This is a genomic window from Streptomyces sp. NPDC037100, assembly GCF_055606225.1.
Genome location: NZ_JBVJSX010000003.1, coordinates 725,422 through 781,588 on the forward strand (window position 1 = coordinate 725,422; position 56,167 = coordinate 781,588).

49 protein-coding genes, 1 tRNA gene and 5 pseudogenes (1 of these 55 cut by a window edge) are annotated in these 56,167 nt (G+C 71.9%); 37 read left to right on the top strand and 18 right to left on the bottom strand.

Annotated elements, in window-relative coordinates:
* Positions 1 to 222: 222 nt before the first annotated feature.
* On the bottom strand, positions 223 to 1,800 hold the full coding sequence (locus ACZ7EG_RS13350) for an FAD-dependent monooxygenase (protein WP_471076595.1): 1,578 nt from the start codon (positions 1,798 to 1,800) through the stop codon (positions 223 to 225).
* A gap of 554 nt (positions 1,801 to 2,354) precedes the next feature.
* Between ACZ7EG_RS13350 and ACZ7EG_RS13355 the strand changes: the two genes are divergently transcribed.
* The 17 genes and pseudogenes from ACZ7EG_RS13355 (at position 2,355) to ACZ7EG_RS13435 (ending at position 17,766) form a co-directional block, all read left to right on the top strand.
* A complete protein-coding gene (locus ACZ7EG_RS13355; protein ID WP_471076597.1) occupies positions 2,355 to 2,804 on the top strand; it encodes an anthrone oxygenase family protein in 450 nt (149 codons plus the stop codon).
* Complete coding sequence (locus ACZ7EG_RS13360) at positions 2,801 to 3,334, top strand: PNPOx family protein (RefSeq protein WP_471076600.1); 534 nt, start codon at positions 2,801 to 2,803, stop codon at positions 3,332 to 3,334. Before ACZ7EG_RS13355 ends, ACZ7EG_RS13360 begins: the two co-directional genes overlap by 4 nt.
* Positions 3,331 to 5,202 (top strand): asparagine synthase (glutamine-hydrolyzing), encoded by a 1,872-nt coding sequence (gene asnB / locus ACZ7EG_RS13365; RefSeq protein ID WP_471076603.1) that lies wholly within the window; start codon positions 3,331 to 3,333, stop codon positions 5,200 to 5,202. The genes ACZ7EG_RS13360 and asnB overlap by 4 nt, the downstream gene beginning before the upstream one ends.
* 353 nt (positions 5,203 to 5,555) lie before the next feature.
* Positions 5,556 to 7,469 carry an AfsR/SARP family transcriptional regulator gene (locus ACZ7EG_RS13370; RefSeq protein ID WP_471076606.1) on the top strand — a complete coding sequence of 638 codons (1,914 nt, stop codon included), beginning with the start codon at positions 5,556 to 5,558 and terminating at the stop codon, positions 7,467 to 7,469.
* Between the two features lie 160 nt (positions 7,470 to 7,629).
* Positions 7,630 to 8,001, top strand: a complete 372-nt coding sequence (locus ACZ7EG_RS13375; RefSeq protein ID WP_471076609.1) for a TcmI family type II polyketide cyclase — start codon at positions 7,630 to 7,632, stop codon at positions 7,999 to 8,001.
* Positions 7,998 to 8,429, top strand: coding sequence for a cupin domain-containing protein (locus ACZ7EG_RS13380; RefSeq protein WP_471076612.1), 432 nt, complete (start codon positions 7,998 to 8,000; stop codon positions 8,427 to 8,429). Before ACZ7EG_RS13375 ends, ACZ7EG_RS13380 begins: the two co-directional genes overlap by 4 nt.
* On the top strand, positions 8,426 to 9,712 hold the full coding sequence (locus ACZ7EG_RS13385) for a beta-ketoacyl-[acyl-carrier-protein] synthase family protein (protein ID WP_471076615.1): 1,287 nt from the start codon (positions 8,426 to 8,428) through the stop codon (positions 9,710 to 9,712). The genes ACZ7EG_RS13380 and ACZ7EG_RS13385 overlap by 4 nt, the downstream gene beginning before the upstream one ends.
* Positions 9,709 to 11,061 (top strand): ketosynthase chain-length factor, encoded by a 1,353-nt coding sequence (locus ACZ7EG_RS13390; protein ID WP_471076618.1) that lies wholly within the window; start codon positions 9,709 to 9,711, stop codon positions 11,059 to 11,061. Before ACZ7EG_RS13385 ends, ACZ7EG_RS13390 begins: the two co-directional genes overlap by 4 nt.
* Before the next feature lie 140 nt (positions 11,062 to 11,201).
* The gene (locus ACZ7EG_RS13395; protein WP_402705492.1) at positions 11,202 to 11,465 is read left to right on the top strand and encodes an acyl carrier protein; all 264 of its coding nucleotides are present in this window, start codon (positions 11,202 to 11,204) and stop codon (positions 11,463 to 11,465) included.
* Positions 11,465 to 11,914: pseudogene (locus ACZ7EG_RS13400) on the top strand (SRPBCC family protein); the annotation flags it as partial. The gene ACZ7EG_RS13395 and the pseudogene ACZ7EG_RS13400, both read left to right, overlap by 1 nt.
* Before the next feature lie 33 nt (positions 11,915 to 11,947).
* A pseudogene (locus ACZ7EG_RS13405) lies at positions 11,948 to 12,661 on the top strand (SDR family NAD(P)-dependent oxidoreductase); the annotation flags it as partial.
* Positions 12,662 to 12,692: 31 nt separating this feature from the next.
* Positions 12,693 to 13,442 carry an SDR family NAD(P)-dependent oxidoreductase gene (locus tag ACZ7EG_RS13410; RefSeq protein WP_471076622.1) on the top strand — a complete coding sequence of 250 codons (750 nt, stop codon included), beginning with the start codon at positions 12,693 to 12,695 and terminating at the stop codon, positions 13,440 to 13,442.
* A 1-nt stretch (position 13,443) separates the two neighbouring features.
* Positions 13,444 to 13,770, top strand: a complete 327-nt coding sequence (locus tag ACZ7EG_RS13415; protein ID WP_471076625.1) for an antibiotic biosynthesis monooxygenase family protein — start codon at positions 13,444 to 13,446, stop codon at positions 13,768 to 13,770.
* Positions 13,767 to 14,120 carry an antibiotic biosynthesis monooxygenase family protein gene (locus ACZ7EG_RS13420; RefSeq protein ID WP_471076628.1) on the top strand — a complete coding sequence of 118 codons (354 nt, stop codon included), beginning with the start codon at positions 13,767 to 13,769 and terminating at the stop codon, positions 14,118 to 14,120. The genes ACZ7EG_RS13415 and ACZ7EG_RS13420 overlap by 4 nt, the downstream gene beginning before the upstream one ends.
* Before the next feature lie 2 nt (positions 14,121 to 14,122).
* Entirely contained in the window at positions 14,123 to 15,406 is a 1,284-nt protein-coding gene (locus tag ACZ7EG_RS13425) for a cytochrome P450 family protein (protein WP_471076632.1), read from the top strand.
* Between the two features lie 38 nt (positions 15,407 to 15,444).
* The gene (locus ACZ7EG_RS13430) at positions 15,445 to 16,263 is read left to right on the top strand and encodes an SAM-dependent methyltransferase (RefSeq protein ID WP_471076635.1); all 819 of its coding nucleotides are present in this window, start codon (positions 15,445 to 15,447) and stop codon (positions 16,261 to 16,263) included.
* A 6-nt stretch (positions 16,264 to 16,269) separates the two neighbouring features.
* Entirely contained in the window at positions 16,270 to 17,766 is a 1,497-nt protein-coding gene (locus ACZ7EG_RS13435; protein WP_471076638.1) for a peptide MFS transporter, read from the top strand.
* Positions 17,767 to 17,911: 145 nt separating this feature from the next.
* Here the strand turns inward: ACZ7EG_RS13435 and ACZ7EG_RS13440 are convergent, their stop codons facing one another.
* A complete protein-coding gene (locus tag ACZ7EG_RS13440) occupies positions 17,912 to 18,439 on the bottom strand; it encodes a hypothetical protein (RefSeq protein ID WP_471076642.1) in 528 nt (175 codons plus the stop codon).
* A 371-nt stretch (positions 18,440 to 18,810) separates the two neighbouring features.
* On the opposite strand from ACZ7EG_RS13440, the gene ACZ7EG_RS13445 reads away from it, so the two are divergent.
* Both ACZ7EG_RS13445 and ACZ7EG_RS13450 read left to right on the top strand, forming a co-directional pair.
* Positions 18,811 to 20,025, top strand: a complete 1,215-nt coding sequence (locus tag ACZ7EG_RS13445; RefSeq protein WP_471076645.1) for a PP2C family protein-serine/threonine phosphatase — start codon at positions 18,811 to 18,813, stop codon at positions 20,023 to 20,025.
* Between the two features lie 464 nt (positions 20,026 to 20,489).
* A pseudogene (locus ACZ7EG_RS13450) lies at positions 20,490 to 20,702 on the top strand (site-specific integrase); the annotation flags it as partial.
* A gap of 77 nt (positions 20,703 to 20,779) precedes the next feature.
* Here the strand turns inward: ACZ7EG_RS13450 and ACZ7EG_RS13455 are convergent.
* The 3 genes from ACZ7EG_RS13455 to ACZ7EG_RS13465 form a co-directional block, all read right to left on the bottom strand.
* Positions 20,780 to 20,853 (bottom strand) — tRNA-Pro (locus tag ACZ7EG_RS13455).
* A 47-nt stretch (positions 20,854 to 20,900) separates the two neighbouring features.
* The gene (locus tag ACZ7EG_RS13460; RefSeq protein ID WP_471076648.1) at positions 20,901 to 21,671 is read right to left on the bottom strand and encodes a Pr6Pr family membrane protein; all 771 of its coding nucleotides are present in this window, start codon (positions 21,669 to 21,671) and stop codon (positions 20,901 to 20,903) included.
* 131 nt (positions 21,672 to 21,802) lie between these two features.
* A complete protein-coding gene (locus tag ACZ7EG_RS13465; protein ID WP_471076651.1) occupies positions 21,803 to 22,741 on the bottom strand; it encodes a metallophosphoesterase in 939 nt (312 codons plus the stop codon).
* Between the two features lie 134 nt (positions 22,742 to 22,875).
* Between ACZ7EG_RS13465 and ACZ7EG_RS13470 the strand changes: the two genes are divergently transcribed.
* A complete protein-coding gene (locus ACZ7EG_RS13470) occupies positions 22,876 to 23,340 on the top strand; it encodes a GatB/YqeY domain-containing protein (RefSeq protein ID WP_248509994.1) in 465 nt (154 codons plus the stop codon).
* Positions 23,341 to 23,493: 153 nt separating this feature from the next.
* Here the strand turns inward: ACZ7EG_RS13470 and ACZ7EG_RS13475 are convergent, their stop codons facing one another.
* On the bottom strand, positions 23,494 to 25,782 hold the full coding sequence (locus tag ACZ7EG_RS13475) for a transglycosylase domain-containing protein (protein ID WP_471076654.1): 2,289 nt from the start codon (positions 25,780 to 25,782) through the stop codon (positions 23,494 to 23,496).
* A 408-nt stretch (positions 25,783 to 26,190) separates the two neighbouring features.
* On the opposite strand from ACZ7EG_RS13475, the gene wblA reads away from it, so the two are divergent.
* On the top strand, positions 26,191 to 26,529 hold the full coding sequence (wblA, locus tag ACZ7EG_RS13480) for a transcriptional regulator WblA (RefSeq protein WP_030846174.1): 339 nt from the start codon (positions 26,191 to 26,193) through the stop codon (positions 26,527 to 26,529).
* Between the two features lie 117 nt (positions 26,530 to 26,646).
* Here wblA and bagB read toward each other — a convergent pair whose 3' ends face one another.
* Complete coding sequence (bagB, locus tag ACZ7EG_RS13485) at positions 26,647 to 28,080, bottom strand: ATPase BagB (protein ID WP_471076657.1); 1,434 nt, start codon at positions 28,078 to 28,080, stop codon at positions 26,647 to 26,649.
* A 198-nt stretch (positions 28,081 to 28,278) separates the two neighbouring features.
* Complete coding sequence (bagA, locus tag ACZ7EG_RS13490) at positions 28,279 to 29,256, bottom strand: ATPase BagA (protein ID WP_471076659.1); 978 nt, start codon at positions 29,254 to 29,256, stop codon at positions 28,279 to 28,281.
* A gap of 106 nt (positions 29,257 to 29,362) precedes the next feature.
* Between bagA and ACZ7EG_RS13495 the strand changes: the two genes are divergently transcribed.
* The 4 genes from ACZ7EG_RS13495 to ACZ7EG_RS13510 all read left to right on the top strand — a co-directional run bounded on the left by ACZ7EG_RS13495 (position 29,363) and on the right by ACZ7EG_RS13510 (position 31,772).
* Entirely contained in the window at positions 29,363 to 29,521 is a 159-nt protein-coding gene (locus ACZ7EG_RS13495) for a DUF4177 domain-containing protein (protein ID WP_097218487.1), read from the top strand.
* Positions 29,521 to 29,982, top strand: a complete 462-nt coding sequence (locus ACZ7EG_RS13500) for a RidA family protein (RefSeq protein WP_471076662.1) — start codon at positions 29,521 to 29,523, stop codon at positions 29,980 to 29,982. Before ACZ7EG_RS13495 ends, ACZ7EG_RS13500 begins: the two co-directional genes overlap by 1 nt.
* A gap of 93 nt (positions 29,983 to 30,075) precedes the next feature.
* The gene (locus tag ACZ7EG_RS13505) at positions 30,076 to 30,945 is read left to right on the top strand and encodes an NUDIX hydrolase (RefSeq protein WP_471076665.1); all 870 of its coding nucleotides are present in this window, start codon (positions 30,076 to 30,078) and stop codon (positions 30,943 to 30,945) included.
* Positions 30,942 to 31,772 carry an MBL fold metallo-hydrolase gene (locus ACZ7EG_RS13510; RefSeq protein WP_471076668.1) on the top strand — a complete coding sequence of 277 codons (831 nt, stop codon included), beginning with the start codon at positions 30,942 to 30,944 and terminating at the stop codon, positions 31,770 to 31,772. Before ACZ7EG_RS13505 ends, ACZ7EG_RS13510 begins: the two co-directional genes overlap by 4 nt.
* 6 nt (positions 31,773 to 31,778) lie before the next feature.
* On the opposite strand, the pseudogene ACZ7EG_RS13515 reads toward ACZ7EG_RS13510, so the two are convergent.
* Positions 31,779 to 31,886, bottom strand: a pseudogene (locus tag ACZ7EG_RS13515) (nucleotidyltransferase); the annotation flags it as partial.
* Positions 31,887 to 32,138: 252 nt separating this feature from the next.
* The gene (locus ACZ7EG_RS13520; RefSeq protein ID WP_010031945.1) at positions 32,139 to 32,813 is read right to left on the bottom strand and encodes a Crp/Fnr family transcriptional regulator; all 675 of its coding nucleotides are present in this window, start codon (positions 32,811 to 32,813) and stop codon (positions 32,139 to 32,141) included.
* Positions 32,814 to 33,088: 275 nt separating this feature from the next.
* On the opposite strand from ACZ7EG_RS13520, the gene nth reads away from it, so the two are divergent.
* The 3 genes from nth (at position 33,089) to ACZ7EG_RS13535 (ending at position 36,627) form a co-directional block, all read left to right on the top strand.
* On the top strand, positions 33,089 to 34,258 hold the full coding sequence (nth, locus tag ACZ7EG_RS13525; RefSeq protein WP_471076671.1) for an endonuclease III: 1,170 nt from the start codon (positions 33,089 to 33,091) through the stop codon (positions 34,256 to 34,258).
* A gap of 460 nt (positions 34,259 to 34,718) precedes the next feature.
* Positions 34,719 to 35,414 carry an NUDIX hydrolase gene (locus tag ACZ7EG_RS13530; protein WP_471076674.1) on the top strand — a complete coding sequence of 232 codons (696 nt, stop codon included), beginning with the start codon at positions 34,719 to 34,721 and terminating at the stop codon, positions 35,412 to 35,414.
* A gap of 13 nt (positions 35,415 to 35,427) precedes the next feature.
* Entirely contained in the window at positions 35,428 to 36,627 is a 1,200-nt protein-coding gene (locus ACZ7EG_RS13535; RefSeq protein ID WP_471076677.1) for a MarP family serine protease, read from the top strand.
* Positions 36,628 to 36,681: 54 nt separating this feature from the next.
* Here the strand turns inward: ACZ7EG_RS13535 and ACZ7EG_RS13540 are convergent, their stop codons facing one another.
* The 6 genes from ACZ7EG_RS13540 to ACZ7EG_RS13565 all read right to left on the bottom strand — a co-directional run bounded on the left by ACZ7EG_RS13540 (position 36,682) and on the right by ACZ7EG_RS13565 (position 44,990).
* Complete coding sequence (locus tag ACZ7EG_RS13540) at positions 36,682 to 36,864, bottom strand: hypothetical protein (RefSeq protein ID WP_471076680.1); 183 nt, start codon at positions 36,862 to 36,864, stop codon at positions 36,682 to 36,684.
* Between the two features lie 127 nt (positions 36,865 to 36,991).
* Positions 36,992 to 37,930 carry an alpha/beta fold hydrolase gene (locus ACZ7EG_RS13545; protein ID WP_471076683.1) on the bottom strand — a complete coding sequence of 313 codons (939 nt, stop codon included), beginning with the start codon at positions 37,928 to 37,930 and terminating at the stop codon, positions 36,992 to 36,994.
* The gene (locus tag ACZ7EG_RS13550; RefSeq protein ID WP_030846131.1) at positions 37,927 to 38,415 is read right to left on the bottom strand and encodes a phage holin family protein; all 489 of its coding nucleotides are present in this window, start codon (positions 38,413 to 38,415) and stop codon (positions 37,927 to 37,929) included. Before ACZ7EG_RS13550 ends, ACZ7EG_RS13545 begins: the two co-directional genes overlap by 4 nt.
* 121 nt (positions 38,416 to 38,536) lie before the next feature.
* Positions 38,537 to 39,973, bottom strand: coding sequence for a Na+/H+ antiporter NhaA (gene nhaA / locus ACZ7EG_RS13555; RefSeq protein WP_471076687.1), 1,437 nt, complete (start codon positions 39,971 to 39,973; stop codon positions 38,537 to 38,539).
* A 197-nt stretch (positions 39,974 to 40,170) separates the two neighbouring features.
* A complete protein-coding gene (acs, locus tag ACZ7EG_RS13560; RefSeq protein ID WP_471076690.1) occupies positions 40,171 to 42,126 on the bottom strand; it encodes an acetate--CoA ligase in 1,956 nt (651 codons plus the stop codon).
* A 440-nt stretch (positions 42,127 to 42,566) separates the two neighbouring features.
* On the bottom strand, positions 42,567 to 44,990 hold the full coding sequence (locus tag ACZ7EG_RS13565; protein WP_471076693.1) for a SulP family inorganic anion transporter: 2,424 nt from the start codon (positions 44,988 to 44,990) through the stop codon (positions 42,567 to 42,569).
* Between the two features lie 291 nt (positions 44,991 to 45,281).
* Here ACZ7EG_RS13565 and ACZ7EG_RS13570 point away from each other — a divergent pair, with 291 nt between their 5' ends.
* Positions 45,282 to 46,547: a polysaccharide deacetylase family protein gene (locus ACZ7EG_RS13570; RefSeq protein ID WP_471076696.1), complete on the top strand. Its 1,266-nt coding sequence runs from the start codon at positions 45,282 to 45,284 to the stop codon at positions 46,545 to 46,547.
* A 200-nt stretch (positions 46,548 to 46,747) separates the two neighbouring features.
* Positions 46,748 to 47,572 (top strand): Fic family protein, encoded by an 825-nt coding sequence (locus ACZ7EG_RS13575; protein ID WP_376645550.1) that lies wholly within the window; start codon positions 46,748 to 46,750, stop codon positions 47,570 to 47,572.
* Between the two features lie 336 nt (positions 47,573 to 47,908).
* On the opposite strand, the gene ACZ7EG_RS13580 is transcribed toward ACZ7EG_RS13575, so the two are convergent.
* Positions 47,909 to 48,742, bottom strand: a complete 834-nt coding sequence (locus tag ACZ7EG_RS13580; RefSeq protein WP_471076700.1) for an HAD family hydrolase — start codon at positions 48,740 to 48,742, stop codon at positions 47,909 to 47,911.
* A gap of 582 nt (positions 48,743 to 49,324) precedes the next feature.
* On the opposite strand from ACZ7EG_RS13580, the gene ssd reads away from it, so the two are divergent.
* The 7 genes and pseudogenes from ssd to ACZ7EG_RS13615 all read left to right on the top strand — a co-directional run.
* Complete coding sequence (gene ssd / locus ACZ7EG_RS13585) at positions 49,325 to 50,428, top strand: septum site-determining protein Ssd (protein ID WP_471076703.1); 1,104 nt, start codon at positions 49,325 to 49,327, stop codon at positions 50,426 to 50,428.
* Positions 50,425 to 51,633 (top strand): TadA family conjugal transfer-associated ATPase, encoded by a 1,209-nt coding sequence (locus ACZ7EG_RS13590; RefSeq protein ID WP_471076706.1) that lies wholly within the window; start codon positions 50,425 to 50,427, stop codon positions 51,631 to 51,633. Before ssd ends, ACZ7EG_RS13590 begins: the two co-directional genes overlap by 4 nt.
* Entirely contained in the window at positions 51,630 to 52,502 is an 873-nt protein-coding gene (locus ACZ7EG_RS13595) for a type II secretion system F family protein (RefSeq protein ID WP_471076709.1), read from the top strand. Before ACZ7EG_RS13590 ends, ACZ7EG_RS13595 begins: the two co-directional genes overlap by 4 nt.
* A complete protein-coding gene (locus ACZ7EG_RS13600) occupies positions 52,499 to 53,290 on the top strand; it encodes a type II secretion system F family protein (protein WP_471076712.1) in 792 nt (263 codons plus the stop codon). The genes ACZ7EG_RS13595 and ACZ7EG_RS13600 overlap by 4 nt, the downstream gene beginning before the upstream one ends.
* A gap of 70 nt (positions 53,291 to 53,360) precedes the next feature.
* A complete protein-coding gene (locus ACZ7EG_RS13605) occupies positions 53,361 to 53,570 on the top strand; it encodes a DUF4244 domain-containing protein (protein WP_351627428.1) in 210 nt (69 codons plus the stop codon).
* A complete protein-coding gene (locus tag ACZ7EG_RS13610) occupies positions 53,557 to 53,916 on the top strand; it encodes a TadE family type IV pilus minor pilin (protein WP_471076716.1) in 360 nt (119 codons plus the stop codon). Before ACZ7EG_RS13605 ends, ACZ7EG_RS13610 begins: the two co-directional genes overlap by 14 nt.
* Positions 53,917 to 54,221: 305 nt before the next feature.
* Positions 54,222 to 54,635 (top strand): annotated as a pseudogene (locus ACZ7EG_RS13615) (Rv3654c family TadE-like protein); the annotation flags it as partial.
* On the opposite strand, the gene ACZ7EG_RS13620 reads toward ACZ7EG_RS13615, so the two are convergent.
* Positions 54,526 to 56,167: the 3' portion of a DEAD/DEAH box helicase gene (locus tag ACZ7EG_RS13620; protein ID WP_471076719.1), read on the bottom strand. The gene runs 887 nt beyond the window's last position; 1,642 of the gene's 2,529 nt are visible here — the last part of the coding sequence; its start codon lies beyond the right edge, outside the window; the stop codon is at positions 54,526 to 54,528. The pseudogene ACZ7EG_RS13615 and the gene ACZ7EG_RS13620 sit on opposite strands and share 110 nt — an antisense overlap.

Consider the following 56,167-nt stretch of genomic DNA (forward strand, 5'->3'; position numbering starts at 1 on the left):
TGGTTGTCGGGTGGCTGTGGGCCGGTGGGGGTTGGCCGCGCAGTTCCCCGCGCCCCTATGGGTGCGCTGCGCGCCCCATGAAGCGGCCGCGGTGCTCCTTCACGGAGCACCGCGGCCGTCCTGTGCACGCGCAGCGTGCGTCAAGGGGCGCGGGGAACTGCGCGACCAGCCACGACGGTGCCGCAGTCGCTCGACAACCCACCGCACCCCCGGACAGAACGCTCACGCCCGCCGCAACACCGCATCGAGCACCGCCGTCAGCGACCCGGCCGGATCACCCACCGCCCCACCGGAACGCCACGCGATGAACCCGTCCGGCCGGACCAGCACCGCACCGGTCTCCTGGACCCCGTAACGGGTGAGGAAACGCTCGACGACCTCGGAGGGCTCCTCCGCGCCCACCCGGTGGAAGGACAGACCGAGCGCGGCCGCCGGCTCCTGCCAGGCCGTGCCGCCCGGGCCGGCGAGGAGCCAGAAACCCCCGTCGAGGAGATCGTGCAGGGCGACGTCCTTGCCCTGGCGGACCAGGGGGAGGTGCGGGGCGCGGGTGCCGGGGCGGCCGGTGGGGGACGTCGGGTCCTCGACCACGGCGCTGTCGTCGTCACCGGCCTCCCTCAGGACGGCGTCCGACCGGTACACGTGGCCGAACAGCACCGTGGTCTCGGGGCGGTGCCGGGCGGCTGCCGCCTCGTCGAGGCCGCTGCGCTGGAGGTAGCGGATGACGCCCTGGTCGACGGTGAACTCGGCGACCGGGGCCCGCTCCTGCTCGTAGGTGTCCAGCAGGCCGGGGCCGGCCTGCCCGCGCAGCACCCGCGCGAGCTTCCAGGCCAGGTTGTGCGCGTCCTGGATGCCCATGTTGCCGCCGAAGCCGCCGGTGGGCGGCATGACGTGCGCGCAGTCGCCCGCCAGCAGCACGCGTCCGGAGCGGAAGCGGTCCGCGACCCAGGCGGCGATCTCCCAGCTCGTCGCGGACTCCACGGTGACCGGCAGATCGGGCACGCCCACCGCGGCCCGTACCAGCTCCACGCAGTCCTCGGTGCCGAAGACGCGGTGGTCGGACCCGGGCGGCAGGCTCGGCGCGAGCACCCAGCGGTCGGAGTCCGCGCCGCCGAGCTTGCCGAGCACGCCCTTGACGACCGGGTTGCTGACGAAGCAGAGGAAGAAGGTGCGCCCCGCCACGTACGGGTCGAGGTCCGCGTGGAAGACGATGTTCATCTGCCGGCCGAACACCCCCGGCCCGTGGTGGCCGATGCCGAGCCGGGTGCGGATCGGCGCCCGTGAGCCGTCGGCCGCGACCAGGTACCGCGCCCGCACGGTCCGTTCGGACCCGTCGCCCGCACCGCGCAGGACGGCCGTGACGCCGTCCGCGTCCTGGGTGAACTCCGTCATCTCGGTGGCGAACCGGATGTCCGCGCCGAGCTCCTCGGCCCGCTCCCGCAGCACCGGCTCGAGACGGTCCTGCCCGATCAGGGTCCAGCCGGTGGTGCCGACCTCGTGCCGGTCGAAGCGGAACGGTCCGTCGAACCGCCCGAGTTCGGCTCCGGTGAGGGACTCGGCCTGGAGGATGTCGCCGTACTGGGCGTGCGGGTTCTCCCGTGCCCGTACCGCGTCCTCGAGGCCGAGGGCGCGCAGCAGCTCCATGGTCCGCGGGCTCGCGGCCTGCGCCCGGGGGTGTGCCGAGATCTCCGGGTGCCGCTCCACCAGCAGCGGCCGGATGCCCTGCCGGGCGAGGAACAGGGCCTGGGCGAGCCCCACCATGCTGCCGCCCACGATGAGTACTTCGGTCGTCTCGTCCGCCATACCGGCTCCTCCGAGGGTGTGGATCGCGTTCGGTTCGGCGGGCCGATGCAACACCCGGCGCCTCGAACCGGGCTCGCGGCGCGGGCGAGCGGAACCGCCGGGAAGCGGTGCGCTCCCAGGCGGATTCGAGTGTCGTGCGAGGGGCGGCTGACAGGTTCGGGCCAGGCCCGAAGGACGGCGCAAGGCTCGAAGGACGGCCGGACGGCGCAAGGCCCGAAGGACGCGCAAGGCTCGAAGGACGGCCGGACGGCGCAAGGCCCGAAGGACGCGCAAGGCTCGAAGGACGGCCGGACGGCGCAAGGCCCGAAGGACGCGCAAGGCTCGAAGGACGGCAGGACGGCGCAAGGCCCGAAGGACGCGCAAGGCTCGAAGGACGGCAGGACGGCGCAAGGCCCGAAGGACGCGCAAGGCTCGAAGGACGGCAGGACGGCGCAAGGCCCGAAGGACGGCGCAAGCCCCGAAGGACGGCAGGACGGCCGGACGGCGCAAGGCCCGAAGGACGGCAGGACGGCAGGACGGCCGGACGGCGCAAGGCTCGAAGGAGGGCGGAAGCGGTGGTGGAGGCTTTGAGTGTGCTGGTGCTGACGGGCACCGGCCTGGTGGCGGGGGTGCTCTTCGCGGTCGCGGTGAGCGTGATGCCCGCGCTGGTCGCGATGTCCCCGGAGCGGTACGTGTCCACGCACATTCTGCTCGGCAGACGCTACGACCGGATCATGCCGTTCATCGTCACCGGCTCCACGGCCGTGGACGTAGGGCTCGCGATACGGGCGTCGGGCGGCCCCCGGGTGCTGTTCGCGGCGGCCGCGCTGTGCATGGCGGGGGTGGCCGTGGTGTCGCAGACCCGCAACGTGCCGATCAACCGGAGGGTCAAGCGGACCCGGCCCGAGGACCTCGGCCCCGGCTGGCGGGACCCCCGCCCCGCCTGGCGCGGCTGGCATCTGGTGCGCACCTGCTTCGCGATCGCGGGCTGCGCACTGACCGCCGCCGCGGTGGTGCTGTCATGAGCCCCGTCGTCGTACGCCATCTGCCACAGGGGGCGGAGCGGGCGGCGGCCGATGCCCGGATGCGGGAGCTGCTGTCCCGCCCCGAGCCCGGCCCGGTGGCCGAGCGGCTCGCGCTGCTGCACTTCACGGGGCGGCACAGCGGGCGGCCGTACACCGTGCCCGCCGGGGTGCACACCCTCGGTGGCGCCCTGGTGGTGGCGACCGGGAGCGGCTGGCGCCACAACTTCGCGGGCGGCGCGCCGGGCGAGCTGACCTGGCGCGGGCAGCGGCGGCCGGTGCGGTTCGTGCTGGTCGACGACGCGGAGCGCAGCGCGCGCGGCTATCTGGAGCTGTACCACCGCTACGGGGAGGAAGCCCCACGCCGGCTCGGACTGGCGGTGCTCGGCGAAGGGGCGCCCGGACTCGGCGAGTTCCGGGAGGCGGTCGCCCGGCACGGGCTCTCCCTGGTGGAGGTCACCCTCGTCGCCCACGCCCCGGCGGAGAACAGCGCACCCCCCTCAGACGCAGAGAGCGAAAGGACGCCACGATGAGCGGAATCGCCGGCTGGGTGGACTTCGAGCGGGACCTGACACCGGAGGCGCCCACCGTACGGGCGATGGCGGCGGCGCTCGCGCACCGCGGCCCGGACGGCTTCGGCGAATGGATCGAGGGCCATGCCGCGCTGGCCCACCGAAGGCTCGCCCTGCTGGGCTCCGAGCAGGTGGGGCAGCCGGCCGTGGTGGAGTCGGAGGCCGGCGGCCCGGTGGCCGTGCTGACCCTGGACGGCAGCGTCACCAATCATCCGGAGCTGCGCCGCGAACTGGCCGCGAAGGGGCACCGGTTCACCGGCGACGGTGACGCGGAGGTGGCGCTGCACGCCTACCTGGAATGGGGTGCCGCGTTTTCGGAGCGGCTGGAGGGCCTGTTCGCCCTGGCCGTGTGGGACGTGCGGCGGCAGGAACTGCTCCTGGTCCGCGACCGGTTGGGGGTGAAGCCGCTGTGCTACTTCCTGACGCCGTCCGGTGTGGTCTTCGGCTCCGAGCCCAAGGCGCTGCTGGCGCATCCGGCGGTGCGTCCTGTGGTCGACGCCGACGGGCTGCGGGAGCTGTTCGCGCACAGCCGCAAGCCGGGCACCGGTGTGTTCCGGGGCACGCGCGAGGTGCTGCCCGGTCACACGATGACCGTGCGGGCGCCGGGCACCGGTCACCGGCGCTACTGGTCGCTGCCCGCCCGTCCGCACACCGACAGCCTGGAGACCACCGTGGCCACCGTGCGCCGGCTGCTGGAGGAGGCGGTCGGCACCCATCTGCGCGCGGACGTTCCGGTCGGCGCGATGCTGTCCGGCGGGATCGACTCCAGCGCGCTGACCGCGCTCGCGGCCCGCCGGCGGCGTGCGGACGGGGGCGGCCTGCGGTCGTTCTCGGTGAACTTCTCCGGTTACGCCGAGAACTTCGAACCGCACCCGACCATGCGGGCCACCCCGGACGCCCCCTACGCGGCCCTCGCGGCCGAACACATCGGAACCGAGCACACCGAGATCCTGCTGGACACGGCGGCGCTCGCCGATCCGACGACGCACGCCGCCGCGCTGCGCAGCCAGGACGCGCCCTCGCCGCTCGGCGACATGGACGTCTCGCTGCTGCTGTTCTTCGAGGCGCTGCGCGGCGCGGGGATCACCGCGGTGCTCTCCGGGGAGACCGCGGACGAGGTGTTCAACGGCTACTTCTGGGCGTACGACCCGGCCCACAGCAACTCCACGACCTTCCCGTGGGTCTCCTTCGAGCGTGGGCACGACGCGGCCGCGGGCGGTCTCGGCTGCTCGCTGGTGGACCGTACGCTCCGCAAGGAGCTGGACTTCATGGAGTACGCCGACCAGCACTACCGCGACGCGCTCACCGAGGTCCCGCAGGTGGCCGGGGAGAGCCCGGCCGAACGCAGGGCGCGCGAGGTCACCTATCTGGCGCTGACCCGGTGGGCCCCGACCCATCTGGACCGGGCCGACCGGATGAGCATGGCGCACGGGGTGCAGCTGCGCCCGCCGTTCTGCGACCGGGCGCTGGTGGAGTACGTCTACAACGTGCCGGCCGAGTTGAAGCGGGTGAACGGCCAGGAGAAGAGCCTGCTGCGGGCCGCGGTCGCCGACCTGCTGCCGGAGCGGGTGCTCAACCGGCCCAAGAGCGCCTACCCGACCGTCCAGGAGGCGGCGTACGGCGAGTTCGTACGGCACCGGTTCGGGGACGTGGCCGCGGATTCGGCGGCGCCGGTCGCCCCGCTGCTGGACGCCGAGGCGACCCGGGTGGCGCTGGGCGCGGCGGCGGCCCCCAGCGGTGCCTTCGCGTGGGTGGAGCGGGCGAGCATGGAGATGGTGCTCCAGCTGAACACGTGGCTCGCGGAGTACGGGGTCGAGCTGCGCATGTGAGGGTGTGCGGCGCCACACCCCGGCGGGCGTGCGGCGCCACACCCCGGCGCAAAAATGTGCTCCTTGTCATCGATGTGTGCGAAGCATAGGATGCCAGAAGACTAGGACGGGAATGCGGTAATCGGTTTCCATTCCCGTCGCCGGTGTGCGCAGGGGTATTGCTGGTTTCAACTTCTTTTTCGGCGAAGCGTAATTCCCCGAGTAAAGGGCAGGCAATTTCTCCGCCCCTTCGAGCGTTTGATGTTTCGCCCAAAAATGAGTGACGCAGGAAGGTGACTAACCGATGGCCGCCACCCCACAGAGGCGGCTCACTCAGGGGGAATGCAGTGATAGAGATCGGTCTGCTGGGCTCGATGCGAATACGCAGGAACGGGGAGGACGTCACACCGTCGGCCCCCAAGCTGCGTCAGGTGCTGGCCCTGCTGGTGCTCAATGCCAACTCGCTGGTCAGCGTGGACCAGCTGTGCGAGGAACTGTGGGAGGACCACCCACCGCTCAGCGCGCTGACCACCTTGCAAACCTACATTTATCAACTGCGGCGCAGACTGCAACTGGCCACCGGACAGCACGGTGCGGCTTTCGGCTCCCGTCCACCGCACGGCTGCCCCGCGATCCTCACCAGGGTGGGCGGCTACGAACTGCGACTGGACGACAAGCAGTCGGTGGACGCCTACCGGTTCGATCAGCTCACCGAGCAGGGCATGGCACAGCTCCGTACCGGCGCGGGGGAGGAGGAGGCGGCTCTCACCCTCAAGTCGGCGCTTTCCCTGTGGCACGGCGGAGCCCTCGTCGACATCAGTACCGGACGCCGGCTGTCGGCCTGGTCGACCCAGCTGGAGGAACGCCGTAAGAGCGTCCAAGAGCAACGTTTCTCCTTGGAGCTCGAACTCGGCCGGCACCACGCCGTCCTGGACGAGCTGGCCGAGGCCTTCCGCGCCCACCCCACCCACGAGGCGTTCGCCGGGCAGCTGATGCGGGCCCTGCACCGCTGCGGCCGCCGCCCCGACGCCCTCAACACCTTCCGCACCCTGCGCAGCCATCTCGTCGAGGAACTCGGACTGGAGCCCTCCGCGCAGCTCCAGCGGCTCCACCAGGAAGTGCTCGCCGACCGCGGCCACCTCAGGGGGCCGGCCCCGGCCAAGGGCGAGACCGCGCACGGCGGGCGTCGTCTCGTGCCGGGCCCGGCCCAACTCCCCGCCGACGTAGGCGACTTCGTCGGACGCGAACGCGAACTCGACCAGCTGGAGACCTTCCTCGGCGCGGACCGGCCCAGCACCGGCATGCGGGTGGTCGAGGTGCACGGCCCGCCCGGTGTCGGCAAGAGCGCCTTCGCCGTGCGTGCCGCGCACCGGCTGCGCCCGCGCTTCCCGGACGGGCAGCTCTTCATCGACCTGTCCGCCGTCGGTGAGGGCTCCCAGCAGCTCGCCGACGTGCTGTCGGCCTGCCTCACCGCCTGCGGCATCCAGCGCGAGAAACAGCCCAGCGGGCTCGACGAGCTCAGCAGGCTCTTCCGCACCTGGACCGCCGACCGCCGGGTGCTCGTCGTGGTCGACGACGCGCTCACGGCCTCCCAGATCCGTGCCGTCCTGCCGGGCGGATCCGGCTGCGCGGTGATCGCCACCAACCGCTACCGGGCGCACAGCCTGTCCACGGGCCGCAAGATCGTGCTCCCCGCCCTGTCCCCTCAGGAGTCCCTCCAGCTCTACGACCGGGTCGCCGGGGAGCGCTCCCGGCAGGAGGACCCCGCGGCGGTGCAGGAGCTGACGGGGCTGTGCGAGGGGCTGCCCCTGGCGATCAGGGCGGTGGCCGGCCGACTCACCGCGCGGCCCGGCTGGTCGGCGGCCCGGCTGGCGCTGCGGCTGCGCGGCAACCCCCGGATGCTGCTCGAACTCCCCGACGGCACCCAGTCGCTGATGACCACGGTGGCCACCAGTCACCGGCATCTGCCCGCCCGCGCACGGGAGTTGCTGTGCCTGCTGCTCCAGCGTGAGCGCCGCTGGAGCCTCGACGAGGTCGTGACACGGCTGCGCCCCGGCACCGGAGACGCCGAGACACTCCTCGAATACCTCGTCGACGTCCACCTCGTACAGGAGCACCTGACCCCGGACGCCGAGCTGCTGTACTCCGTGCCCCGGCTCATCCGGCAGGCCCTGATCCTCCTGTCACGGGGCGCGCCCGCGGGCGACGTACCGCACGGCCGGATGGTCGGCGCCGGTGTCGTCGGCGGCAGCGGCGTCACCCTGATGAAGGCCGACGTCCGCCGGTAGCAGGTCCCTCCACGGCCCGCCGCACCCCAGGTGCGGCGGGCCGTCGTGCTGTCTCCCGCCCGCGGCACCGGGTCCGTCAGCGGTTCTCCAGGCGCCTTCGAGAGCGTCTCGACCCCCGCCGACCAGGGTGAACTCAGCACCGACAAGCCGGGAGGACATCGTGCACCGAACGCTGATCGTGGCGAGGATGGACCTCGCCGACGCCGAGGGCGTCGCGCAGGTCTTCGCCGATTCGGACAGCACCGAACTGCCGCATCTGGTGGGGGTGTCGAGGCGGACGCTGTTCGCCTTCCACAACCTGTACTTCCACCTGGTGGAGGCCGACCAGGACATCGCGCCGAACCTGTACAAGGCGCGCAGCCACCCGCTCTACGAGGAGATCAACACCCGGCTCGGCCGGTTCATCTCGCCCTTCGACCCCGACTGGCGCGAGCCCAAGGACGCCATGGCCGTCCCCTTCTACTCCTGGACGCCCCAGGAGGGCCCGCAGACAAGCACCCCGCGTTCGGCGAACCTGGGCGGTGCCCGATGAGCGCCCCCGCCACCACCAAGGTCTCCGCACAGGAGGTCGCCGCCAACACCAAGCGCGGCGGCGACATCCGCGTCACCCTCAGCCCCAAGACCGTGGGCTGCACCTCGGGCTTCGGCGGAGTGCTGCGGCTGGCCCCCGGCCACCACGTCACCGAGCACCTCCACCCGTACTCCGAGGAGTTCCTGCACGTCGTGCAGGGCCGGCTGGAGATGACGCTGGACGGCGGCACCCCGGTCGCGCTCGGCCCCGGCGACTCGCTGCTGGTGCCCATCGGGGTGCGCCACCGCCTGGTGAACACCGGGTCCGTGCCGGCCGAGGCGGTCTTCCACCTCTCCCCGCTGGCGCCCCGCCCCGAACTGGGCCACGTCGACACCGAACAGCCGCTCGACGCCTCCGCGGGCAACCCCGATGTGGGAGCGGCCCGATGACGTCCGGACACCGACGTGCGGTGATCACCGGAGTGGGAGCCGTCGCACCCGGCGGGATCGGGCGGGACGCCTACTGGGACCTGCTCACCGCCGGACGCACCGCCACCCGCCGCATCAGCCTCTTCGACCCGGCGGGGTTCCGCTCACAGGTCGCCGCCGAGTGCGACTTCGATCCGCTCGCCGCGGGGCTCACCCCCCAGGAGGCCCGCCGGATGGACCGGGCCGGCCAGTTCGCGGTCGTCGCCGCCCGGGAGGCCGTCGCCGACAGCGGGATCGAACTGCCCGGCACCGACCCGGAACGGGTCGCCGTCAGCATCGGCAGCGCCGTCGGCTGCACCATGGGCCTGGAGGAGGAGTACGCGGTCCTCTCCGACGGCGGCCGGCACTGGCTGGTCGACCACAGCTACGGCGTTCCCCACCTGTACGGCTACATGGTGCCCAGCACCCTCGCCGTCGAGGTGGCCCGGCAGGCCGGCGCCGAGGGGCCGGTCGCGCTGATCTCCACCGGCTGCACCTCGGGCCTGGACGCCATCGGGCACGGCGTCCAGCTGATCGAGGAGGGCACGGCCGACATCGTGCTCGCCGGCGCCACCGACGCCCCGCTGTCGCCGATCACCTCCGCCTGCTTCGACGCCATCAAGGCCACCACCCCCAACAACGACGACCCCCGGCACGCCTCCCGGCCCTTCGACGGACGGCGGGACGGCTTCGTCCTGGGCGAGGGCTCCGCCGTCATGGTGATCGAGGAGCGGGAGTCGGCCAGGCGCCGCGGCGCCACCGTGTACGCCGAGATCCTCGGCTTCGCCGGCCGCAGCAACGCCTTCCACATGACCGGACTCAAGCCCGACGGCCGGGAGATGGCCGAGGCCGTCCGGGTCGCCCTGGACCGTGCGCGGCTCGATCCCGAAGACATCGACTACATCAACGCGCACGGCTCGGGCACCAAGCAGAACGACCGGCACGAGACCGCCGCGTTCAAACGCAGTCTCGGGCAGCGGGCCCACGAGGTGCCGGTCAGCTCCATCAAGTCGATGATCGGGCACTCGCTCGGCGCCATCGGTTCCCTGGAGATCGCCGCCTGCGCGCTGGCCCTGCGCCACCAGGTCGTTCCGCCGACGGCCAACCTGTCCACACCCGACCCCGAGTGCGACCTCGACTACGTGCCCGTGACGGCCCGCGAGCACCGCATGGACCGGATCCTCAGCGTGGGCAGCGGCTTCGGCGGCTTCCAGACCGCGATGGTCCTGGGCCGGCCCGTCCTCGCACACGGGGAGGCGGCATGAGCGCCTCCGGCATACGCCCCGGCCGGCGCGGCCGGTCCGTGGTCACCGGGCTCGGCGTGGTCGCGCCCACCGGGATCGGCGCCGCCCGGCACTGGGAGTCGGTGCTCTCGGGCAAGAGCGGACTCGGCCGGATCACCCGCTTCGACCCGACCGGCTACCCCGTCCGGGTGGCGGGCGAGGTCCCCGGATTCCGCGCCGCCGAACAGGTCCCGGGACGGCTCGTCCCGCAGACCGACCGCTTCACCCACTTCGCGCTGGCCGCCGCCGAGGACGCCCTCGCGGACGCCGCCGCCGACCCGGCGACCCTGCCGGAGTACGAGATGGCGGTGGTGACCGCCGGCTCCTCGGGCGGCACCGAGTTCGGGCAGCACGAAATGGAGAACCTCTACCGGCACGGCTCGTCCTGGGTCGGCGCCTACCAGTCCATCGCCTGGTTCTACGCGGCCACCACCGGCCAGGTCTCCATCCGGCACGGCATGCGGGGACCCTGCGGGGTCATCTGCGGAGAGCAGGCCGGCGGTCTCGACGCCCTCGGCCAGTCCCGGCGGCTCCTGGACACCGGCTCCCGGCTCGTGCTCAGCGGCGGCACCGACGCCTCGCTGTGCCCGTACGGCCTGGTGGCGCAGCTGTCCACCGGCCGGCTGTCCACCGAGGACGATCCGGCCCGCGCCTACCTGCCCTTCGACGCGGCCGCCTCCGGGTTCGTCCCCGGCGAGGGCGGCGCCATCCTCGTCGTCGAGAGCGCCGATGCGGCACACGCCCGAGGGGTCCCGTCGTACGGCGAACTCCTGGGCTACGCGGCCGGTTTCGACCCCGCGGCGGACGGCACGACGCGGCTGCCGGCGACGGACGACGCCACCCGGCCCGCCACGGCGCACGGCACTGCCACGCGGCCTTCGACGCCGAACCGTCCCACCGTCCGCCGCTCCGTGCTGGTGTCCGTGATCCGGCGGGCCCTCGCCGACGCCGGTCTCGCCCCGGGCGACGTCGACATGGTCTTCGCCGACGCCTCCGGCACGCCCGCCGAAGACCTCGCCGAGGCCCGCGCCCTCACCGAGGTGTTCGGGCCCGGCGGGGTGCCGGTGACCGCGCCGAAGACCCTCACCGGGCGCCTCTACGCGGGCGGCGCCGCACTGGACGTGGCGACCGCGCTGCTCGCCCTGAGCGCCGGAGTCGTCCCGCACACCGCGGGACTCGGCCGCCCGGCCCCCGGCTGCGAGATCGACCTCGTCCTCGACCGCCCCCGCCAGACCGACCCGCGCACCGCCCTCGTCCTGGCCCGCGGGCACGGCGGCTTCACCTCCGCGCTGGTGGTGGGCGCCGGCGACCGCAACGCCCTCCGGAGGTGACCGACTCACCGGCAGCCGGCCGACATCTGCGGGCGCGGCCCGCCCAGGGCACGGGGCTGCACGGATCTGCGGCTCCGCCGCGCGGGCGCGACCGGCCCCCACGCATCCCCAGCCCACACACAACCCACGAAAGGCTTCCCATGGCGGAGTTCACCCTCGACGACATCCGGCGGATCCTGCGCGCGAGCGGCGGAGTCGACGAACAGACCGACCTGGACGGCGAGCACTTCGCCGACACCTCGTTCGCCGACCTCGGCTACGACTCCCTGGCCCTGCTGGAACTCGTCAACCGCATCGAGCGCGAGTACGGCATCCAGATCCCCGACGGCGACCTGGCGCACACCCAGACCCCGCGCGAGGCCCTGACCTACGTCCACGCCCGGCTCACGGAGGCCCGCGTCTGATGGCAGGACACACCGACAACGCGATCGTCGTCGAGGCACCGATGGACCTGGTGTGGACGATGACCAACGACGTGGCCGCCTGGCCGCGGCTGTTCAGCGAGTACGCCTCCGCCGAGATCCTCGGCAGGGACGGCGACACCGTCACCTTCCGCCTCGCCCTGCACCCGGACGAGAACGGCACGGTCTGGAGCTGGGTCTCCGAGCGCACCCCCGACCCGGCCACCCGCACCGTCGTGGCCCGCCGGGTCGAGACCGGCCCCTTCGCGTACATGAACATCCGCTGGGAGTACGAGGAGGTACCCGGCGGCGTACGGATGCGCTGGATCCAGGACTTCGCGATGAAGCCCGACGCCCCGATCGACGACGCCGGGATGACCGCCCGGCTCAACCGCAACACCGCCGTCCAGATGCGGCTGATCAAGGCCAAGGTGGAGACCGCGGCCCGGGCCGGCCGCGAGCTCCAGGGCAAGCGCCTCCTGGTGACCGGCGGCACCCGCGGCATCGGCCGGGGCATCGTCCTCGCCGCCGCCCGGGCCGGCGCCGACGTCGTCACCTGCTACCGCACCCCCGGCGAGGCCGTCGCCACCCTGGAGGAGGAACTCGCCGGCACCCCCGGCAAACACCAGGTGCTGCGGGCCGACGCCGCCGACGAGACCGACGTGGACCGGCTGGTCACCGCGTGCGAGGCGAGCCTCGGCGGACTGGACGCCGTCGTCAACAACGCCGGGACGTTCCGCCCCCAGCCGTACGCCGACCTCACACCCGCCGAGTGGGCCGGCACCGTCCAGGGCAACCTCACCGCCACCCACCTGGTCACCCGGGGCACCCTGCCGCTGCTCTCCTCCGGCTCCTCGGTGATCAACATCGGCTCCACGGTCGCCTTCATCGGCATGGCCGGCGGCGTCCACTACACCGCCGTCAAGTCCGCACTGATCGGCATGACCCGCTCACTGGCCCGGGAGCTCGGACCGCGCGGCATCCGCGTCAACACCGTCTCACCCGGCCGCATCGCCACCGAGGCGCTCGACGAACTGCCCGCCGAGGAGGCCGAGCGGCAGCGCGCCACCTTCGCCTCCTTCACCGCGCTCGGCCGGCTCGGCACCGTCGACGACATCGCCCGGACCGTGCTGTTCCTCGTCAGCGACCACGCCGGCTACGTCACCGGCCAGAACATCCACGTCGACGGCTGCGTCTGAGCCGCGGCCCCCAGCCATGGAGGGAATCCCAGTGGAACTCGCACTGCACGGCAGGAAACTGCTCATCACCGGCGGCACCCGGGGCATCGGGCGGGGCATCGTCCTCGCCGCGGCCCGGGCGGGCGCCGACGTCCTCACCTGCTACCGGCAGGAGGGCGAAGCCGTCGACAGCCTGACGGCCGCGCTGAAGGAGACCGCCGGCGACCACCACGTGATCCGCGCGGACGTCGGTGACACCGCCGAGGTCGACCGTCTCGTCGCCGAGACCAAGGACCGCTTCGGACGGCTCGACGGCGTGGTCAACAACGCGGGCGTGATCAGCCACATCCCGTTCGCGGAACTGCCCGCCGACGAGTGGTCGCGCATCCTCGACACCAACCTCACCGCCGCCTACCGGATCATCCAGCAGGCGCTGCCGCTGCTCGGCACCGGCTCCTCGGTGGTCAACATCGGCTCGCGCGGAGCCGCCGCCGGCATACCGCTGCGCGCCCACTACACCGCCGCCAAGGCCGCCATGATCGGGCTGACCCGCTCGCTCGCCAAGGAACTCGGCCCCAAGGGCATCCGCGTCAACGTGGTCGCCCCCGGCGTCATCGAGACCGAGGCCTTCGCCGCCATGCCCGCCGACCGCGCGGAGGGACTGCGCGCCACCTACGCGCAGAAGACCGCGCTGGCCCGTCTCGGCACCGTCGAGGAACTCGCCGGACCCGTGCTGTTCCTGCTCTCCGACGCCGCCGCCTACATCACCGGCGAGACCCTCAACGTCGACGGGGGGATCTGACATGCCCGAGCCCGCCGAGCAGGTCTTCCGGGTCACGCTGCGCATGCAGATCAAGCCCGGCATGGAGAACGAGTTCGAGAAGGTGTGGCTGGAGGTCGGCGACTCGGTCACCACCCACCCCGCCAACCTCGGCCAGTGGCTCTCCCGCAGCGCCGAGGAGGAGGGCGTCTACTACATCGTCAGCGACTGGGTGAACGAGCCGCTGTTCCGTGAGTTCGAGACCAGCGACCGGCACCTGGAACACCGTCAGAAACTGCACCCGTACCGCAGCGGCGGCTCCATGACGACCATGCACGTCGTCGCCGCCCTGTCCGGCGCCGCATCGTGACCGGCGGCGCCGTCGAGGTGGTGCTCTACCACCTGAGCGACGACCCGGACCGGGTGCTGCCCGCGTACCACGAGGCCAGCCGCCGGATGGCGGGCACCGCCGGCCTGCTCGGCAACAAGCTGCTGCACGCCCTCGGCGACCCGCGCTCCTACGTCGTGGTCAGCCGCTGGTCCCACTGGGAGGCGTTCACCGCCTGGGAGAGCGGCCCCGCCCACAAGGACCAGACCGCCCCGCTGCGGCCGCTGCGCGACACCGGCCGGGACCGGCCCTTCGAGATCTACCGGGAGCTCGCCGCGTACGCGGGGGACCGGGCCGCCACCCCCGTCGACGACGTCAAGGAAGGAGTCTGAGCGTGGCACGCACGGACGCCCGGCAAGCAGCCCCGCCGACCGACCCACCGGCCCGCCCGCCCACCGACCTGTTCACCCCCGCCTTCCACCAGAACCCGCACGAGGCGCTGGCCGGCCTGCGACGGACCGCGCCCGCGGTGCCCGTGACGACACCGAACGGCCTGCGCACCTGGCTCGTCACCGGATACGAGCACGCCCGGGCCCTGCTCGCCGACCCCCGGCTCAGCAAGGACATGCGGGTCGGCCGGGACCTCATCCCGCGCAACTTCGCCGACCCGGACAAACAGCGGCAGTTCCTCGCGGAGTCGGGGGAGCGCAGCCAGTTCCCGCACGTCCTCAGCGTGCACATGCTGGACAGCGACCCGCCGGACCACACCCGGCTGCGCCGGCTCGTCGGCCGGGCCTTCACCGCGCGCCGGGTCGAGTCCCTGCGGCCGCGCATCACCGCGCTCACCGACGAACTGCTGGACGCCATGGCCCGGCACGAGCGGCTGGACCTCATGGAGGCGCTGGCCTTCCCGGTGCCGTTCACGGTCATCTGCTGGCTGCTCGGCGTGCCCCCGGACGACCGGGCCGCCTTCCGCCGCTGGTCCAACCTGCTCGTCTCCGGCGCGGGCACCGACGAGGTGCGCGAAGCCAGCGCGTCGATGATCGCGTACCTGAAGGCGCTGATCGAGGCGAAGCGGGCCGAACCGGCGGACGACATGCTCACCGACCTCGTGCACGCCCAGGACGCCGGCGAGCGGCTGTCGTCCGACGAACTGATCTCCATGGCGTTCCTGCTGCTGGTGGCGGGCCACGAGACCACGGTCAACCTCATCGGCAACGGCACCCTGGCCCTGCTCACCCACCCCGACGTGCGGGGGCAGCTCGCGGCGGACGCGTCGCTGTGGCCCGCTGCCGTCGAGGAGTTCCTGCGCTACGACGGGCCGGTCACCAACGCCACCTGGCGGTTCACCACCGAGCCCGTCGAGGTCGGTTCGGTCACCATCCCCGAGGGCGAGTTCGTGACCATCTCGCTCGGCGCCGCCGGCCGGGACCCGGCCCGCTACCCGGACCCGGACCGCCTGGACATCACCCGCGCCCACACCGCCTCGGTCGCCTTCGGCCACGGCATCCACCACTGTCTGGGCGCCCCGCTCGCCCGGCTGGAGGGCCAGATCGTCCTCAGCCGCCTGTTCACGCGCCTGCCCGGGCTGCGACTCGCCGCGGAGGCGGACGAACTGCGCTGGCGCAGCAGCCTCATGATGCGCGGCCTCGAAGAACTCCCGGTGTTCACGGCGTGACCGCCGACCCCGCCCCGCCCTCACTGGAGGAGACACCCGTGGAACGTCAGGACACCGAACGCCCCTCCTGGGCCCCGCCGGAGGTCGACATCGACACCCCGAGCATCGCCCGGGTCTACGACCACTGGATCGGCGGCACCCACAACTTCCCCGTGGACCGGGAACTCGCCCGCAAGGTCGCGGCCGGCAACCCGGACCTCCCGGCCACCCTCAAGGCCAACCGCGCCTTCCTGCGCCGCGCGGTACGCGAACTGTCCGCGCTCGGCATACGGCAGTTCCTCGACATCGGCTCCGGCATCCCGGCCGAGGGCAACGTGCACGACGTGGCCCTCGCCGCCCACCCGGACAGCAAGGTCGTCTACGTCGACATCGACCCGGTGGCCGTCGCGCACGGCCGTGCCCTGCTCGCCGGCGAACCGCGAGCGGCCGTCTTCCAGGGCGATCTGTACAAGTCCCGGGAGATCCTGGACGCGGAGGACACCCGCCGGCTGATCGACTTCGACCGGCCGGTCGCGCTGATCCTCGCCGCCGTACTGCACTTCGTCCCGGACGGCGACGATCCGCTCGCCCTGGTGCGCCAGTACACCGAGCGGCTGGCACCCGGCAGCGCCCTGGTGATCTCGCACGCCGGCGCGGAGGAGGTCCCGAGGGCGGCGCCGGAGGCGGCCGAGCAGTACCGGGGCGCGGTGAGTCAGGTGATCTGGCGGGACAACCGGGAACTCGCCGCGCTGTTCGAGGACTTCGAGCTGGTGGAGCCCGGCGTGGTGCGTGCCCCGCTGTGGCGCCCGGAACCGGCCGAGACCCCCGACCCGGCGCTCGCGATGCTGGCCGGAGTGGCGCTCAAACCGGCACGGTGACCTCCGGTGGACACCTCCCTCACCCCGCAGGACTCCTCGCCGGCCACCGCTCCCGCCGCACCACCGCCCGCCGGTGACCGCAGGCCCGGTTTCGGCACGCTGCTCGCGGTCGACCTCTGGGAGCGGTTCAGCTTCTTCGGCATGGCGGCGATCCTGGTCCTCTACCTCACCGCCTCCGAGACGCGCGGCGGCATGGGCATGGCACCACAGACGGCCACGGCGATCTTCGCGGCGTACATGTCCCTCAGCTTCATGGCCGGACTGCCCGGCGGGTGGCTCGCCGACCGGGTGCTGGGCGCGCGCCGGGCCGTGCTGCTCGGCGGTGCGCTGATCACCTGCGGCCACGCGGTGCTCGCGCTCCCGGTGACGGGCTCGCTCTACGCCGGTCTGCTGCTGGTGGTAGCCGGGACGGGCCTGGTCAAACCGGCCATGGCGGCCATGGTCGCGGGGGTCAGCGGGGACGGGAAGGGCCGCCGCGAGGCGGCCTTCTCGCTCTTCTACATGTGCATCCAGGTCAGCGCGCTCATCGCCCCCGTCGTCACCGGGCTGCTGGCCGAACGCGTCGCCTGGCACCTGGGCTTCGCGGCGGCCGCCCTCGGCATGACGGCGGGGCTGGCCCAGTTCGCCCTCGGTCTGCGCCGGTACGGGGACGTGGGCGCGCGTCCGCCCCATCCGGTGCCGCGTCCCGAGGCCGTCGCGATGCTGCGGCGCGCCGCGTGGGTCACGGGGGCGGTGGGCGCGCTCGTGGTGGTGCCGGCGGCCGGCGGCCTGCTCCCGCTCCCCGCGGTGCTCGCCGTCCTCGGCCTCACCACGGTCACCCTTCCGTTCTGGTACCTGCGCTCACTGCGCCGGACTCCTGCCCAGGGCACGGGCCACAGGAGCCGGCTCGTCGGTTTCACCACGCTGATGGCCGCCTCGGCCGCCTTCTGGATGATCTTCGCGCAGAGCGGTTCGGTGCTCAGCCTCTTCGCCGAGCGCCACACCGACCGGGACGTGCTGGGCTTCCAGGTCCCCGCCAGCTGGTTCCAGTCCGTACACCCACTCTTCGTCCTGCTGGTCGCCCCGCTCTTCGCCCGGCTCTGGCTCCGGGCGCCGCGGGTGGACGTACCGGTCAAGTTCGCGGGCGCGCTGATCACCGCGGGCTGCAGCTTTCTCCTGATGGCGGTGGCGGCCAGGCTCGCCGAGCACGGCCCGGTCGGCCCCCAGTGGCTGCTGCTGGTCTACCTGCTGTACTCCTGCGGCGAGGTCGCCCTGGCCCCCGCAGGCCTGGCCCTGGCCGCCACGGTGGCGCCCCCCGGCAGCACCAGCCGCCTGCTCGCGGTGAACGGCCTGTTCGGTGCGGTGGGCGTGGTGGTGGGAGGCCAGTTGTTCCGGCTGACCACCGTGCTGTCGCCGGCGGTGTACTTCCTGCTGCTCGGCGGCTTCGTGCTGGCGGTCGGCGCGACGGTCGCCCTCGGAACGCCCCGCCTGCGCCGACTCCTCGACCTGCCGGCCGGCCCCTGACGCCGGCGCGAATCTGCCACTCGGCGACACCGGTGAACCGGCGGAAACCGTCCGCGAAAGCCTGTCCACGGACCAGAAGCGGTTCCTCGCCTGAACCCACGACATGAAACGTGGCGGACGCACCGCGCGCCGACACGTACGGAATTCAGAGGTCGTCTTCATCGACGGGGTCGGGTTCGCGGATGTAGGCGAGATCGAGGACGTAGCGCTCGATGACGGGGCAGTTGCTCCATGCCTGGGTGAGGTGGTCTTCGAAGGTGTCGTCGGTGGGGTGATCGAGGCTGCGCTCGTAGTAGTCGGCGGTCGCCTGGCGGCCCTCCCACCAGGCGTGGCCGTCGTAGACGCCGGGGCGCGGGAGGGCCATTTCTCCCGCGGGCCCGTACTCGAGTTGATTGACGACGACGATGCCGGTCTCGGACTCGATGCTCACGGGGACATGGCCTTCCGCGTCGCCGGGCGGGGCCGGCGGGGTGTCCCAGACACGGATGGCGACCTCGACGTCGATGTCGGGCTGCAGACTGCGGAGGTACAGGTGATAGCCGTTGCCGGCCACCACCTGCCTGCGGGCAGCAGCCATGGCGTCGTCGTCGCTGAGGTAGGCGTCGGCGTCGTACACCTCCACGACGCGGCGGGCCGGTGTGGCCTTGCAGCTGTACTCGGCCAGGAGTGCCATGAGCCGCTGTCCTTCTGCTAGTCGGTGATCTTCATTGGCGGTGACCCCGGTGCCCGCCGAAGCCAGAATCTCGCGCGCGAACGCGACAAGGTTCCCCCAGAACTGATCAAAAAATGGCCAGTCGTCACCGATCGCCGCTGAGCCGCCCCGGACGGCCCAGAGACGGCCCAGCGGAGATCACTCGTCGGCTGCCGGCCCCTCATCAAGCCGGACCTTGACCTGGCGGTTGTGGGCGGTGCGCCAGAGGACCTCCCCATTAACCAGGGCCTTGGCTTCCTGATCGGGTTGCCGCCGACAGAGGAAGGCCGGGGGTCTCCATCAGGAGGATGACGGGAAGCGTGAATCGCACCATTTGTCCATATTCTGCTTCCATGATTATCGACTACGCGGCAGTGTTCCAAGGACTGCCGGGCGCGGTCGCTCTGCTGACTCCCGAGCTGGTCTTCGCCGACGCCAACCTCGCGTGGCTGCGCCAGGCCGGACGCAGCCGCGACCAGGTGGTGGGCCGCTACCTCTTCGACGCCTTCCCCGGCAGCCCGCGGGACCCGGCAGCCTCCGACGCCCGCCACTTGGAGGCATCCCTGCGCGCGGTCCTGGCCAACCGCAAGATCGACATGGACCTGCAGCGCTACGACGTGGAATCCGCGCAGCGCCCCGGCCATTGGGAGGAACGCTACTGGAGCGTGGTCAACGCGCCCGTCTTCGCGCCCGACGGCCAGATCGCCCTGGTGATCCACCGGGTCGAGGAAGTCACTGAACTCCTGCGCGCCACCAGCCGGCCGGACCGCTCACTCCAGCTCGAGGCCGAGCTCTTCAGCCGGATGCGGCAGCTGCACGAAATCAACGAGCGCCTGCGTCGCGCCCACGCCCGCGAGCGTGAGGTCGCCCTCGCCCTGCAGCGCGCCATGCTCCCCGTTCCGCCCTCGATCGGCCATCACCGGTTCGCCGTCCGCTACCGGCCCGCGGTCGGCTCCCTCAATGTCTGTGGCGACTGGTACGACCTGGTCCAACTCCAGGACGGCGACAAGATCGCTGTGGCCGTAGGCGATGTCGTCGGCCACGGCCTGGAGGCCGCAGGCATCATGGGCCAGCTCCGCAGCGCCCTGTCCGCCACCTCCCTGGTCGCCACCGGCCCCGCCCAGGCCCTCGAGGTCCTCGGCCGGTACGCGCATTGCGTCACCGGCGCCGAGTCGACCACCGCGGTGACCGCCTTCGTCGACTTCAGCCGCCACCTCATCACCTACTCCAGCGCCGGCCACCCCCCTCCGGTCCTTCTTCGCGCCGACGGCACTGTGGAGTTGTTGGACCAGGCGACCGATCCGCCGCTGGATGCCGTCCTCGAGTCCGGCCCTCGGCCGGAAGCCACCACCACCTTCACCGACGGCGGCACCCTCCTGCTCTACACCGACGGCCTCATCGAACGCCGCCACCAGGACATCGACACCGGACTCAGCCAACTCACCGACGCCCTGATCCGCCACAAGGAACTCACCACCCCCGAAGCACTCGCCGATGCCGTGATGAACGACCTGATCCCCGCCGAAGGTGTCACAGACGACACCGCCCTGGTCGTCGTCAGCCTGTGAGGCGTCTCAGCGATCGCACTGCAGGTCTCCGCCCGCCGATGCAGCACAAGACCCGCACCACCCGAAGAGACGACGCGGTCCCTCCCAGCGGCTGCAACTCCACCTGTCAGGCGGCCCAGAGCTTCCCGTCGCCTGCTGAGCGATTTTGAAAACGGCTCACAACGAAATTCGCTGATGTGCAGAAACGAGGGGCACGCGTCGCAAGAGCCCCACGCCCAGAAGTGGGGAGCTTCCCGTCTGGCCCACGAAGGTTCCCAGCCTTGAGCCCGATGCGCGGGCGTGCGCCACTGGCTTGGCTTGGTGTGCGGGATGAGAGCTTCCACCATCCGCTACGTCGGACCCGCGGTCGGCGACGGTGCCCCTCCATCCCGGTGCCGGCCGATCCCCCGCCGGAGGCAGTGCTCTGACCGTCGCGCCGCGATGATCGACTCATGGCGACCGGCCCTATCCACTCGTGGGCGCGCGTCGGCGCAGCGCGGGCGACGCCGAGAGAGCTTCGGCACAGCTTTGTGTCGCTGCTGTCCGAGCGTGGCGTCCCGCTGGAGGAGATCTCTCGTCCCGTCGGCCACTCCGGCACGGCCGTAACCGAGGAGGTGTACCGGAAGCAGATCCGGCTCGTGCTCCAGACCGGTGCGGTGGTCATGGACGGCATTTTCACGCGGGACCCGGAGCGGTAGTCACGCAGATGGACACGCACAAAGCAGATCGCCCAGCCTACTCACGTGAGTAGCCTGGGCGACCTGGTGTTTCACTGTCGGGGTGGCGGGATTTGAACCCACGACCTCTTCGTCCCGAACGAAGCGCGCTGCCAAGCTGCGCTACACCCCGATGTCGCTGCTGTCGCGGCGACGACGTTTACTTTAGCCCACCGGTGGCTAGAGACGAAATCCGGTTTTGCCGCGGTGGCGGATGGGGTTCGGGCGGGCGTGGTCGAGGGCCACGAGGAGGACGGCCAGGGCGTAGAAGGAGAGGCCCAGGAGGAGCGCGTTGCCGAGAACCCGCTTGAAGCCGTCCTGGCCGACGTCCAGGAAGGGGTAGAGGTAGCGGTCGGGGGTGCCCGGGAGGAGCAGTTCGCCCCGGGTGAGGCAGAAGGCCAGGTAGGCCATCGGGTAGAGGAGCCAGGTGCTGGCCTGGCGGAGGTGCAGGCGGCCGGGTGACGTGAGCAGGAGCCAGTCCAGTACCGCCGCGATCGGGGTCACCGTGTGCAGGACCTCATGGGAAAGGGCCTGCCAGCCCTTCGGCGTGGCCGCCTCGCCCGTGAGGGAGAACGGGCTCGCCTCGTTCGCCAGGAGCAGGTGGTGCACCAGAGCGGCGATCACGACGTAGAGCAGCGTCGCGCCCAGGACGGCACCCGGCAGGGGGCGGCGGGCCGTCCACGCACGGCGGGCCGAGAGGGCCATGACCAGGGCCAGCAGCAGGTTGCTCTGGATCACGAAGTAGCTCAGGACACGGGACGGGTCGCCGAGGAGCAGTTCCAGTGTCACGCCCGCGGCCGCCACGAGGGCGACCAGCAGGCGGAAGGCCGCGGCCGCGGGGCGGCGGACCGGGGTGACGACGGCCGTGGCGGGCACGGGGGTGGGCTTCAGTGCCGGCGGGGACGGTATCGCTGGGAGGTCCGGGATGTCCCGGGGTATCGGGGCGGTCATGCCCCCACGCTGACAGAAGCGGACATAGGGGGCGATGTGGGCGGGGCTGTGCGGGTTACCCCACCCGGACCGGGCCCCGTCCGTTCCCTACCTGCCTAGCTTCCTTACCTGCCCTACCTGCCCTACCTGCTCTACCTCCCCACAGCCTCGCGCCCGACCAGCGTCAGCAACGTCGCCTCCGGCGGGCACGCGAACCGTACCGGGGTGTAGCGGTTCGTGCCGCAGCCCGCCGACACGTGCAGGTACGACGTACGGCCCTCCACCGTGTGCGTGGACAGGCCCTTCACCCGCTCCGTGTCCAGGTCGCAGTTGGTGACCAGGGCGCCGTAGAAGGGGATGCACAGCTGGCCGCCATGGGTGTGGCCGGCCAGGATCAAGGGGTAGGCGTCGGCCGTGAAGGCGTCCAGTGTGCGCAGGTAGGGGGCGTGCACGACGCCCATCGAGAAGTCCGTCGATTCGGACGGGCCGCCCGCCACCTGCGCGTAGCGGTCCCGCTTGATGTGCGGGTCGTCCAGGCCCGTGAGCTCCACCGAGCCGCCCTCGAGCTTGAGCTCGCCGCGCGTGTTGGTCAGGTTGATCCAGCCCGCCGCGTCGAAACCGTCCCGCAGGTCCTCCCACGGGTTGTGCACCACGCCCTCGGCCGGCGCGTTGCCGTTGAGCCCGTGGCGGCCCTGGGCCTTCTCGAGCAGGTAGCGGGCGGGGTTGCGCAGCTTGGGGCCGTAGTAGTCGTTGGAGCCGAAGACGTACGCGCCCGGGAATTCCATCAGGGGGCCGAGCGCGTCCAGGACCTCCGGGACGCCCTCGGGGTCGGACAGGTTGTCGCCCGTGTTGATCACGAAGTCGGGGCGAAGGCCCGCCAGGGACCGCAGCCAGCGCTGCTTCTTGCGCTGGCCGCCGACCATGTGGATGTCGGAGACCTGGAGCACGCGCAGAGGGCGCATTCCCGGGGGCAGGACCGGGACGGTGACCCGGCGGAGGCGGAAGGAGCGGGCCTCGAAACCCGCCGCGTACACCAGACCGGCGGCGCCAGCCGCCGCGATTCCCAGGGGGACTCCGTATCGCGCGCGCATACGACCATCGTGTCAGACCCCGGCCGTGGTCCGTGCCGGGCGGTGCCCGAAATCCCCTGATCGCACCGGCTCTTCGGCCGCGGCCGCCTAAATCGAGGGGCGCCGTTCCTTCCGGACCTGCGACAATCGACCCCATGACCACGCTCAAGTCGAAGCTGCAGGATGACCTCAACGTTGCGATCAAGGAGCGCGACGAGCTGCGCTCCTCGACGCTCCGGCTGACGCTCGCCGCGATCACCAAGGAGGAGGTCGCGGGCAAGGAGAAGCGCGAGCTCTCCGACGACGAGGTCCAGAAGGTGATCACCAGGGAGGCGAAGAAGCGGCGTGAGGCGGCCGACGCCTTCGCCCAGGGCGGTCGTCCCGAGCAGGCCGAGCGGGAGAAGGCGGAGGGCGAGGTCCTCGCCACGTACCTGCCGCAGCAGCTGTCGGACGAGCAGCTCCAGCAGATCGTCGCCCAGGCGGTCGAGGAGGCGAAGGCGGCCGGTGCCGAGGGGCCGCGGGCCATGGGCGCGGTCATGAAGATCGTGAACCCGAAGGTGGCCGGGCAGGCCGAGGGCGGTCGCGTCGCCGCCGCGGTGAAGAAGCTGCTGGCCGGCTGACCCGGTGCTCGGCCCGGTGGTGTTGCCGTCCGGCTGACCCGGTGCTCGGCCCGGTGGTGTTGCCGTCCGGCTGACCGTTCAGCCGGACCATGACGGCCCCCTCCTACCCGTGCGGGTGGGAGGGGGCCGTCGTCGTCGCGTCACACCGCCGGCTCAGCCGAACCGGCCGCCGTTGCCGTTGCCGCCGTTGCCCTGGCCCCGGAAGAAGCCCTCCGGGATGGAGAAGGAAGGCGTCGGGAAGGACTCGCCGCCGCCTCCGCCGCTGTCGTTGCCGCCGACCAGACCGCCGATGAACCCGTCGTTGTCGTCGTTGCCGCCGTCGCCGCGGCCGCCACCGTCGTTGTCGCCGTCCCCGCGGTCCCGCGGCTTGCTGTCGGGGATGTGGACGGTGTGGAAGTCCTCGACGGGCTTGCCCTCCAGCGCGCCGGACATCATGTCGCCCCAGATCGGACCGGGGACCTCGCCACCGAAGACCTTGCCGTACGACCGGCCGCCGATGGTGATGCCGGACATCTTGCGCTTGTGCGCGGGGTCGCCGACCCAGACCGCTCCGGCCATGTTCGGGGTGTAGCCCACGAACCAGGCCGCGTAGCGCTCGTCCGTCGTTCCGGTCTTGCCGGCGCTGGGACGGCTGCCGAGGCCGGCCTTCTTGCCCGTACCGTCCTCGACGACGCCCTTCAGCAGCGTGTTGATGGTGTCGGCGGTGTTCTCCGACATCGCGCGCGAGCAGGTCGACTTCGGGACCTCGAGCGACGTGGTCTTGTCACCGACCCGCCGGCTGACCGACTCGATGGCGACCGGCGTGCAGTACATGCCCCGCGAGGCGAAGGTCGCGTACGCGTTCGCCATGGTCAGCGGCGACATCTCCTGGGTGCCGAGGGCGATGGAGGGCACCTGCGGCATCTTGTTGCCGTCGGCCCGCACGACGCCCATCTTCTTCGCCATCGTCGTCACCGGGCAGATGCCGATGTCGCTGATCATCTGCACGTAGTAGGTGTTGACCGACTTGGCGGTCGCCTCCCGCATGTCGTACGGGCCGACCTCGGAGGAGTTCTCGTTCTCGAGCTTGGCCGGGTTGGCGGGGTCGTTCACCCACCGCTTGCCGTCACAGACCGACACCGGGCTCGGGTACGCCATCTGGTACGGCGAGGAGTACACCTTGTTCGCCGGCATGCCGTCCTCGAGGGCCGCGGCGGCCACGATCGGCTTGAACGTCGAACCGGGCTGGTAGCCCATGCCGCCGCCCATCGACTGGTCGACGGACAGGTTGATCTGCGTCTCGTTCTTCTTGAAGCCGTACGGACGCGACTGGCCCATGGCGAGGATCTTGCCGGTGCCCGGCTGGACGAGGGAGACGGCGGTGGCCACCTCGTCGCTCTTGTAGACGTGGTCCTTGATGGAGCGCTGCGCGGCCTTCTGGGACTGCGGGTCCATGGTCGTGCGGACGGTGAGGCCGCCCTGGTTCCAGATCTTCGCGCGCTGCTCCTTGGTCTTGCCGAAGACCGGGTCGTTCAGGAAGACCTCGCGCACGTAGTCGCAGAAGAAGCCCGCGCCCTTGACCGATGTGATGCAGCCGTTCTTGGGCTTGCTGACCTTCAGGCCGAGCGGTGCCTTCGTCGCCTCGGCGGCCTGTGCCGAGGAGATGTCGCCGACGGCCGCCATGCGCTGCAGCACGGTGTTGCGGCGCTTGAGTGCCTCCGCCTCGTCGTTGACCGGGTCGTACCGGCTGGGCGACTGGACGATGCCGGCGAGCAGGGCCGACTGCTCGAGGGTGAGGTCCTTGGCGGACCTGGAGAAGTAGCGCTGGGCGGCAGCCTCGACGCCGTAGGCCTGCTGGCCGAAGAACGTGATGTTCAGGTAGTTCTCGAGGATCTTCTTCTTGCCCAGCTCCTCCTCGACCTGGATCGCGTACTTGAGCTCGCGGATCTTGCGGCCGATGGTCTGCTGGGTGGCCTGCGCGACCTTGGTCGGGTCGTTGCCCGCCTCCTCCACGAAGACGTTCTTCACGTACTGCTGCGTCAGAGTGGAGGCGCCCTCGGAGACTCCGCCGGTCTGCGCGTTCTTGTTGAGGGCGCGCAGGACGCCCTTCAGGTCGACGGCGCCGTGCTGGTAGAAGCGCGAGTCCTCGATCGCGACGATCGCCTTCTGCATGTACGGCGAGATGTCCTTGAGGGGGACCACCGTGCGGTCGCGTGAGTACACCGTGGCGATCTGGCCGCCGTCGGCATCGAGGATCGTGGTGCGCTGACTCAGCGGCGGGGTCTTCATGTTGACCGGGAGCTCGTCGAAGCTCTCGACCGACCCCTTGGCCGCCAGGCCCAGCGCGCCCACGGCGGGCAGTGCGATGCCGGCCAGCACGGCTCCCGCGAGGACACTGACACCGAGGAACTTGGCGGCCTGCTGCGTGGGAGACAGACCACCGCCCGAGCGCTTCTTTGGCATGAGGGCAGCCTACGTTCTCATTCGCCGGACAGGCGTATAGGCCTTGGCCTAAGCTGCTCTCAACTGTCACAGCAGTGAGGCCACGTATCAATACGTCCAGCGACCCCGAATCGTTCTGGGTGTTCCCCGATTTTTTTGTCGGGGCCGTGTCCGAATCCGCCTTGTGTGTCATATGGCGTCCGTTGTGACGCAACTGAACTGTCCTGGTTTGCCGGGAAGGTTGCGTATGTCGCCAGCTCACTCCCCCGGGTGATCTGCCGCTTACCCATAGTCCGTTCGGGCCATTCAAGATTGGGCCCGCTGGGGGTGTTGCGCTGTGCCCACCTTCCGTAACGTCCTCAACTGGCGGCGGTGAATATGCCGCTGCCGCCGTGGGGGAGCCTCGATTCGGGAGAGGACGGCGCCGGTATGGGCTGGGTAGTCGACTGGAGTGCGCAGGCGGCCTGCCGCACTACCGATCCGGATGAACTGTTCGTTCAAGGAGCGGCGCAGAACAGGGCCAAGGCGGTGTGTACCGGATGCCCGGTGCGCACGGAGTGCCTGGCCGACGCGCTCGACAACCGCGTCGAGTTCGGTGTGTGGGGAGGCATGACGGAGCGGGAGCGCCGCGCACTGCTGCGCAGGCGTCCCACGGTGACCTCCTGGCGCCGGCTGCTGGAGACGGCGCGCACGGAGTACGAGCGGGGGTGCGGTGTTCTGCCCCTCGACGACGACGAGATCTACGAGAACTACGCGGCGGTGAGCTGAGGAGTCCCTCTCGGGAGCTCCCCAGGACCAGGTCTGAGGGCCCTCTCCGGGCCCTTCGCCATCACCCGCGAGTTCTCGACCGTTGCTCAGGCGTCCCACGTCTCCGCCGGGTTGCCCTCAGGCAGTCGCCTCGGGCGGTTCCGGCTGGTCGGCGCGGTCGGGCAGCTCGCGCGCGTCGGCCGCCAGCCGGTCGCCGATGGTGCGCAGTCCCGTGAGGTCGTGCACGTCACCGGGCAGCGCGGCGACTTCCGTCACGGCCACCTCCGGGTGCAGCGCGGTGAAGCGGTCACGCGTGCGCTGCTCACGGGAGAGCAGTTGCATGCGATCGGCGTGCAACCTCAGCAGGCCTGCCGTGAACCGGTCGACGGACCGCTCGGGGTGATCCGTGTGCTCCGTCGTGGCCCCGGTGGCCTCGGTGTCCCCGGCGTTTTCGGCGTGTTCGGTGGGGGAGCCACCCTCGGGAGCCGATGGCCGAGCTGGTGTTCCGGGCGTGGGAGAGTCTGAACTGTCCTGTGCGTCGGGGGAGTTACGAAGTACTGCTTTCCCGTCCTCCTGATCCACAATGCGGGGCTCTTCAAGATTTTCCGCGGCGGCGAGCGCCCGCTCGGCGGACAGCCCTTCGGCGCCGCTGCCGTGCACCCGGTTGAGCACCAGACCGGCCAGCGGCATGTCCTCCGCGGCCAGCCGCTCCACGAAGTAGGCGGCCTCGCGCAGCGCGTCCCGCTCCGGGGCCGCGACCACGAGGAACGCCGTACCGGGCGCCTGGAGCAGCTTGTACGTCGCGTCCGCGCGGGTACGGAAGCCGCCGAAGGTGGTGTCCATCGCGGACACGAACGTCTGGACGTCCTTGAGGAGCTGACCGCCGAGCAGCTTGCCGAGGGTGCCGGTCATCATCGACATCCCGACGTTCAGGAACTTCATCCCGGCCCGGCCGCCCAGCTTCGCGGGCGCGGTCAGCAGCCGGATCAGCCGGCCGTCCAGGAACGAGCCGAGCCGCTTGGGCGCGTCCAGGAAGTCCAGCGCCGAGCGGGACGGCGGGGTGTCGACGACGATCAGGTCCCACTCGTCCCGGGCGCGCAGCTGCCCGAGCTTCTCCATCGCCATGTACTCCTGCGTGCCCGCGAAGCCCGCCGAGAGCGACTGGTAGAAGGGGTTGCCCAGGATGGCGGCCGCCCGCTCGGGGTCCGCGTGCGCCTCGACGATCTCGTCGAAGGTGCGCTTCATGTCGAGCATCATCGCGTGCAGCTCGCCGCCCGCGGCGTCGTCGATGCCCTTCACCCGGCGCGGGGTGTTGTCCAGGGAGTCGATGCCCATGGACTGGGCCAGCCTGCGGGCCGGGTCGATGGTCAGGACGACCACCTTGCGGCCCCGCTCGGCCGCGCGCAGCCCCAGGGCCGCCGCGGTCGTCGTCTTGCCGACCCCGCCCGAGCCGCAGCACACCACGATCCGGGTCTTCGGGTCCTCCAGCAGCGGGTCGACGTCGAGCAGGCGCGCGGGGGTGAGGTGCGGGCGGGCCGGATCGTGGGTGTGGGCCGGGTCCGGACGACTCATGACATCCCCTGCTTCCGACTTATGACGGGCCTTGCCTGACTGTCCTCGCTCATGACACGTCCTGCTCGCGTGCTTGTCCCTGCCGGCTCATGACACGCACTGCTTTCGTGCCGTTACGTCCCGGCTCATGACACGCCCTGCCGTGCTTGTCCCTGCTGGCTCATGACACGCCCTGCTTTCGTGCCTGTACGCGCCGGCTCATGACACGCCCTGCTCGCGCAGCTCGCGGGCCAGCTCGTACAGCCCTGCCAGGTCCATGCCCTCGGCGAACAGCGGCAGTTCGTGCAGCGGCAGGCCCAGCTCGGCCAGGACCGCACGCTGCTCGTGCTCCAGCGTGTACCGCTCGGCGTACTCCTCGGCCTGCGTGAGCAGCGGGTCCACCAGCCGCTCGGCGTGCCCGCCGCGCCGCGCCCCGCCGAGCCCCGCGGACGACAGGGACCGCGCGACAGTGGAACGCGGGATCGACCGCAGGAGTTCCAGGTCGGTCTCGTCCAGCACCTCCGGCCGGACCATGTTCACGATGATCCGTCCCACCGGCAGCCGGGCCGAGCGCAGCTCGGCGATGCCGTCCACGGTCTCCTGGACGGGCATCTCCTCCAGCAGCGTCACCAGGTGCACCGCCGTCTCCGGCGACTTCAGCACCCGCATCACGGCCTGCGCCTGATTGTGTATCGGGCCGATCTTGGCGAGGCCGGCGACCTCGTCGTTCACGTTCAGGAAGCGCGTGATCCGACCGGTCGGCGGGGCGTCCATGACGACGTAGTCGTAGACGAACCGCCCGCTGCGCTCCTTGCGGCGCACCGCCTCGCACGCCTTGCCGGTCAGGAGGACGTCCCTGAGGCCGGGCGCGATGGTGGTGGCGAAGTCGATCGCGCCGAGCTTCTTCAGGGCCCGTCCGGCGCTGCCCAGCTTGTAGAACATCTGGAGGTAGTCCAGAAGGGCCAGTTCGGGGTCGATGGCGAGGGCATACACCTCCCCGCCCCCGGGTGCTACCGCGATTTTCCGTTCCTCATAAGGCAGCGCTTCCGTTTCGAAGAGCTGCGCGATGCCCTGACGGCCCTCGACCTCGACGAGAAGCGTCCGCTTCCCCTCCGTGGCCAGGGCCAGCGCTAGGGCCGCGGCCACCGTGGTCTTGCCGGTACCGCCCTTGCCGCTGACGACCTGGAGCCTGCTCACGTATTCGAGCCTAACCAGTCCGCGCCCGGGCTACGCGGGAGGCTGTGGACAACCGGTGCGGTGGTGGCCGCGTGGCCCCCGCCCGCCAGGGGCTAGAGTCGGCCGCATGACCAAGTGGGAATACTCGACTGTGCCGCTGCTCGTCCACGCCACGAAGCAGATTCTGGACACCTGGGGCGAGGACGGCTGGGAGCTCGTCCAGGTCGTGCCCGGGCCGAACAACCCCGAGCAGCTCGTCGCCTACCTGAAGCGGGAGAAGCAGTAGTGGGCGCCGTCGAGGCGAGGCTCGCCGAGCTCGGCCTGAGCCTGCCCGACGTGGTTCCGCCGCTCGCCGCCTACCAGCCGGCCGTGCAGTCCGGCCCGTACGTCTACACCGCCGGGCAGCTCCCGATGGTGGAGGGCAAGCTTCCGGTCACCGGCAAGGTCGGTGCGGAGGTCACCGCGGAGGAGGCCAAGGAGCTGGCGCGTACGTGCGCACTGAACGCCCTGGCCGCCGTGAAGTCCGTCACCGGTGACCTGGACCGCATCGCGCGCGTGGTGAAGGTCGTCGGTTTCGTGGCCTCTGCCTCGGACTTCACGGGCCAGCCCGCGGTGCTGAACGGCGCGAGCGAGCTGCTCGGCGAGGTCCTCGGCGACAAGGGCGTGCACGCGCGCAGTGCCGTGGGCGTCGCGGTGCTGCCGCTGGACGCGCCGGTCGAGGTCGAGATCCAGGTGGAACTCGCGTAACTCCCTTCAGGGCCCCTTCAACGGGTCCCAGCTGCGGAATCCGTCCCCGGGGGCCACTCGAACATCCGCCCGTCACGGGATAGCCTCGCGCCCATGGCGAACGGTCAGTGGTACCCCCCGGAGTGGCCGGACCGCATCCGCGCACTCGCGGCCGGCACCCTCACGCCGGTGGCCCCCAAACGCGCGGCCACCGTCATGCTCCTGAAGGACACCGGCCGCGGCACGGCCGTCCACATGCTGCGCAGACGCGCCTCCATGGCCTTCGCCGGAGGCGCGTACGCGTATCCGGGCGGCGGTGTCGACCCGCGCGACGACGACCATCAGGTCCGCTGGGCGGGCCCCACGCGCGCGTGGTGGGCCCGGCGGCTCGGCGTCGACGAGACGGCGGCCCAGGCGATCGTCTGCGCGGCCGTACGGGAGACGTACGAGGAGGCGGGCGTGCTGCTCGCCGGGCCGGCCCACGACTCGGTCGTCGGTGACACCACGGGCGCCGGCTGGGAGGCCGACCGAGCCGCCCTGGTCGCCCGGGACCTGTCCTTCGCGGAGTTCCTGGACCGCCGCGGCCTGGTCCTGCGCTCCGACCTGCTGGGCGCCTGGACCCGCTGGATCACCCCCGAGTTCGAGGCCCGCCGCTACGACACCTGGTTCTTCGTGGCCGCGCTCCCCGAGGGGCAGCGCACCCGCAACGCCTCCACGGAGGCCGACCGCACGGTGTGGATCGCCCCGCGCGAGGCGGCGGCCCGGTACGACGAGGGCGAGTTGCTGATGATGCCGCCGACGATCGCGACCCTGCGCCAGCTGACGGCGTACGAGACGGCCGCCGGGGCACTCGACGCAGCCCAGGGGCGTGACCTCACGCCCGTCCTGGCCACCGCCCGCCTGGTGGACGGCGAGATCGTGCTCTCCTGGCCGGGCCACGACGAGTTCACCAAGCACATTCCGACCGGTGGAGCCACCGCATGACGGACGCAAGCGCCCTTCCCGGCCAGCCCCGCGGCGGGGTCCTCTCGGGGCCCGCCACCGCGCGGGCCGTCAACGTCCTGGCCCCCAACGCGTCGGCCATGACCCTGGACGGCACCAACACCTGGATCGTCTCCGAGCCGGATTCCGACCAGGCCGTGGTGGTCGACCCGGGGCCGCTGGACGACGGGCACCTGCGCCGGGTCGTCGCCACGGCCGAGCAGGCCGGCAAGCGCGTCGCCCTCACCCTGCTCACCCACGGCCACCCCGACCACGCGGAGGGCGCCGCCCGCTTCGCCGAACTGACCGGCACGTGCGTGCGTGCCCTCGACCCGGCCCTGCGCCTGGGCGACGAGGGCCTGGCCGCCGGAGACGTGATCACCACCGGCGGGCTGGAACTGCGCGTCGTACCGACCCCCGGCCACACCACGGACTCCCTGTCCTTCCACCTCCCGGCCGACCGGGCGGTCCTCACCGGCGACACGGTCCTCGGCCGTGGCACCACGGTCGTGGCCCACCCCGACGGCCGCCTCGGCGACTACCTGGACTCCCTGCGCCGCCTGCGTTCCCTGTCGGTCGACGACGGCGTCCGCACGGTCCTGCCGGGCCACGGCCCGGTCCTGGAGGACGCCCAGGGCGTCGTCGAGTACTACCTCGCCCACCGCGCCAACCGCCTCGCCCAGGTCGAGACGGCCGTGGAGGACGGCTACCGCACCCCCACGCAGGTCGTCGCCCACGTCTACGCCGACGTGGACCGCTCCCTGTGGCCGGCGGCGGAACTCTCGGTACGGGCGCAGATGGACTATCTGGAAGAACACGGGCTCATCTAGAGCCCCTCACGCACGCGGTGCCTTGACGCCGTGCACGCGCGCGTACTCCCCGGCGAGCCAGGGGCCCAGATCGCCGACGTACGCCGCGAGCACGGCGGCGTCTCCGGCCGGTTCCCGAAGACGTCGGCCGGCCGGTCGCGTGTCGCGGTGACGAGCGGACGGAAGGCCGGGGGCACGCGCGCGAGAGTGCCCACCCGGGTGAGGAAGCCCCGCGCGTCGATTCCCGGGCGATGTGCAGCGCTGCCGGTCATGCGCTCACCGTGCCGCGAGCAGAGCACTCCTGGGGCGCGCTTTCCGCTTCCTTGACGACGTCGGGCCCCGTCTCGTGAGGAGACGGGGCCCGATGACGTACCGGCAGGGTGCGCGTCAGCGTGAGCGCTTGGCGAGGCGCTCCACGTCCAGGAGGATCACCGCGCGGGCCTCCAGACGGAGCCAGCCGCGCTGGGCGAAGTCCGCGAGGGCCTTGTTGACCGTCTCGCGGGACGCGCCGACCAGCTGGGCCAGCTCCTCCTGCGTGAGGTCGTGCACGACGTGGATCCCCTCCTCGGACTGCACGCCGAACCGGCGCGACAGGTCGAGCAGGGCGCGGGCGACGCGGCCCGGGACGTCCGAGAAGACGAGGTCGGACATCGCGTCGTTGGTCTTGCGCAGTCGGCGCGCGACGGCGCGCAGGAGCGCCGTGGCCACCTCCGGGCGGGCGTTCAGCCAGGGCTGGAGGTCGCCGTGGCCGAGGCCGAGCAGCTTGACCTCGGTCAGAGCCGTGGCCGTCGCGGTGCGCGGGCCCGGGTCGAACAGCGAGAGCTCACCGATGAGCTCACCGGGGCCGACCACGGCCAGCATGTTCTCGCGGCCGTCGGGGGACGTGCGGTGAAGCTTCACCTTGCCCTCCGTGACCACGTACAGGCGGTCACCGGGGTCGCCCTCATGGAACAGCGAGTCACCGCGGGCGAGGGTCACCTCACTCATGGAGGCGCGGAGCTCCGCGGCCTGCTCGTCATCGAGCGCCGCGAAGAGCGGATTGCGCCGCAGAACGTCGTCCACGAGTTCTCTCCTATTCGACCTGCTCAGGGGATCTTGCTCCCCCGTGTACCGAGGGACCGTGGTGCCCATTTTGTCGGGCGGTCCAAACAGTGTGATCTGTCACAAGGATGCCGCACACGTGTCCCGGGGTACGCGGCAGGGGTCCAATTGGGCGCCGATCTTCAGGGGCCGGGGCGGATGTCGGTGCCGGGCCTTAGGCTGGCCGGGTGTCCAAATCGCCGGTGAGAGCACAGGCCGAGGGGGCTGCGCGGGTGGTTGTACGTCGCGATTCCGCTATGGGCGAACAGGGCCCCGATGGCGGTAGGAAAACGACGAAAGGGAACAAGGCGGAACCGGTGAGGAAGACGGCGTCCGCGGAGAAGGCCGGGCCCGCGAAGAAGGTGGGGTCCACGAAGAAGGTGGGGTCCACGAAGAAGACGGCCTCCGCGAAGAAGGTCGGGTCCACGAAGGCGGCGGCCTCCGCGAAGAAGGCCGCGTCCACCAAGAAGGCGGCCTCCGCGAAGAAGACCGCCTCCAATACGTCCGCCGCCGGGAAGGCCACCGAGAGTGCCTCCAAGAGCGCTGCCGTGAGGAAGGCGCCCGCCGCCAAGAAGGTCGCGGTCGCGCCGAAGAAGGCCACGGCCCGCCTCAAGGGCACCGCCCCCGCCAAGACCGTCGTCCACCCGCCGGGCGACGAGTCGCGTACCGCCCTGGTCCGCCGGGCCCGCCGTATCAACCGCGAGCTCGCCGAGGTCTTTCCGTACGCCCACCCCGAGCTGGACTTCGCGAACCCCTTCCAACTCGTCGTCGCCACGGTCCTGTCCGCCCAGACGACCGACCTGCGGGTCAACCAGACGACACCCTCCCTCTTCGCCAAGTACCCGACCCCGGAGGACCTGGCCGCCGCCAACCCCGAGGAGGTGGAGGAGATCCTCCGCCCGTGCGGCTTCTTCCGGGCCAAGACGAAGTCCGTCATAGGGCTGTCGAAAGCCCTGGTGGAGGACTTCGGCGGTGAGGTGCCCGGCCGGCTCGAAGACCTGGTCAAGCTCCCCGGAGTCGGCCGCAAGACCGCGTTCGTCGTGCTCGGCAACGCCTTCGGCCGCCCAGGTATCACCGTGGACACGCATCTCCAGCGCCTGGTGCGGCGCTGGCAGTGGACCGCCGAGACCGACCCGGACAAGATCGAGGCCGCCGTCGGCGCGCTCTTCCCGAAGAGCGACTGGACGGACCTCTCGCACCACGTGATCTGGCACGGACGCCGTATCTGTCACGCCCGCAAGCCCGCGTGCGGCGCCTGCCCGATCGCTCCGCTCTGCCCGGCGTACGGCGAGGGCGAGACCGACCCGGAGAAGGCGAAGAAGCTCCTCAAATACGAGAAGGGCGGCTTCCCCGGCCAGCGCCTGAATCCCCCACAGGCCTACCTGGACGCGGGCGGCAAACCGGCGCCGCCACTGGGGGCCGGATGAGCCGCCCGAACCGGCCGCGCGCTCTCCAGCCCGAACGGGCTGATCTTGTAGTCGGAGGCCTTGAAGACGTCGTCGCTCCGGCCGATGTCCGTCAGATACCCCTCGTCGTCCCTGGAGAGGACGTCTCCCGGAGGGGCTCGAATTGCCGGCGGAGGGGCCCGATGCGCGACCCGCGCGTCCCGGCGTATGACCCGAGCGGCCCGGCGTGCGAGCGGAGGGGCCCGGCGTGCGGCCCGAGCGGCCCGGCGTGCGAGCGGAGGGGCCCGGCGTGCGGCCCGAGCGACCCGGTGTGCGAGCGGAGGCGCTCGCTGGGCGGCCTCAGGGGTACCGCACACCCCCCGGTGGATCCGATGCGCCGCCCCGAAAGTCCGGCGCGCCGCCCGTTCAGGGGATCCAGGGCGTTCGCGGAACGATCTCAGGGCCGTCGTGCGTTGGATGCGGCAGGACGACGGGGGTGGCGATGACGCGTGCGAGCGACACACAGGGTGGCCCGGTGACGCTGAGCAAGGACGGGCTGCCCGGCTGGCTGGGCCCCGTGGTGCACGCCGTGGAGACGGTCCGGCCCAGGCAGCTGAGCCGGTTCCTGCCGCCGGAGGACGGGGCGGGACGGCAGTCCGCCGTGCTGGTCCTCTTCGGTGAGGGCGCGCACGGCCCGGAGCTGCTGCTCATGGAGCGGGCGAGCTCCCTGCGCTCGCACGCCGGGCAGCCCTCCTTCCCGGGCGGCGCCCTCGACCCCGAGGACGGCGACCCGGGCGGCGACGGCCCGCTGCGGGCAGCCCTGCGCGAGGCCGAGGAGGAGACCGGCCTCGACCCCTCCGGCGTGCAGCTCTTCGGCGTCCTGCCCCGGCTCTACATCCCGGTCAGCGGCTTCGTCGTCACCCCCGTGCTCGGCTGGTGGCGCGAGCCGAGCCCGGTCGGAGTCGTCGACCCGAACGAAACGGCCAGGGTCTTCACCGTCCCCGTGGCGGATCTCACGGATCCGGCCAACCGGGCGACCACCGTTCACCCCAGCGGCCACCGAGGTCCGGCATTTCTGGTCGAATCAGCCCTTGTCTGGGGTTTCACGGCCGGAATCATCGACCGGCTGCTGCACTTCGCGGGCTGGGAGCGGCCCTGGGACCGCGAGAAGCAGGTCCCCCTCGACTGGCGCGCATGACAGGGTGGCCTCCGTGAACGTGCTGGACATCTTGTTGCTGGTCGCCGCCGTGTGGTTCGCGGTCGTGGGGTACCGCCAGGGGTTCGTCGTCGGCATCCTGTCGGTGATCGGCTTCCTGGGTGGTGGCCTCGTCGCGGTCTACGTGCTGCCCGTCATCTGGGACGCGCTGACGGACAACGCGGAGGTGAGCACGACCGCCGCCGTCGTCGCGGTCGTCGTCGTCATCGTCTGTGCCTCCGTGGGCCAGGCCCTCACCACCCACCTCGGCAACAAGCTGCGCCGGCACATCACCTGGTCCCCGGCCCGGGCCCTCGACGCCACCGGCGGCGCCCTCGTCAACGTGGTGGCGATGCTCCTGGTGGCCTGGCTGATCGGCTCCGCCCTCGCAGGCACCACGCTGCCGACCGTCGGCAAGGAGGTCCGCAGCTCCAAGGTCCTGCTGGGTGTCTCGCAGGCCCTGCCGGACCAGGCGGCCACCTGGTTCGCGGACTTCTCCTCCGTCCTCGCGCAGAACGGCTTCCCGCAGGTCTTCAGCCCGTTCTCGAACGAGCCGATCACCGACGTCCAGCCGCCCGACCCGGCACTCGCGAACAGCCCCGTGGCGAACCGCGCCCAGCGCTCCATCGTCAAGGTCATGGGCACGGCCCCGAGCTGCGGCAAGGTCCTGGAGGGCACCGGCTTCGTCTTCTCCGACCGTCGGGTGATGACCAACGCGCACGTGGTGGGCGGAGTCGACGAGCCGACCGTGCAGATAGGCGGCGAGGGCAGGAAGTACGACGCCAAGGTCGTGCTCTACGACTGGCGGCGCGACATCGCCGTCCTCGACGTGCCGGATCTCAAGGCGCCCGTGCTGCGGTTCACCGAGAAGGACGCGAACAGCGGCGAGAACGCGATCGTCGCGGGCTTCCCGGAGAACGGGGCGTACGACGTGCGCGCCGCCCGCGTGCGCGGCCGCATCACGGCCAACGGTCCGGACATCTACCACCGCGGCACGGTCCGCCGCGACGTCTACTCCCTCTACGCGACCGTCCGTCAGGGCAACTCGGGCGGCCCCCTGCTCACACCCGACGGCAAGGTCTACGGCGTCGTCTTCGCCAAGTCGCTCGACGACGCCGAGACGGGATACGCGCTGACCGCGGACGAGATCCAGGAGGACATCACCAAGGGGCGCGCCGCCGACCAACAGGTGGGCAGCGACAGCTGCGCCCTCTAGGAGCGGTGGCCCTGGAGCGGCGGATGCCGGGGTGTCACTCGCGCGAGTGATGCCTCAGTCGCGTGTGTGGCGAAGACGTACGGTGACCCAGCGGGCGCGGCGGCGGAGGATACGCGGAATCCCGACCCGGGGGTCCGCGGTCGCCATCTGCGGTGCGCCGCTTCGATGGTGGGGGTTCGCACCGCCCGCCGAGCGGCGATTGCGGGTTGCGTCACTGTAGTCGTGCGTCCAGCCCATACCCCGACGTCTGCCCCCGCCCCATGGTCGATAACCGCTCCCGGGGCGTCCAATTGGCCTATGCGCCAGGCAATTGGCCGTTCGTCGGACAAGTGTTCACCAGTCGGTACCGGGCGGGGCCGGACGGTCACCGGTCGGGTTCGGGATCCCGCAGCCAGTTGATGAGTTCCGAGGAGAACGCGACCGGGTCCTCCTCGTGCGGGAAGTGCCCGAGGCCCTCGAACAGACGCCAGCGGTAGGGGGCTTCGACGTACTCGCCGGACCCCGCCGCGCTGCGGGTGCGCATCACGGGATCGAGCGAGCCGTGCAGATGGAGCGTCGGCACCCGCACCGGCCGCTTCATCCGGCGGTTGAACTGGATGCCGTCCGGGCGGGCCAGGGAGCGCACCATCCAGCGGTACGGCTCGACCGCGCAGTGCGCCGCGGAGGGGATGCACATGGCGCGGCGGTACGTCTGCAGCGCCTCGTCCTCGGGCGGGCGCGGCCCGGACCACTCCTGGATCAGCTCCGCCACGAGAGCCCCGTCGTCGGCGGTGAGCTGCCGCTCCGGGATCCAGGGCCGCTGGAACCCCCAGATGTGTGAACCGGCGCGGGTCTGTTTGACGTCCCGCAGCATGGCCGCGCGCCAGCGCCGCGGGTGTGGCATGGACGCGACCGCCAGGCGCCGCACCAGCTTGGGGCGCATCGCGGCCGCCGTCCACGCGAGGTATCCGCCCAGGTCGTGGCCGACCAGTGCGGCGTCGGGCTCGCCGAGGGAGCGGATGACGCCGGTGACGTCGAGCGCGAGGTTGGCGGGGTCGTAGCCGCGCGGTGTGCGGTCGCTGCCGCCGACGCCCCTGAGGTCCATGGCGACGGCCCGGAAGCCCGCGTCGGCGAGTGCCACCAGCTGGTGCCGCCAGGTCCACCAGAACTGCGGGAAACCGTGCAGCAGCAGCACCAGGGGTCCGTCGCCCAGCTCGGCGATGTGGAAGCGGGCGCCGTTGGCGGCGACGTCGCGATGGCTCCAGGGGCCGTCCAGGAGGACGGCCGGGGTCGGTTGAGCCGGGGGTGGTGCGGGGTCCGTCATGAGGACGAGCGTGCCACAGCCTCGATGGCCTCGGGGACCCGGTCCTGCGGGAGCTCCGGCCGCGGGTGCGGCTTGGCCTTCTGCAGCACGACCGCGGTCTCCTTCATCGACGCGGCGACCTTCTGCGGGCCCTTGCTCTTCTTGGCCTTCTTCGCGAAGGTCACGCCGATCAGCGCGAGCACCCCGGCGACCAGCACGTTCGCCGCGAACGACAGCAGGAAGCAGACCGCGAGGTTCCAGTCGCTCCAGGTGCGGATGCCGTACGCCAGCGCGAAGTTCAGCATCGGCAGGGAGAAGATCAGCACCGCGCCGGCCGCCGAGAAGGCGCCGCCGCTGGTCGCGCCGCGCTTCACGTCCTGCTTGAGCTGAGCCTTCGCCAGCGCGATCTCGTCGTGCACCAGCGCCGACATTTCCGCCGTCGCCGAGGCGAACAGCTGGCCGATGCTGCGTTCGGCGCCGACCGGGCTGCCGTCGGGTGCGCTCATCGCGGGTCTCCCTCTTCTGCGTACGGTCCGTTTTCCGCGTCTTGTTCCTGACCCGCCGCAGTCGTCCGACTGGGTACGGCCTGACTGCGTACGGTCCCGTCTTTTGTACCGTCTCGTCAGATCATGCCGGACGGTGGTGGTCCTCGCCTGCCCCGCCCGGTACTTCGGCAAGCCCGTGGCGCGCCGCTGCCTTCTCCTGGGCGATCCTGCGGTGTTCGGCGGCCTTGCGCTCGTAGACGGCGGCGAGCCGCAGGTGGTACGCCGGGTCGTCCTCCTCGTACACGTCCGGGATACCGTCGGCGTCCTCGTCGCGCTCCTCGTCCTCCCACAGCCGTCGGTACTCGGCGTTGCGGATCTTCAGCAGGACGGTCGCGAGTGTCGCGGCGATGAGCGAGCCCAGCAGGACGGCGGCCTTCACCTCGTTCGTCATCGTCTGGTCGCCCTCGAAGGCGAGTTCGCCGATGAGCAGCGACACGGTGAAGCCGATGCCGGCGAGGCTCGCCACCGCGAACACGTCCGCCCAGGCGAGGTCGTCGCTGAGCGAGGCCCGGGTGAAACGGGCCGCCAGCCACGTCCCGCCGAAGATGCCGAGCGCCTTGCCGACGACCAGCCCGAGGACCACACCGAGGGTCTCCGGCTGGGTGAACACGTCGGCGAGCGCCCCGCCGGACACCGCGACGCCCGCACTGAACAGCGCGAACAGCGGCACCGCGAGCCCCGCCGACAAGGGCCGTACGAGGTGCTCGATGCGCTCGCCGGGCGAGCGGTCCTCGCCCTCGTGCCGGTGGCAGCGCAGCATCAGGCCCATGGCGACACCGGCGACGGTGGCGTGGATGCCGCTGTTGTACATCAGCGCCCAGACGACGAGGCTCAGCGGCACGTACACGTACCAGCCGCGTACGCCCTTGCGCAGCAGCAGCCAGAAGAGGACCAGGCCTGCGACGGCACCGCCGAGCGCGGCGAAGTTCAGGTCGGCGGTGAAGAAGACCGCGATGATCAGGATCGCGAAGAGGTCGTCGACGACGGCGAGCGTGAGCAGGAAGGCCCGCAGCGCACTCGGCAGGGAGGTGCCGATCACGGCGAGTACGGCGAGCGCGAACGCGATGTCGGTCGCGGTCGGCACGGCCCAGCCGTCCAGGGAGCCACCGCCGGTCACAGTGGTGAGGGTGTAGACGAGCGCCGGTACGGCCATGCCGCACAGCGCGGCGACGACCGGCAGCGCGGCTGCCTTCGGGTCGCGCAGGTCGCCCGCCACGAGTTCCCGCTTGAGCTCGATCCCGGCGACGAAGAAGAAGATCGCCAGCAGCCCGTCGGCGGCCCAGTGCGCGACGGACAGGTCCAGGCCGAGGGCGGCAGGGCCCAGGTGATAGTGGGAGACGCTCTCGTAGCTGTCGCGCAGCGCGGGGATGTTCGCCCAGAGCAGCGCGATGACGGCGGCGGCGAGCAGCAGCACCCCGCCGACGGTCTCGGTGCGCAGTGCGTCCGCCACATACGTCCGTTCGGGCAGCGACAGCCGGCCGAGGACCTTGCGGGGGGTGGTGGAGCGGGGCGCGGTCACGAGGGAGACCTCCGGTCGGTGGGCAGGACGGAACACATGCCGACCAGACTTCCCGGCGCACCATGGAGCACTTGTTTTGCTTAGTTTAGGTAAACGTACGGCAGTGCGCATCCGGCGGTCTGCGCCGCCGGTGCGCCCTGACCGAGGGCACCCCGACGTGGGTGCCCTCCGTCAGCTTCGTCATGCCGGTGCCGTGCTCAGTCCTCGCTGGGCGCGGCGGGCAGCTTGGACTGGATGAGGTCCATGACCGTGGAGTCGGTCAGCGTGGTGACGTCACCCAGCTGGCGGTTCTCGGCGACGTCCCGCAGCAGCCGGCGCATGATCTTGCCCGAGCGGGTCTTGGGCAGCTCCGCCACCGGCAGGATCCGCTTGGGCTTGGCGATCGGGCCGAGGGTGTTGCCGACGTGCGTACGCAGCTCCGCGACCAGCTCCTCGGTCTCCGAGGCCGTACCGCGCAGGATCACGAACGCGACGATCGCCTGCCCGGTCGTCTCGTCCGCGGCGCCGACCACGGCCGCCTCGGCGACCGAGGGGTGGGAGACCAGCGCCGACTCGACCTCCGTGGTGGAGATGTTGTGCCCCGAGACGAGCATGACGTCGTCGACCCGGCCGAGCAGCCAGATGTCGCCGTCGTCGTCCTTCTTGGCGCCGTCACCGGCGAAGTACTTGCCCTCGAAGCGCGACCAGTAGGTGTCGATGAAGCGCTGGTCGTCGCCCCAGATGGTGCGCAGCATCGACGGCCACGGCTCGGTCAGCACGAGGTAGCCGCCACCGCCGTTCGGCACCTCGTTCGCCTCGTCGTCGACGACCGTCGCGGAGATGCCGGGCAGCGGCGTCTGCGCCGAGCCGGGCTTGGTGGCGGTCACACCCGGCAGCGGGGTGATCATCATCGAGCCGGTCTCGGTCTGCCACCAGGTGTCGACGACCGGGGTGCGGTCGCCGCCGATGTTCTTGCGGTACCAGATCCACGCCTCGGGGTTGATCGGCTCGCCCACCGAGCCCAGCACCCGCAGGCTGGACAGGTCGAACTTGGCGGGGATGTCGTCGCCCCACTTCATGAACGTGCGGATCGCGGTCGGCGCGGTGTAGAGGATCGTCACGCCGTACTTCTGCACGATCTCCCAGAAACGGCCCTGGTGCGGGGTGTCGGGCGTGCCCTCGTACATGACCTGCGTCGCGCCGTTCGCCAGCGGGCCGTAGACGATGTACGAGTGGCCGGTGACCCAGCCGACGTCGGCGGTGCACCAGTAGACGTCGGTCTCCGGCTTGAGGTCGAAGACGGCGTGGTGGGTGTAGGCGGTCTGCGTGAGGTAGCCGCCGGAGGTGTGCAGGATGCCCTTCGGCTTACCGGTGGTGCCCGAGGTGTAGAGGATGAACAACGGGTGCTCGGCATCGAAGGCCTGCGGGGCGTGCTCCGTGCTCTGCCGACCCACCAGGTCGTGCCACCAGACGTCGCGGCCCTCGGCGAAGGCGACCTCCTGGCCCGTGCGGCGTACGACCAGGACGTGTTCGACGATGCCGGCCTTCTCGACGGCCTCGTCCACGGCCGGCTTGAGCGCGGACGGCTTGCCGCGCCGGTAACCGCCGTCGGAGGTGATGATCACGCGCGCGTCGGCGTCCTGGATGCGCGTGGCGAGTGCGTCCGAGGAGAAGCCGCCGAAGACGACCGAGTGGGCGGCGCCGATCCGGGCGCAGGCCAGCATCGCGATCGCCGTCTCGGGAATCATCGGCATGTAGACGGCGACCCGGTCGCCCGCCTGGACTCCCAGCTCCAGCAGGGCGTTGGCCGCCTGGGAGACTTCGTCCTTGAGTTCGGCGTAGGTGATCGCGCGGCTGTCGCCGGGCTCGCCCTCGAAGTGGATGGCGACCCGGTCACCGTGCCCGGCCTCCACATGGCGGTCGACGCAGTTGTAGGCGACGTTGAGCTCGCCGTCCTTGAACCACTTGGCGAACGGCGGGTTGGACCAGTCGAGGGTCTCGGTGGGCTCCTTGGCCCAGGTCAGCCGACGGGCCTGCTCGGCCCAGAAGCCGAGCCTGTCAGCCTTGGCCTGTTCATACGCCTCCGCGGTGACGTTGGCGTTCGCTGCCAGGTCGGCGGGGGGTGCGAACCTGCGCTCTTCCTTGAGCAGGTTGGCCAGGCTCTCGTTGCTCACGGCATCTGCCTTTCCCAGGGTGTCCGTTGTGTCCCAGGCCACAGCTCATCAGACCCTAGGGTGCGATGACAAGGGCCGACCGCCGATTGGTTTAGACCTGTCGGGGCGGTGCATTCGGGGACCGGGGTCATCCGTACCCACGGACGCCGACCAGGGAAAGTTCAGTTCGTGTGCTGCCCGTCATCCGTGTCGTGACGGAGCCGAGGGGGTGGCGGCGATGTTCACGGAGACCTTGACGGCCGCCGGTGAGGTGATCTCCGCGACGTCTGCGTCGATGGCGCCGCCGGCAGTTGCGGCCGGGCCGGGCCGGGCGGCGGGCCTGTCGGCAGCCCTCGCGGGCGCGGTCCGGCCCGGCGGGCCCTGGGGACTGCCCCCGCAGACGCCGGGGGCAGTCCCTCATCCGGTGCCGGACGGGAGCACACCCCGCCCCGGCGCCCGGCTCACGCCGTCAGGTCCGACTCCCGGACCCGGTCGAAGACGCCGCCGGCGTCCGTCTCGGTGAGCAGATACGCCTCCGCCTCGCCCACGTGGAAGTACATCCCGTGCAGCTCCAGGCTGCCCTCCTCGATGGCCCTGGCCACCGAGTCGTGGGCGCGCAGGTGCTCCAGCTGCTGGACCACGTTGGTCAGGCAGAGCTGCTCGACCGCGTCCTCGGGGGAACGCCCGGCCAGTCTGCCCCGGGGCAGAGTGTCGTCGGCCATGCGCTCCAGGCTGGGCAGCCCGTGCCGCAGCCACCGCTTCAGCGGGCTCCGGGCGCCTTTGGGCTCGGAGTTGAGCAGCGCCTGCATGGCGCCGCAACCCGAGTGCCCGCACACCGTGATGGAGCGCACCCGGAGCACGTCCACGGCGTACTCGATCGCCGCCGCCACCGAGTCGTCACCGCTCTCCTCGCCCGGGCGCGGGACGAGGTTGCCCATGTTGCGCACGACGAACAGGTCGCCCGGACCACTGGAGGTGATCATCGATGTGACCAGCCGGGAGTCGGCACAGGTCAGGAACAGCTGCGAAGGCTGCTGGCCTTCTCTCGCCAGCCGCGCCAGCTCGCTGCGCACCAGGGGCGCGGTGTTGCGCTGGAACGCGCTGATGCCACGCGCCAGTTCGTGCCCGCTGGCTCCGCTGGCTCCGCTGGCTCCGCTGGCCCTGCTGGCCCTGCTGGCTCCGCTGGCTCCGCCGATGACCGTCGGGTCCGGCTCGGAGCGGTCCGGCCCGTCCGGGTTCTTCTCGGCAGGCTGTGTGGACTGGGGGCCGTCGCACTGGTGGTTGCGCCAGGGCGTCCAGGGCCGGCAACGGCAGTCGCCGGAGGCCTGGGGCTCGGTGATACGGGTGCCGGGATGCCGGCCGGTGATCTCGACCGTGCCGCCCTGCCCGGTGTGCGTCCTCTGCCAGTCCTGCAGCGTCTCGTATGCCGCGTGGTCCATGAACGACCCGTCCAGCTCGACGACGGTGTCGGCACCGTGGGGCACGACATGCAGGGCGCGGCTGAGCCGTGGCACCGCGAGGAACGTCAATTGTCCTCTGACGTGTACGTGATGGACTCCTTCCCTCTCTTCGTGCGTGATGCGGGTGCGGGTGAGGCGGTGCAGGGCGACACCGACGGCCGTGGCGATGCCGAGCGCCACGCCCTCCAGGACGCCGAGGGAGACCACGCCGAGGGTGGTGACGGCGTAGACCCACACTTCGCGGTGGCGGGTCACCGTGCGGATGTGGTTCAGGGACACCATCTGGATGCCGACGGCCATCACCAGGGCGGCGAGCGAGGCGAGCGGGATGAGCTCCAGGATCGGGACCATCAGCAGCGTGGCGATCACTACGAGAACGCCGTGCAGCATCGTGGAGTTCCGGCTGACCGCACCCGCGTGCACATTCGCCGAACTCCGCACGGCCACACCGGCGATGGGCAAACCGCCGAGCGAGCCGGAGACGATGTTGGCGGCGCCCTGCCCGAGCAGTTCGCGGTCGAGGTTCGAGCGCCCGACGCGAGGCGACAGGCCGGGGCGGCCGGCCACCAGCTTGTCCACGGCGACCGCGCCGAGCAGCGACTGCACGCTGCACACCAGCGTGGTGGTGAGCACGGCGGCGACCAGGCCGAGCACGGGGCCCTCGGGCAGACCGGCGAGAGCGTGGTTGCTCCAGGACGGCAGGTCGACCTTGGGCAGGCGGAGCCCGGCGAGGGCGGCGGCCGCGGTGGCTCCGGCGACGGCGACGAGCGCCGCCGGGACCTTGCGCAGCAGACGTCCGGCCCGGCCGGGCAGTCGCGGCCAGAGCAGCAGCAGCGCCAGGGTCAGCACGCTCGCCGACACCGCCGCGGGGCGCATGTCCGCCAACTGGGCGGGCAGGGCGCGGAGGTTGTCCGGGACGGAGCTCTGCGGTGTGCCGCCGAGCACGATGTGCAGCTGGGCGACGGCGATGGTGACGCCGATCCCGGCGAGCATGCCGTGCACGATCGCCGGGCTGACGGCGAGGGCGCCACGGGCCACGCGCAGGCAACCGAGGCCCAGTTGGGCGAGGCCTGCGAGGACGGTGATGGCGCAGGTCGTCCGCCAGCCGTACCGCTGGATGAGGTCGGCGGTGACCACGGTGAGTCCGGCGGCCGGTCCGCTCACCTGGAGCGGGGAGCCGCCGAGCCGCCCGGCGACCAGCCCGCCCACGGCGGCGGCGACGAGGCCGGCCTGGAGGGGGGCGCCGGTGGCCAGGGCGATGCCCAGGGAAAGGGGCAGCGCGATCAGGAAGACCGCGATCGAGGCCGACACGTCGGCACCCGCGATCCGGAATCGGCGGGGCCCGGTCGGCGGCGGACTGTGGGGCGGATGGGTGCGCTCGGTCCGGTTCGGGTCGGCGGCGCGTGTGGGGACGCATGCTGACATGGTTTCCCGTCTCCTCCGGGGCTGCGCGGTCGCGTAACTGGGGGTCCCGCTCGGGGCGGGGTGTCGGTCGCGGCGGTCACGGCGTAAATCGGCGGGATGAATCAACGCTCGGTAAACGGATCGTAATGCAGAGTAAAGGGTGAGCATAGACTTTACGGGCAAATGGGTGAATAGATCGCTCTGAAGAGTGAAGTGGCCATTTGATCGGCTTGTCCTACTAATTCCTTCTCGGTCTCGTGCGAATTTGGCGGCGCTGTCCGCACCCGAGAGAAGGAAGAAGGTGGGCGGAACATGGCCGCCACCCACAGGATCGCCGCGGGTTCCGTGATCGCCGCGGTCTGCGCCGCATCGCTCGCCGGCTGCGCGACCGACACTCCCCGGCAAGAGACCCCCGACCCGCGGAAGGCGAAGCCCGCACAGGCGCCGAAGAGCGCGGTCCGGCTGATCGGAGACGGCTCCACCGCCTACACCGGGGCCCAGCCGCACCTGCCCCGCCCCGAACGCCTGCGGCCCGGCCAGAAGCCCCCGCAGTTCGTCGTCTTCTCCTGGGACGGCGCGGGCGAGGACAGCCAGAAGCTGTTCTCGCACTTCCGCGAGGTCGCCAGGAAGAACAACGCGACCATGACGTACTTCCTGAGCGGCGTCTACATGCTGCCGGAGGACAAGCGCGACCGGTACCGGCCGCCGCAGCACTCCCCGGGACGCTCCGACATCGGCTTCAACGACCGCCGCGGCATCGCCGCCACCGCGAAGCAACTGCGCCTGGCGTGGCTGGAGGGCAACGAGATCGGCACCCACTTCAACGGCCACTTCTGCGGCAGCGGCGGGGGCGTCGGCGAGTGGTCGGTGCGGGACTGGAAGGACGAGATCCGTCAGGCAAAGCAGTTCGTGAAGACCTGGAAGACCAACTCCGGCCTGAAAAGCGCTTCCCCGCTGCCCTTCGACTACGACAAGGAGCTCATCGGCGCCCGCACACCCTGCCTCGAGGGCCGGCGCAACTTCATGAGGGCGGCCCGCGACATGGGCTTCCGCTACGACACCAGCGGCGTGAACGACCAGGTCTGGCCGAAGAAGAAGATGGGCCTGTGGGACGTCTCCATGCAGCTCGTGCCGTTCCCCGGCCACTCCTTCGAGCAGCTCACCATGGACTACAACTTCATGGTCAACCAGTCGGGCACCACCACCCAGGGCGACCCCGCCAAGTTCGACTTCTGGGGCGATCAGATGCGGGACGGCCTGCTCAAGGGCTTCTCACGGGCCTACGAGGGCAACCGCGCGCCCCTGATCATCGGCAACCACTTCGAGTCCTGGAACGGCGGCACCTACATGCGGGCCGTGGAGGAGGTCATCGAGACGGTGTGCACCAAGGAGGAGGTGCGCTGCGTCTCGTTCCGGCAGCTCGTGGACTGGCTCGACGCCCAGGACCCGAAGACGCTGGAAAAGCTCAGCACCCTGCCGGTCGGCCAGGCGCCCAAGGCGGGCTGGGCGTCCTTCCTGTCGGACCGCCCCGCCCCGGCACCCAGGGGCGTGCCCGGGGCTCCGGCAGCCGGGAGGTAGCCCTACGGGCGCCGGAGTCTCGGCGGCCGGGAGGTGGCTCTGCGGGCGCCGGAGTCTCGGCGGCCGGGAGGTGGCTCTGCGGGCGCCGGAGTCTCGGCGGCCGGGAGGTGGCTCTTCGGGCGGACGTCGGCGGCGCACGCGCGCGTGAAGAAGGCCACTCCGCCGTGGGACGGGCCCCCGGGGTGCGTAGGGTCGTACTCATGAGTACAGCAGGCGCGACCGCCGATCCCCTCGCGGCCCTGGGGGCGCTGCCCGGAGTGGCCGATTCCGTGGAGTCCGTACGCAAGGCCGTGGACCGGGTCTACGGACACCGGGTCATGCGGCGGCGCAGCAACGCGATCACCTCCGAGGCCGCGCTGCGCGGCGCCCGTGGCTCGGCCGCGCTGTCCGGCGCGGACTGGGCCCTGGAGGAGGTGCGCCGGCGCACGGACTTCAGTGGTGACGACGAGGCCCGCACCGTGGGTGCCGCCCTGCGGCTCACCGCGGAGGCGGGCCAGCTGCTGTCGATCTGGCGGCAGTCACCCCTGCGGGTGCTGGCCCGGCTGCACCTGGTGGCCGCCGCGGACAAGGGCGATCAGGTGGGACGGCCCCGCAAGGAGGGTGAGCCGGTCGACGAGCCGCTCGTCGGGCTGCCGCTGCCGAGCGCCACCGAAACGCACGGCAGGCTGGACGGACTGGCCGGGCTGATCATCGCGGGCGGCTCGGCTCCGGCGCTGGTGACGGCCGCCGTCGTGCACGGCGAGCTCCTTGCGCTGCGCCCCTTCACGTCCCACAACGGCCTGGTCGCGCGCACGGCCGAGCGCATCGTCCTGGTCGGCAGCGGGCTGGACCCGAAGTCGGTCTGCGCGGCCGAGGTCGGTCACGCCGAACTGGGACGCGACGCGTACCTGGAGGCCCTCGCCGGGTACGTCTCCGGCACTCCGGAGGGCGTCGCCGCCTGGATCGCCCACTGCGGCAGGGCGGTCGAACTGGGGGCGCGCGAGTCGATGGCGGTGTGCGAGGCACTGCAGCGCGGAGCGGCGTGACATCGCCCGGCCGGGAAAATTAATGCGGCGGTACGAGTTCTCGTACCGCCGCTGGCATGAGCATCGGGTTACCAAGCGTCCTCGATATATGCCCATCAGGTCGGGAGCTTTGCCCGTCCCTGGTGCGGCTGGCCCGTATTCGACGGGTCGACGTCGCGTGGGTGCCCGGTGTTCATGCTCGGTCCGTGGGGCCAAATGCGTTAAAAAGGTGATCCTCTCGGATGTCCTTGGTCTCGCGGGCCGTTGAGTCCTTTGTACTCCTGCCCCGCAGTGAGCGGAAGTCCAGGCCCTACTTCTTTACTTTCGGGTTCACCCAGGAAGGGCAATCGCCACAGGTCAAGCGACCGTCGCCCGGCGCCGGTTCGCATACCAGACGAGCCCCGCGGTGGCCGCGGCGGCGCCTATCGCGGCGACCGCGACGAGCGCCGGGCGCGGCGGTACGGAGAACGGGGGGATGCGCTGCTTGAGCCGGACCGGGCGGTGGAAGTCCAGGATCGGCCACCCGCGCGCGAGGGCCTCGCGGCGCAGCGCCCTGTCGGGGTTCACGGCGTGCGGGTTGCCCACGGACTCCAGCATCGGCACATCGGTCGCCGAGTCGCTGTAGGCGTAGCAGCGGCTGAGGTCGTACCCCTCGGACTCGGCGAGCTCCCTGACGGCCTCCGCCTTGGTCGGCCCGTACGCGTAGTACTCCACCTCGCCCGTGAAACAGCCGTCGTCGCCCACGACCATGCGGGTGGCGACCACACGGTCCGCACCCAGCAGCTCGCCGATCGGCTCGACCACCTCCGCGCCCGACGTGGACACGATCACCACGTCGCGGCCGGCGGTGTGGTGCTCCTCGATGAGGGAGGCGGCCTCGTCGTAGATGATCGGGTCGATCAGGTCGTGCAGCGTCTCGGCGACGATCTCCTTGACCTGCTCCACGTTCCAGCCGCGGCACAGGGCGGACAGATAGGCGCGCATGCGCTCCATCTGGTCGTGGTCGGCGCCGCCGGCGAGGAAGACGAACTGGGCATATGCGGTACGCAAGACGGCCCTGCGGTTGATCAGACCGCCTTGGTAGAACGACTTGCTGAACGTGAGCGTGCTCGACTTCGCAATGACCGTCTTGTCCAGGTCAAAGAAGGCGGCTGTGCGGGGCAACGAGTGGTTTTCCACGCCCCAGAGCATAGGGGCAGCCCATTCGGCGTAAGGTGGGGCGCGTGGGTTTGCCTGGGAAGGCTCTCGGGTACACCATGGAAGTCACGGATCGTTCGCGACCGTGCTAACCCGGCCCGACTCCTCCCCCCCCGAGTCGGCCGTGGGGACGACCCCCGCTCTCCCCCCCGGCGGGGGTCGTCGCATGTCCGGGTGGGTTTTTCCTTCTTCGCGCGGCCTCACAGCCGCTCTGGTGCGGCTCTCGGCGCAGCTTTGTCATGCTCATGACTTGTCACGGTGTGTAGCTGTCAGGCTGCTCTGTGAGCGTCCTGCGCAGGGCCTGAGTGGCTCACCGGTATGGGTGATGGCGATATTCACAACTTCCGGTACGTCCACAGTTATCCACCAAGATCCACACGATTTCCGGGATCGCTGCACCGTGATTCCAACGCGTCCCGCTCGCGGCGAGTTCATGGCCGGTTCCGAGTAGCCGGGGGCGTTCGGCCGGTTTCTGTCGGCCGTTCACAGGGAGGCCGCTTGTCGGTTCTTCCCACGTATGGGAATCGCGGGGCCGCAGGGGCCGTGCGAGTCGTGCAGCGAAGGGGGTTGGAAACCGTGGCCGGAACCGTCACACACGATCCGCCGCCGGCCGCCGGAGGGCGGCAGGGAGGACCGCTGATCGTCACCGAGGACACCGAACTGCTCGACGATCTGCTGCGCCTGTGCGCGGCAGCCGGCGCCACACCCGAGGTGCACCACGGGGTGCCGGAGCGCAGAGGCAGCTGGGAGGCCGCACCGCTCGTCCTGGTCGGCGACGACGCCGCGCGACGGGTACGCGGCGCCGCGCGCAGAAGGGGCGTCGTCCTCGTCGGCCGGGACCAGGACGATTCCGGAGTGTGGCGGCGGGCCGTCGAGATCGGCGCCGAGCACGTCCTGATGCTGCCCGACGGCGAGCAGTGGCTGGTCGACCGGATCGCCGACGTCGCCGAGGGCGTCGGGCGGCCCGCCCTCACCGTCGGCGTCATCGGCGGCCGGGGCGGGGCCGGAGCGTCCACACTTGCGTGCGCCCTCGCCGTCACCTCCGCGCGGGAGGGACTGCGGACCCTCCTCGTGGACGCCGATCCGCTGGGCGGCGGACTCGACGTACTCCTCGGCGGTGAGACGGCCGAGGGGCTGCGCTGGCCCGCCTTCGCGTCCTCGCGCGGACGGGTCGGCGGCGGAGCCCTTGAGGAGTCGCTGCCCGAGCTGCACGCGCTGCGGGTGCTCAGCTGGGACCGTGGCGACCGGATCGCGGTCCCGCCGCAGGCGGTGCGCGCGGTGCTCGCGGCGGCCCGGCGCCGGGGCGGCGCCGTCGTGGTCGACCTTCCGCGCCGGATCGACGACGGCGTCGCCGAGGTCCTCTCCCAGCTGGATGTGGGCGTACTGGTGGTGCCCGCCGAGCTGCGGGCCGTCGCGGCCGCGGGGCGGGTCGCCTCCGCGGTCGGCATGGTTCTCCGGGACCTGCGAGTGGCGGTCCGCGGGCCGTACCCGCCGGGGCTGGACGACCGCGACGTGGCCCGGCTGCTCGGACTGCCCCTGGTCGGCGAGGTGCCGGTCGAGCCGGGCCTGTCGCGCCCGGACGAGGGCACGGCACCCCCGGGCGCCGCCCCGCGCGGACCGCTGGCCCGGTTCTGCAGGGAGTTCTGGGAGCGCACGCTCGTCGAGGCGGGTACGACGTGAGCACCCTGGCCGGACTCGAGGGCGGGGCGCTGCTCGACGGGGTGCGGCGGTGGCTGGCCGAGAGCGGGGCCGAGCCGACCCCCGCGCGCGTGGCGCAGGCCCTGCGGGAGCAAGGGCGGGTCCTTGGCGACACCGAAGTCCTGGGCGCCGCCGCGCAGTTGCGGTCCGAACTGGTCGGCAGCGGGCCGCTGGAGCCGCTCCTGGCCGATCCGTCGGTGACGGACGTGCTGGTGTCGGCCCCGGACCGGATCTGGGTGGACCGGGGTGGCGGACTGGAGCTGACGCAGGTGCGGTTCGCGGACGCAGCGGCCGTGCGACGGCTCGCCCAGCGCCTCGCCGCCGTGGCCGGACGCCGCCTGGACGACGCCCGGCCCTGGGCCGACGCCCGGCTGCCCGACGGGACGCGGCTGCACGCGGTGCTGCCGCCGGTGGCCGTGGGCTGCGCCTGCCTTTCGCTGCGGGTCGTGAGGCCGCGTGCCTTCACGCTCGGCGAACTGGTCGCGGCGGGCACGGTACCGCCGGGCGGGGACCGGATGCTGCGTGCCCTGCTCGACGCCCGGCTGTCCTTCCTCGTCAGCGGCGGCACCGGCACCGGCAAGACCACGCTGCTGAGTGCCCTGCTGGGGCTGGTGGGCCCGGGGGAGCGGATCGTCCTCGCCGAGGACTCGGCGGAACTGCGGCCCGACCACCCGCACGTCGTGCGACTGGAGACCAGACCCGCCAACCAGGAGGGCGCCGGTCTCGTCACCTTGGAGGACCTGGTGCGCCAGGCGCTGCGGATGCGGCCCGACCGACTGGTCGTGGGCGAGGTGCGCGGGCCGGAAGTGGTGCACCTGCTGGCCGCGTTGAACACCGGCCACGAAGGCGGCTGCGGGACCGTGCACGCCAACGCCGCCGCCGATGTACCGGCCCGGCTGGAGGCGCTCGGCACGGCGGCGGGGCTCGACCGGGCCGCACTGCACAGCCAGTTGGCGGCCGCCCTCTCCGTGGTGCTGCACCTGGTGCGCGACCGGGCCGGGCGGCGGCGGATCGCCGAGGTGCACGTGCTCGAGCGGGACGCGTCGGGCCTGGTGCGGACGGTGCCGGCGCTGCGGTGGGGACCGGAGGCGTTCGTGCGGGAGCGCGGATGGGAGCGGCTGAGGGGGCTGCTGAAGGGCGGGACGAGTGGGATCGAGCCGGGTGCGGACGAGGGGAGAGAGCCATGACGGGGGTGCCTGAGATGTCGGTGGGTGCGGCCCTGGCGTGCATGGGGGCGGCTGTATGGCTGCTGGCCGAGCGCGAGGAGACGGCACGGCGGGCACGGTTGTTGCTCGCGGACGGCGGCTCCGTAGGGAAGGGGCCCCTCGGTTGGCGGCGCACGGCCGGTGAACTGCGGCGCATCCGTGGGCGGCTGCGGGCCGAGTGGTGTTCGGCGGTGGCCGGGCTGGTACTGGCGGTGCTCGGAGCGTCGGTGCTGCCGGTCGTCCTGGGGGCGGCCGGGGTGCCGTTGCTGCGGCGGGCCCGGCTGGCCGGCCGGGAGCGGCGGGACCGAGAGCGCCGGACCGACGCGGTGATCGCGTTGTGCGGGGCGCTCGGCGGCGAGGTGCGGGCCGGACGCCAGCCGGGCGAGGCGCTGCTCCGGGCCGCCCGGGACTGCGGCGGGCTCGCGGACGCGCGGTCCACGGTGCTGGCCGCGGCGCGGTTCGGCGGTGACGTGCCGGACACGCTCGCCACGGCGGCACGGCAACCGGGTGCCGAGGGCCTGCGCGGACTCGCGGCGTGTTGGCGGGTGGCCGTGGACCAGGGCGCGGGGCTCGCGGCCGGACTCGACCGGCTCGCGGCTGCCCTGCGCGCCGAACGCGACCAACAGTGTGATCTCCGCGCCCAGTTGGCGGGAGCCCGGGCCACGGCGGTGATGCTCGCCGGGTTGCCTGCTCTGGGGCTTGTCATCGGGACCGCCCTCGGCGCCGACCCCCTCCACGTCCTGTTGCACACAGGGGCGGGTCTGGGCTGTCTGGCGGCCGGCGGGGTGCTGGAGGGCCTGGGGCTGTGGTGGGTGCGGCGGATCGTGCGGGGCGCGGAGGCGGCGGCATGAGCGGGGACGTCGTCCACAGGCTGGGGGTGGTTGTGGGGATCGTGCTGGCCGCCGCATGGCTGGCGCGCCGGCTGGTACGCGCGCGGCGCCGTCGGAGGATGCGCCGGCGACTGACCGGGCTGTCAGGGGTGCGGGAGGCGACTGTTCGTGTCTCGCGGCCGGCATGGCGTGGGGCCGCACGGACGTGGCTTGCTCCGGTGGGCGTGGCGTGCGCCGGGTGGGTGCTGATCGGAGGCCTCGCCGGGGCCGCCGTGGGACTGGCCGGGGCGGTGGGGGTGTGGCGGTGGCGGTCGGGACAAGGAACGGCCGACGCGGACCCCGGCGCCCCCGACCTCGCAGAGGCGGCGCGGCAACTGCCCCTCGCCGCCGACCTGCTGGCGGCCTGCATCGCGGCGGGCGCCGGCCCGGTGCTCGCGGCACAGGCGGTGGGTGAGGCCTTGGGCGGCCCTGTCGGCGATGCCCTTGCCCGGGGTGCGGCGGAGGTGCGGTTGGGCGGTGAACCGGGCTCGGCATGGCGGCGGTTGGGTGCCGTGCCGGGCGCCGAAGGGCTGGCCCGGCTGCTCGAACGGGCCGATGTCTCCGGGCTGCCCGCGGCGGTGCCGGTCGCGCGGCTCGCCGCAGAGGCCCGGGCCGACTGGGGCCGCGCCGCCACGGCCAGGGCCCGGCGAGCGGGCGTGATGGTCAGCGCACCGGTCGGGCTGTGCTTCCTGCCCGCCTTCATCGCGGTCGGTGTGCTGCCCGTGGTGATCGGACTGGCGGGCGGGGTGCTCGGAGGGGGTGGTGGGTGACGCGGCGACGGACTCGGAGCAAGTGAGCGACAAACAGTGGTGATTCGGACTCTTTCCTATGGGGGTTGAGATGTATCAGGCGGTACGGGCACGGCTGTGTGCCCTGGTGTGTGGGATGCGTGCGGCGCGGCGGGACGCGGGGATGGTCACCTCCGAGTACGCGATGGGAATCGTCGCCGCGGTGGCGTTCGCCGTGGTGCTCTACAAGGTCGTCACGAGCGGCCCGGTCAGCGCGGAACTGCAGAACATCGTGAAGGACGCCCTCAGTGCGCGGATGTGAGCGCGGAGCGGACCGGGGGTTCGTCACGGCGGAGTCGGCCGTGGTGCTGCCGGTGCTGGTGATGTTCGCGATGGCGCTGGTGTGGGGGCTGCTGGTCGTGGCAGCGCAGATCCAGTGCGTGGACGCGGCGCGGACGGGCGCGCGTGCGGCGGCCCGCCAGGACCCGCCCGGCGCGGTCGTGAAACTGACCCGCGAGGCGGCGCCGCCCGGTGCGAAGGTGACGGTCAGCCGGGACGCGGAGCACGTCCGGGTGACGGTCGTGGCCGAGCCGCCGGTGTTGCGGGGTCTGTCCCTCGCCGTGCGCGAGGAGGCCGTGGCGTCGGTGGAGGAGGCGGTGGGCACGTGAGAGGGCGCCGAGGACGAGCCGGCTCGGGCTGGCACGTGAGAGGGCGCCGAGGACGAGCCGGCTCGGGCCGGGTATCGGCCGCAGTTCGGACCACCGGCGCGGACAGACGGTTCGGCGTTGTTCGCAGGAGCGGTTCGGACGGAGGGTGCGCGGTTGTTCGCAAGAGCGGTTCGGGCGGAGGGTGCGCGGCTGTTCGCAGGAGCGGTTCGGGCGGACGGTTTGCCGCCGTTCGTGGCGCGGGTTCGGGCGGATGGTTTGCCGCCGTTCGTGGCGCGGGTTCGGGCGGACGGTTTGCCGCCGTTCGTGGCGCGGGTTCGGATCGGGGGTCCGCCACCGTTTGGAGTATCGGGGCCGTCGCCGTTCTGTGCGTGGTGTTCGGTGTCGTTCTCGCGCTCGGGCAGGCCGTCGTCGTCCGGCATCGTGCGGCGGGCGGTGCCGACCTCGCGGCGCTCGCCGCTGCGGACCACTGGGCCGACGGCGCCACGGCGGCCTGCGCCCGGGCCGGCCGGGTGGCCCGGGCGCAGGGCGTGCGGCTCGTGCGGTGCGAGGTCGCCGGGGAGATCTCGGACGTGACGGCGGCGTCGGGCCGCGGACCGTTCGCGGTGGAGGTCAGGGCGCGGGCGGGGCCTCCGGCGGCTCCGCTGGATCTTCCGGCGGCTGCTCGGGCGCCTCGTCCGCGGGTGCCTTCTCCTCCGGTGCCCCCTCCAGCAACACCGTGAGGAGCCGCACCGCCCCCCTCTTGTGCAGCGGGTCGTTGCCGTTGCCGCACTTGGGGGACTGGATGCAGGACGGACAGCCGGCATCGCACTCGCAGGAGGCGATGGCCTGGCGGGTGGCGGTCAGCCAGGTCCGGGCGGTGTGGAAGGCGCGCTCCGCGAAACCCGCGCCGCCCGGGTGGCCGTCGTAGACGAACACCGTCGGCAGGAGCGTGTCGGGGTGGAGCGGGATCGAGACGCCGCCGATGTCCCAGCGGTCGCAGGTCGCGAAGAGGGGCAGCAGGCCGATCGACGCGTGCTCGGCGGCGTGCAGGGAGCCGCCGAGGATCTCCGGGTTGATCCGGGCGCGGTCCAGCTGGTCCTCGGTGACGGTCCACCACACGGCGCGGGTGCGCAGCGTACGAGGAGGGAGGTCGAGCTTCGTCTCGCCCAGGACTTCACCCGTGATGAGCCGGCGGCGCAGGAAGGAGACGACCTGGTTGGTGACCTCGACGGAGCCGTAACAGAGGCGGCCGTCGCCCCAGGGGATCTCCACGTCCGTCTCCAGGACGGAGATGGACGTGGTGTCGCGGGCGACGGTGGAGTACGGCGGGGCGGCCTCTTCGACGAGGGCGACGGAGTCCTCGAGGTCCAGCGACCGCACCAGGTACGTGCGGCCCTGATGGAGGTGGACCGCCCCCTCGTGCACCGTCGAGTGCGCGGCGCCGGCGTCGACCGTGCCGAGCAGCCGGCCCGTGCCGGTCTCGACGACCTGGACCGGGCGCCCGCCCTCCCCGCGGATGTCGGTCAGGTCGGCGGCGCGCTCGCGGCGGGTCCAGTGCCAGGCCCTGGTCCGGCGGCGCAGCAGCTTCGCGGCCTCCAGCTGGGGGAGCAGTCCCTCGCTCGCCGGGCCGAACAGGTCGAGGTCCTCGTCCGTCAGGGGTAGCTCCGCCGCGGCCGCGCACAGGTGCGGGGCCAGGACGTAGGGGTTGTCGGGGTCGAGGACGGTCGATTCGACGGGCTGGTCGAACAGGGCCTCGGGGTGGTGGACGAGGAAGGTGTCCAGCGGGTCGTCACGGGCGACCAGGACGGCCAGCGCCCCCTGCCCGGACCGTCCGGCCCGGCCCGCCTGCTGCCAGAGGGAGGCGCGCGTGCCGGGGTAGCCGGCGATGACGACCGCGTCGAGGCCGGAGATGTCGATGCCGAGTTCGAGGGCGTTCGTCGCGGCGAGGCCCAGGAGTTCACCCGAATGGAGGGCTTGTTCGAGAGCGCGGCGCTCTTCCGGGAGATAGCCGCCCCGGTACGCCGCGACACGCCGGGTCAGGGACCGGTCGACCTCGGCCAGGCGCTCCTGGGAGATGACCGAGATCAGCTCGGCGCCACGCCGGGAGCGTACGAAGACGACCGAGCGCACGCCCTGCACGGTGAGGTCGGTCAGCAGGTCGGCGGCCTCGGCGGTGGCCGTGCGGCGGACGGGGGCGCCCTTCTCGCCGTGCAGCTCTGTCAGCGGCGGTTCCCAGAGGGCGAACACCAGTTCACCGCGTGGGGAGGCGTCG

Coding starts and splice junctions, on each gene's coding strand:
- ACZ7EG_RS13350 (WP_471076595.1), bottom strand. CDS start 1,800: ATGGCGGACGAGACGACCGAAGTACTCATCGTGGGCGGCAGCATGGTG.
- ACZ7EG_RS13360 (WP_471076600.1), top strand. CDS start 2,801: ATGAGCCCCGTCGTCGTACGCCATCTGCCACAGGGGGCGGAGCGGGCG.
- asnB (WP_471076603.1), top strand. CDS start 3,331: ATGAGCGGAATCGCCGGCTGGGTGGACTTCGAGCGGGACCTGACACCG.
- ACZ7EG_RS13370 (WP_471076606.1), top strand. CDS start 5,556: ATGCGAATACGCAGGAACGGGGAGGACGTCACACCGTCGGCCCCCAAG.
- ACZ7EG_RS13380 (WP_471076612.1), top strand. CDS start 7,998: ATGAGCGCCCCCGCCACCACCAAGGTCTCCGCACAGGAGGTCGCCGCC.
- ACZ7EG_RS13385 (WP_471076615.1), top strand. CDS start 8,426: ATGACGTCCGGACACCGACGTGCGGTGATCACCGGAGTGGGAGCCGTC.
- ACZ7EG_RS13390 (WP_471076618.1), top strand. CDS start 9,709: ATGAGCGCCTCCGGCATACGCCCCGGCCGGCGCGGCCGGTCCGTGGTC.
- ACZ7EG_RS13395 (WP_402705492.1), top strand. CDS start 11,202: ATGGCGGAGTTCACCCTCGACGACATCCGGCGGATCCTGCGCGCGAGC.
- ACZ7EG_RS13415 (WP_471076625.1), top strand. CDS start 13,444: ATGCCCGAGCCCGCCGAGCAGGTCTTCCGGGTCACGCTGCGCATGCAG.
- ACZ7EG_RS13440 (WP_471076642.1), bottom strand. CDS start 18,439: ATGGCACTCCTGGCCGAGTACAGCTGCAAGGCCACACCGGCCCGCCGC.
- ACZ7EG_RS13445 (WP_471076645.1), top strand. CDS start 18,811: ATGATTATCGACTACGCGGCAGTGTTCCAAGGACTGCCGGGCGCGGTC.
- ACZ7EG_RS13460 (WP_471076648.1), bottom strand. CDS start 21,671: ATGACCGCCCCGATACCCCGGGACATCCCGGACCTCCCAGCGATACCG.
- ACZ7EG_RS13465 (WP_471076651.1), bottom strand. CDS start 22,741: ATGCGCGCGCGATACGGAGTCCCCCTGGGAATCGCGGCGGCTGGCGCC.
- ACZ7EG_RS13470 (WP_248509994.1), top strand. CDS start 22,876: ATGACCACGCTCAAGTCGAAGCTGCAGGATGACCTCAACGTTGCGATC.
- ACZ7EG_RS13475 (WP_471076654.1), bottom strand. CDS start 25,782: ATGCCAAAGAAGCGCTCGGGCGGTGGTCTGTCTCCCACGCAGCAGGCC.
- wblA (WP_030846174.1), top strand. CDS start 26,191: ATGGGCTGGGTAGTCGACTGGAGTGCGCAGGCGGCCTGCCGCACTACC.
- bagB (WP_471076657.1), bottom strand. CDS start 28,080: ATGAGTCGTCCGGACCCGGCCCACACCCACGATCCGGCCCGCCCGCAC.
- ACZ7EG_RS13495 (WP_097218487.1), top strand. CDS start 29,363: ATGACCAAGTGGGAATACTCGACTGTGCCGCTGCTCGTCCACGCCACG.
- ACZ7EG_RS13505 (WP_471076665.1), top strand. CDS start 30,076: ATGGCGAACGGTCAGTGGTACCCCCCGGAGTGGCCGGACCGCATCCGC.
- ACZ7EG_RS13510 (WP_471076668.1), top strand. CDS start 30,942: ATGACGGACGCAAGCGCCCTTCCCGGCCAGCCCCGCGGCGGGGTCCTC.
- nth (WP_471076671.1), top strand. CDS start 33,089: ATGGGCGAACAGGGCCCCGATGGCGGTAGGAAAACGACGAAAGGGAAC.
- ACZ7EG_RS13530 (WP_471076674.1), top strand. CDS start 34,719: ATGACGCGTGCGAGCGACACACAGGGTGGCCCGGTGACGCTGAGCAAG.
- ACZ7EG_RS13540 (WP_471076680.1), bottom strand. CDS start 36,864: ATGGGCTGGACGCACGACTACAGTGACGCAACCCGCAATCGCCGCTCG.
- ACZ7EG_RS13545 (WP_471076683.1), bottom strand. CDS start 37,930: ATGACGGACCCCGCACCACCCCCGGCTCAACCGACCCCGGCCGTCCTC.
- ACZ7EG_RS13550 (WP_030846131.1), bottom strand. CDS start 38,415: ATGAGCGCACCCGACGGCAGCCCGGTCGGCGCCGAACGCAGCATCGGC.
- ACZ7EG_RS13565 (WP_471076693.1), bottom strand. CDS start 44,990: ATGTCAGCATGCGTCCCCACACGCGCCGCCGACCCGAACCGGACCGAG.
- ACZ7EG_RS13570 (WP_471076696.1), top strand. CDS start 45,282: ATGGCCGCCACCCACAGGATCGCCGCGGGTTCCGTGATCGCCGCGGTC.
- ACZ7EG_RS13575 (WP_376645550.1), top strand. CDS start 46,748: ATGAGTACAGCAGGCGCGACCGCCGATCCCCTCGCGGCCCTGGGGGCG.
- ACZ7EG_RS13580 (WP_471076700.1), bottom strand. CDS start 48,742: ATGCTCTGGGGCGTGGAAAACCACTCGTTGCCCCGCACAGCCGCCTTC.
- ACZ7EG_RS13595 (WP_471076709.1), top strand. CDS start 51,630: ATGACGGGGGTGCCTGAGATGTCGGTGGGTGCGGCCCTGGCGTGCATG.
- ACZ7EG_RS13600 (WP_471076712.1), top strand. CDS start 52,499: ATGAGCGGGGACGTCGTCCACAGGCTGGGGGTGGTTGTGGGGATCGTG.
- ACZ7EG_RS13605 (WP_351627428.1), top strand. CDS start 53,361: ATGTATCAGGCGGTACGGGCACGGCTGTGTGCCCTGGTGTGTGGGATG.